Below are 57,671 nucleotides of genomic sequence, written 5' to 3'. Positions count from 1 at the left end.
GTCAGTGCTGGCACGACTTCCAGGCCTTGCTGTTCTTGTGCGTGCTGATTGGCGCGCTTGACCAGCGACACCGCTTCATCAACGTCGAACGGCTTCGGCAGGTACTCGAACGCGCCGCCCTGATACGAGGCGACCGCGCTGTCCAGATCGGAGTGAGCGGTCATGATGATGACCGGCAACCGTGGGTGCTGCTCGCGAATCCGCGCCAACAAATCCAGACCGCTGGCACCCGGCATGCGAATGTCGGAAATGATCACGTCCGGCTGCTGACGGGCCAGCCGACTCATCACGCCATCAGCGCTGTCGAAGCTTTGCGTGGTCATGCCTTCCTGCTGCAAGGCCTTTTCCAGAACCCAACGGATAGAACGGTCGTCATCGACGATCCACACGGTTTCACTACGGCTCATGTCGATGTGGCTCCTTGTTCCAGTGGCAGAAAGATCGAGAAGGTGGTGTGGCCTGGATGGCTGTCACACTCGATCAGGCCCTGGTGCTGGCTGATGATGTTCTGGGTAATGGCCAGGCCGAGTCCGGTACCGTCCGGGCGTCCGCTGACCATGGGAAAGAAAATGGTTTCCTGAAGTTCCGCCGGGATCCCGGGACCGTTGTCGATGATCTCGATCTTGGTCACCAGGCGATGGCGGATGTGGCCGATGGTGAACTGGCGCATGGCGCGGGTGCGCAGGCTGATGCGGCCCAGACGCAGCTCGTTCTGGCTGCTGATTGCCTGCATTGCGTTGCGCACGATGTTCAACACCGCCTGAATCATTTGCTCGCGGTCGATCAACACGTCGGGAATGCTCGGGTCGTAATCGCGCACCAAGGTGATGCAGCCCTGGCTTTCGGCTTCGACCAGTTGGCAGACGCGCTCGAGCACTTCGTGGACGTTGCACATGGCCAGCGACGGCAGCTTGTTCGAGCCGAGCATGCGATCGACCAGATTGCGCAGGCGATCGGCTTCTTCAATGATCACGTTGGTGTAGTCGCGCAGGCTTTCTTCCGGCAGTTCGCGGGCCAGCAATTGCGCAGCGCCACGGATGCCGCCGAGCGGATTTTTGATCTCGTGGGCAAGGCCGCGCACCAGCATCTTGCTGGTTTCCTGTTTCGACAGTTGCGCCTCTTCCTTGGTGATCCGCAGCAGGCGGTCACGCGGGTGGACTTCCAGCAGCAACATCGTGGCGCCGTTGCTGAGGATCGGCGTCACCGCGTAATCCACGGTCAGCGTCTGGCCGGTCAGTGCGGTGAGCATCGCTTCGCGTTTGGTAAACGGATGCGCCTGTTCCACCGCCTGGCGCAGGGAATTGAGCGCCTCGGTGGATTCGGTGAACAGCTCGCTGATGAACTGGCCATGGCTGCGCTGCCCGCTGATGGCGAGCAGCATCTCCGCCGCCGGGTTCATGTACTCGAGGCGCAATTCGGCGTCGAGCAGGATGGTGGCGGTGGTCAGATTGTCGAGCAGCAAACGGTGGATTGCGTCGCTAATAGTCATCGGAGCCTCTTTTGGGGGCGGAGCGTGCGCAAATAACAAGCGTCGGTGAACGGAAAATGCAAAAACCAAACCAAGGCTCTGAAAAGAAGCGCTTAACCCGTGAAACAGGCGTTTGACGCTCGTTTGCGTGGCACATGGCCTGCTCTGGCGGGTAGTTTCGAACCAAAATGGGTTGGAATGTGAGTAGGGTGCAAGCTATTGCACCAATATAGTGCGCAAAGCTGAACGGCGTTAGAAGAAACGCAGGAAGGGGTTTTTTGGCTCGGGCGGTTTGTCTTTCAGGGGGCATTCCGGGCGCACGCCGTAGTCTTCGGCGACGCAGGGTTTGACCGGGCGTTTCTGCGCGAGGGAAATGCGCAGCATGTGGAAGGGCTGGTTGGCGGTGCGTTCGACTGTTCTGCCTTCAGCGTCGAGGATTTCGACGGAGAGATTGTGGCTGCCACGATCGATATTGTTCAGCGGGAACACCGGACTCAGGCCGGGTTCGCCGGTGGCCTGCCCATCCAGCAGCAGGCGATAGCGGTGGCCGCGTTGCAGGCCCGGTTCGCTGGTGACGCTGACGATGATTTCCCCGGCGCTGCTGCGAATGGTTGCATCGGGTTCGGGCACCAGAATGCGCAGCATGTCGTAGTGGAAGGGCGGTTGCTCCGGGGATTTTTTCGCGGTGGTGATCGGCGCGGCGGCGATGGGGTTGGCCGACATGCGGTTACTGGTGGCGATCGGCACTCGCTTGGCATTGCCGCGTGGTTGGTCGGTATAGACGCGATGGCCTTGCGCGTCGGTATAAGTGAAGACCTCGGCTGAGGCTTGCAGCGACATCAGCGCCGACAGGACGAACAACCACGCGCGGATCATGGCTTGTGCACCCGCTGCACGCTAAGGGCGACGGGTGGGCTCTGCTGGATGATTGTTTGCCCGTCAATCACCTGCACGGCGAGTCGGTGTTCGCCGCGATCGACGTTCACCAGTTGCAGGATCGGCACGTTGCTCGGCTGACCGTAAGGCTCATCGTCGAGCACCAGCCTTAATTGATGCGGCGGTTGCAGGCGCGGCTTGATCTGCACGTTGACCGTGAACGTGCCGTTGTTGGCGCGAAGGGCTTCTTCGCTGGGCAGGCCGGCGAGCTCGAGAGTGTCGTAGGCGTTGCGCGCAGGTTCACGGTCGTCGTTTTCGGGCGCGGATGGTGCGCTGGGCGCTTGCGGCTCGACACGGTTGAGCGGCGGCAATTCCACCGGCTGCGCCTGTACGCCGTCCGGCGAGTGATCGCTGTAGACCGTGTTGCCGTTGGCATCGGTGTACTTGTAGATCTGCGCGGCGGCGGGCAGGGCGATCAGCAGCAGAATGTAGAGAAAGGTGCGACCCATGAAATCGACCGGGATTGAAAGCGATGGGGTGCAGCATAGGACAGGTGCGGCGGTTGGCCCAACTCGGTAAACATCTGGTAATGCCCTCACCCTAGCCCTCTCCCAGAGGGAGAGGGGATTGACCGTGTTGCTCTTACAAATTCCATCGACCTGAAATTGCCATGTGAACTCAGGTTCTGAAAAGCATGGAGATCAGTCCCCTCTCCCTTTGGGAGAGGGTTAGGGTGAGGGGTTTTTGATCTGCAATAAAAAAGGCCTCCCGAAGGAGGCCTCTTTTTGTCACGCCGAGAAACGCGGCGCTCCCGGATCAGCAGCTGTAGTACAGCTCATATTCCAGTGGGTGTACGAAGGTGCGAACCTTGATTTCTTCTTCCGATTTCAGCGCGATGTAAGCGTCGATGAAGTCGTCGGAGAACACGCCGCCCTTGGTCAGGAACGCGCGGCCCTTGTCCAGCTCTTCCAGGGCTTCTTTCAGGCTGCCACAAACTTGCGGGATCTCTTTCGCCTCTTCAGGCGGCAGGTCGTACAGGTTCTTGTCAGCGGCGTCGCCAGGGTGAATCTTGTTCTGGATACCGTCCAGGCCGGCCATCAGCAGAGCTGCGAAGGCCAGGTACGGGTTGGCAGCCGGATCCGGGAAGCGGGCTTCGATACGGCGGGCTTTCGGGCTCGACACGTAAGGAATACGGATCGACGCGGAACGGTTGCGAGCCGAGTAGGCCAGCATTACCGGCGCTTCGAAGCCTGGTACCAGACGCTTGTAGGAGTTGGTCGCCGGGTTGGTGAAGCCGTTCAGGGCCTTACCGTGTTTGATGATGCCGCCGATGAAATACAGAGCGGTATCGGACAGGCCGGCATAGCCTTCACCGGCGAAGGTGTTCTTGCCGTCTTTCCAGATCGACATGTGTACGTGCATGCCCGAACCGTTGTCGCCGTACAGTGGCTTCGGCATGAAGGTCGCGGTGCGGCCGTAAGCGTCAGCAACGTTGTGCACAACGTACTTCAGGGTTTGGGTCTCGTCGGCTTTCTTCACCAGGGTGTTGAACTTGACGCCGATTTCGTTCTGGCCGGCAGTCGCCACTTCGTGGTGGTGAACTTCAACGGTCAGGCCCATTTCTTCCAGTGCGTTGCACATGGAGGTACGGATTTCGTGGTCGTGGTCGAACGGTGGAACCGGGAAGTAGCCGCCTTTGACGCCTGGACGGTGACCCTTGTTGCCGCCTTCGATGTCCTGGTCGGACATCCACGAACCTTGCTCGGAGTAGATCTTGAACATCGAGCCGGAGATGTCCGACTTGAATTTCACCGAGTCAAAGATGAAGAACTCAGGCTCTGGACCGGCGAACACGGTGTCACCGATACCGGTGGCTTTCAGGTGTTCCTCGGCGCGCTTGGCGATCGCACGTGGGTCGCGGTCGTAGCCTTGCATGCTCGAAGGTTCGATGATGTCGCACACCAGGATCAGGGTGGCGTCTTCGGTGAACGGGTCGAGAACGGCAGTTTCGTCAACCGGCATCAGGATCATGTCGGAGGCTTCGATGCCTTTCCAGCCAGCGATGGAGGAGCCGTCGAACATCTTGCCGACTTCGAAGAAGTCTTCATCCAGCGCATCGCGAGCCGGCATGGTCACGTGGTGCTGAGTGCCTTTGGTGTCCGTGAAGCGCAGATCAATCCACTTGACGTCATGATCTTTGATGAGTTGAACCGTCTTCGACATATGTCCTCCGGGTGGCTTCGGGCTTGGTAGTGGATGCCCTTGAATTTGGGTGATGCCGGCGCGAATACTCTGCCAAGGCAACCTGCCTCACAAGGGAGCAAATTGCATGCCAGTGCCCCAGCATGGGTTTTTTGCCCCAATTTCACGCTTATTAAGGCGCAAAGCGCCTGAATGCAGAAAATTGCGCCCTTTAATGTAGCGTCATAAAACGAAAATGACCTGTTTTGGTGCATGCAAAACCTTCTGCACATTAACTGGTTAAACCTTGAGCAATTTCCGCTATAATCCGCGCCCCCCTTTTTCGGCTGGCCGTTCGCGCGCTGTTTTCATGAAACTAATCGTAAAAGTCTTCCCCGAGATCACCATCAAAAGCCGACCTGTCCGGACGAAATTCATCCGCCAGCTGGCCAAGAACATCCGCACCGTGCTCCGCGACCTGGACCCGGCCGTGGTGGTGAACGGTGTGTGGGACAATCTCGAGCTGGAAACCCGCGTTACCGACGCCAAAGCCTTGAAAGAGATGGGTGAGCGCCTGACCTGCATGCCGGGCATCGCGCATTTTCTGCAGATCGACGAGTACCCGCTGGGCGACTTCGACGACATCACCGAGAAGTGCAAAGAGCACTACGGCGCTGCACTGGCCGGGAAGATTTTCTCGGTGCGCTGCAAGCGCGCGGGCAAGCACAGCTTCAGTTCGATGGACGTCGAAAAATACGTCGGCAGCAAGCTGCGCCGTGAGTGCGGTGCTGCCGGTATTGACCTGAAAGCGCCGGAAATCGAAGTCCGTATCGAAGTTCGCGACAAACGGTTGTTTGTGATTCACAGCCAGCACAACGGCATCGGCGGCTACCCGCTCGGCGCACTGGAGCAGACGCTGGTATTGATGTCCGGCGGCTTTGACTCGACCGTGGCGGCCTACCAGATCATTCGTCGCGGCCTGATGACGCACTTCTGCTTCTTCAATCTGGGCGGTCGTGCCCATGAATTGGGCGTGATGGAAGTCGCGCATTTCATCTGGAAGAAGTACGGCAGCTCGCAACGCGTGCTATTTGTCAGTGTTCCGTTCGAAGAAGTGTTGGGCGAAATTCTCGGCAAAGTCGATAACAGTCATATGGGCGTCGTATTGAAGCGTATGATGTTGCGCGCGGCCTCCAACATCGCCGATCGCCTGCAGATCGAAGCGCTGGTCACTGGCGAGGCGATCTCTCAGGTGTCGAGCCAGACACTGCCGAACCTGTCGGTGATCGACTGCGTGACCGACAAACTGGTCCTGCGTCCGCTGATCGTGGCGCACAAGCAGGACATCATCGACACCGCCAACGAGATCGGAACTGCCGATTTCGCCCGGCACATGCCGGAATACTGCGGGGTCATTTCGGTCAACCCGAAGACCGCCGCCAAGCGCGGTCGTGTTGAGCACGAAGAGAAAGAATTCGACATGGCGGTGCTCGAGCGTGCGCTCGAAAACGCCAAACTGGTGCCGATCGATCGGGTGATCGACGAATTGGGCCAGGACGTACAGATTGAAGAAGTCAGCGAAGCACTGGCCGGCCAGATCGTGATTGACATCCGTCACCCGGATGCCGCCGAGGATGAGCCGCTGGAACTCGCTGGCGTAGAAGTACAGACGATGCCGTTCTATGCAGTGAACGCTCGTTTCAAGGAGCTGGATCCGACTCGCCAGTACCTGCTGTATTGCGACAAAGGCGTGATGAGTCGCCTGCATGCTCACCATTTGCTCAGTGAGGGGCATGCCAATGTGCGCGTTTATCGACCGAGCTAAGTGCCCGGGGCTGTTTGCCTGTGGCCTGCGTCACCGGCCCCCCGACACCGCCGTCAAGCTGTAACGGCCATGCCGGACACTACTGCTAATCGCTGCCAAGACTTGTCAGCAAACCGAATCCTCTGATCGAGATACACAAGTGATCGAAAATCTACGCAACATCGCCATCATTGCCCACGTTGACCATGGTAAAACCACCCTGGTAGACAAACTCCTGCGTCAATCCGGCACTCTGGAGCGCAACGAGCTCAACGACGAGCGCGTGATGGACTCCAACGACCAGGAAAAAGAGCGCGGTATTACCATTCTGGCGAAAAACACCGCCATCAACTGGAACGGCTACCACATCAACATCGTGGACACCCCGGGCCACGCCGACTTCGGCGGCGAAGTTGAACGCGTAATGTCGATGGTTGACTCCGTTCTGCTGCTGGTTGACGCTCAAGACGGCCCTATGCCGCAAACCCGTTTCGTGACCAAGAAGGCTTTCGAAGCCGGCCTGCGTCCAATCGTGGTGATCAACAAGGTTGACCGTCCAGGCGCGCGTCCGGACTGGGTTCTGGACCAGATCTTCGACCTGTTCGACAACCTCGGTGCTACCGAAGAACAACTGGACTTCCAGGTTGTTTACGCCTCGGCCCTGAACGGCATTGCCGGTCTGGATCACACCGCCATGGCTGAAGACATGACCCCGCTGTACCAAGCGGTAGTCGACCACGTTCCGCCTCCGGCCGTTGACCGTGACGGCGCGTTCCAGATGCAGATCTCCGCTCTGGACTACAACAGCTTCCTGGGTGTTATCGGCGTTGGCCGTATCGCTCGTGGCCGCGTCAAGCCGAACACCCCGGTTGTGGCTATCGGTGCCGACGGCAAGCGTCGCAACGGTCGTATCCTGAAACTGATGGGTCACCACGGTCTGCACCGCATCGACGTTGAAGAAGCTGCAGCAGGCGATATCGTTTGCATCAGCGGTATGGACTCGCTGTTCATCTCCGACACCCTGTGCCACCCGGACACCGTCGAGGCGATGAAGCCTCTGACCGTTGACGAGCCAACCGTTTCGATGACCTTCCAGGTAAACGACTCGCCATTCTGCGGTAAAGAAGGCAAGTTCGTGACGTCCCGTAACATCAAGGACCGTCTGGACAAAGAGCTGCTGTACAACGTTGCACTGCGCGTTGAAGAAGGCGACACCGCTGACAAGTTCAAGGTTTCCGGCCGTGGTGAGCTGCACCTCTCGGTACTGATCGAAACCATGCGTCGCGAAGGCTTCGAGCTGGCCCTGGGCCGTCCGGAAGTGATCATTCGCGAAGTTGACGGCGTCAAGCAAGAGCCGTTCGAAAACGTGACCATCGACATCCCTGAAGAAGCTCAGGGCAAGGTCATGGAAGAGATGGGTCTGCGTAAAGGCGACCTGAGCAACATGGTGCCGGATGGCAAGGGCCGTGTTCGTCTGGAATACAACATCCCTGCTCGCGGTCTGATCGGTTTCCGTAACCAGTTCCTGACCCTGACCAACGGTGCTGGCATCCTGACCTCGATCTTCGATCGTTACGACACCGTCAAGTCGGGCCACATGTCCGGCCGTCAGAACGGCGTTCTGGTTTCGGTTGAAACCGGCAAGGCACTGACCTACTCGCTGGAAACCCTGCAGGCTCGTGGCAAGCTGTTCGTAGAACACGGCCAGGAGATCTACAACGGTCAAATCGTTGGTCAGAACAGCCGCGACAACGACCTGGGCGTTAACCCTACCAAGGGCAAGAAGCTCGACAACATGCGTGCTTCGGGTAAAGACGAAACCATCGCTCTGGTTCCACCAGTGAAGTTCACTCTGGAACAGGCTCTGGAATACATCCAGGAAGACGAGCTGTGCGAAGTGACTCCTAAGTCCATCCGTCTTCGCAAGAAGATCCTGGACGAAAGCGAGCGTACCCGCGCTGCCAAGAAAGCCAAGAACTGAGTCATTAGTTCAGGCTGAATGAAAACGCCCCCGGTCGCGAGACCGGGGGCGTTTTTGTTTGTCTGGAGGAAATGCAGTTGGGTCTTGAAGATCAAGAGCCCCTCACCCTAGCCCTCCCGAAACGTCGGACCGCCCGTAGGGAGAGGGGACTGACCGAGTTGTTCTTTGGCTTTGCATCGATCTGAGTAATCGAGTCGACCTCAGGTTTGGAAGCGACAGAGATCGGCTCCCTCTCCCTCGGGAGAGGGCTGGGGTGAGGGGCTGGGGTTTAACGGCTACCGAAGAACTCAGCGTCGTTCAGAAGCGCTCGATCGCGCGGAAATTCTGCTCGCGCACCACTTCCTTTGGCTTATAAGCGCAATACCCCGGACGCGGGCCGATCTTCGGGTGATTGCGGCAGGTATCCGGGCGCTTGTCATAAATGGTGCACAGGCGGCTCTTACGATCCAGGTAGTAGCAATCGTTGTTGCTCATGCGCTGCAGCGTGAAGATGCCGGACTTCTGGTTGAAGCGCTCGACCAGGCCTTCTTTCTGCAAACGCTTGGCAATGTTCTTCGGCGGGTCACCGAGTTCGAACTCGTCGACCACACCGATGCGCACCAGATCCTTGATCTTCACCTCAACCGGCAGCGTGCAGCAGCTGGATATGCAGGAACCGCACATCGGGGCTGAGTATTTTGCCCACGTATCGAGACGATCGATCTCGGCGGCGGCAATCAGGTTGGGCTTCATCATCGGGAGTTACCAGGCGTGTGTGCATCAGGGCGCGCGATCATACCGGGACTGGTGGATTTTTGAACAACCTTTCGCCAGATTTTTTCTGCGTGCAGGCACATTGCCGGAAAATTCGGCACGGCCCCTGCATTCATTAGCTCATCCGCCAGGGTAATGCCGGGCCAGCTCACAGTCTCAGGAAAAACTGCCGAACCAGAGCCTCGACCGTCGGTCAGACCGACTAGGCTCAGACAATTCCACGCTCGCTCGAGGTCCTATCGATGACTCAAGAACCACTAGTTCGCGAAGCAGAGGTGGCCGCATTCCGCGACGCCGTCCTGACCAAACTCACCTATGCGGTGGGCAAAGACCCCGATCACGCTTTCGACCATGACTGGTTCGAAGCCATCGCATTGGCTGCGCGCGATCACATGGTCGAACACTGGATGGACCACACCCGGCAGATTTACCGCAAAGGCCAGAAGCGGGTGTATTACCTCTCGCTGGAATTCCTCATCGGCCGTTTGCTCTACGACAGCCTGAGCAACCTCGGCCTGCTCGACGTCGCCCGTGAAGCGTTGACCGAACTCGGTGTTGATCTGGAACGCATCCGCTTGCTGGAGCCCGACGCGGCGCTGGGCAACGGCGGCCTCGGTCGTCTGGCGGCGTGCTTCATGGAAAGCATGTCGACCCTCGGTATCGCCGGCCATGGCTATGGCATTCGGTATGAGCACGGCTTGTTCCGCCAGGCCATTGTCGACGGCTGGCAGCAGGAGCAAACCGAGCACTGGCTGGATTTCGGTAATCCATGGGAGTTCGAACGGCCAGAGGTCGTCTATTCAATCGGCTTCGGCGGCAGCGTCGAGACCGTCACCGACGTTTCCGGCAAATCCAAACAGGTCTGGTCGCCAGCGGAAACCGTCCGCGCGATTGCTTACGACACGCCGGTGGTCGGCTGGCGCGGGGCGAGCGTCAACACGCTGCGCCTGTGGCGTGCCCGCGCCATGGAAGACTTGCACCTGGAGCGCTTCAACGCCGGTGACCACTTGGGCGCCGTTGCCGAAGTGGCCCGCGCCGAAAGTATCTCCCGCGTGCTCTACCCGGCGGACAGCACCGAAGCGGGGCAGGAGCTGCGCCTGCGTCAGGAATACTTCTTCGTCGCCGCCTCGCTGCAGGATCTGCTGCGTCGTCACCGCAACATGCACACCTCGGTACTGACCTTGGGCGATCACGCGGCGATCCAGCTCAACGACACCCACCCTTCAATTGCTGTTGCCGAACTGATGCGCCAACTGGTCGACGTCTACGACGTGGCGTGGGATGCGGCGTGGCAAGTCACCGTCGACACGCTGTCGTACACCAACCACACGCTGTTGCCGGAAGCGCTGGAAACCTGGCCGGTGGGTTTGATGGAACGTATGTTGCCGCGCCACATGCAGATCATTTACCTGATCAACGCTCAGCACATCGATTCGCTGCGCGCCAAGGGCATTCACGATTTCGACGTGCTGCGTGCGGTGTCGCTGATCGAAGAAGACAACGGTCGCCGGGTGCGCATGGGCAACCTTGCGTTTCTCGGTTCGCACAGCGTCAACGGCGTGTCCGGGCTGCACACGCAGTTAATGCGCAAAACCGTGTTCGCCGAACTGCACAAGCTCTATCCGGAGCGGATCAATAACAAAACCAACGGCATTACCTTCCGCCGCTGGTTGTATCAGGCCAACTCCGAACTGACCTCAATGCTGGTCGATGCGCTGGGGCCCGATTTGCTGGATAACCCGGAAGAGCGCCTGCTCGATCTCGAACCGTTCGCTGAAAAAACCGCATTCCGCAAAGCCTTCGCCGAGCAACGCCTGCATAGCAAAAAGGCTTTGGCCTATCTGATTCACGAACGCTTGGGCATCGCAGTCAACCCTGCTGCCATGTTCGATGTGCAGGTCAAACGGATCCACGAATACAAACGCCAGTTGCTCAACCTGCTGCACACCGTGGCGTTGTATCAGGCGATTCGCGCCGAGCCGGAAGTCGACTGGGTGCCACGGGTGAAAATCTTCGCCGGTAAAGCGGCGGCGAGTTATCACCAGGCCAAACTGATCATCAAGCTGACCAACGATATCGCCCGGGTGGTCAACAACGACCCAACCGTGCGCGGCCTGCTGAAAGTGGTGTTCCTGCCTAATTACAACGTCAGCCTGGCGGAAAGTATTATTCCGGCGGCGGATTTGTCCGAGCAGATTTCCACCGCCGGTTTCGAGGCCTCGGGCACCAGTAACATGAAGTTCGGCCTCAACGGCGCGCTGACCATCGGTACGCTGGACGGCGCCAACGTCGAGATGTGCGAGCGCATTGGTGCCGAGCACATGTTCATCTTCGGCCTCAGTGCGCAGCAGGTGGAAGCGCGTAAACAGAACCACGAGTTCAGCGCCTTGCCGGACATCGCCGCCTCTCATCGTCTGAACGATGTGCTGCAAGCGATCCGTGGCGGGGTGTTCTCGCCGGATGACACTTCGCGCTACACCGGGTTGATCGATTCGCTGGTGGATTACGACCGCTTTCTGGTCTGTGCCGATTTCGACTCTTATTGGGAAGCGCAGAAGCGTGTTGAAGCGCATTGGCACGACTCCAACAACTGGTGGCGTTCGGCAGTGCTCAACACGGCGCGGATGGGCTGGTTCTCGTCCGACCGGACAATTCGCGAGTACGCCACGGAAATCTGGAAAGCGCTGGAGTAACTTTCCGCAACAAATGTGCGCAAGGCCCAACGTTTGTTGGGTCGGATCGATATACTGAGCGCCGGTTACCGGTAGCTCCAGTCACCACCAATCCAATGTGGGAGCGAGCCTGCTCGCGAAGCGGTAGTCAGGTTAAACAGAAATGTTGGCTGACAAACCGCTTTCGCGAGCAGGCTCGCTCCCACAGGGTTTGTGCCTAGACTGAAGCAATCGCCGGACTCGCCCCGTCTTGGGGCTGCTTAGGGATATCGACCATGCAATGGATGTTCATGTTGATCGGGCTGGTGCTCGGCTGGCTGCTTGACGAGTCGTTCAGCGCGGCTTTGTTGGGCGCGTTGCTGGGGCTGGCGATCGGGCAAACGATCCGCATCGCTCGGCTTGGCTCGCTGACGACGGCGCAACAGCAGCAACTTGAGCAGGCGAAAGTCGCTTTGCAGGGTGTCGAGCAACGTCTGTTTTTGCTGGAGGGCGCGCCCCTTCATGCTGCCCCTCCACCGAGTGCGGCGCCGGTTACCGAGCCCGTCGTAGAACCCGTCAAAGCCGCCGAAGAAGCCCCGGCCCCTGAACTGGTCTGGGAACTGCCGCCCGAACTCGAACCGATTTCCGCCGCCGCCAGTGAAACCAGTCAACCGTTGCCCGCCGATGTCTGGCGCCTTGACGCCGTCACGCCTGAACCGCAACAACCTGCCGAACCCCGTGGCCCGAACCTTATCGAACGCGGCATCAGCGCTGCGCGTAACTGGCTGTTCGGCGGCAACACCGTACTGCGCGTTGGCGTGGTGTTGCTGTTCTTCGGTCTGGCGTTCCTGCTGCGCTACGCCACCGAAGGCATGGTCGTGCCGATCGAGGTGCGCTACGCCGGTGTTGCGGCAGCTGCGTTGGGCTTGCTCGCGCTGGGCTGGTGGCTGCGGTGGCGCAACAGCAGTTACGCGTTGATGCTGCAAGGCACCGGGATTGCGGTGCTGTACCTGACGGTGTTTGCGGCGATGCGTCTGCACCCGTTGCTCGATCCGTCCGCCGCGTTGGGATTGCTGGTCGCAGTGACAGTCTTCTCGGCGATTCTGGCAATCACCCAAGACTCGCTGGCGCTCGCCGCTGTGGCCGCACTGGGCGGATTCGCTGCACCGATCCTGACCTCGACCGGCGCCGGCAACCACGTCGCGCTGTTCAGTTATTTCGCACTGCTCAATGCCGGCATTCTTGCCATCGCCTGGTTCAAGGCCTGGCGCCTGCTCAACCTGATCGGTTTTGTCGGCACCTTCGGTATCGGCTTCGCCTGGGGCCTGCGTTCGTATGCGCCGGAGTTGTTGTGGAGTACCGAGCCGTTCCTGATTCTGTTCTTCCTGATGTACCTCGCTATCGGCCTGCTGTTCGCGCGGCGCAAGTTGCGCGACATGCCTGATGCGCCGGCAAATGACGACCGCGAAGCGTTGTTGCAGTGGTCAGCACGCAAGGGCGATTACGTTGACGGCACCATGCTTTTCGGCCCGCCGATTATTGGCTTCGGTTTGCAGTTTGCGCTGGTGCAGCATCTGGAATTTGCCGCCGCGTTCAGTGCGCTCGCACTGGGCATGATCTACATGGCACTGGCCAGGGTATTGATGGGCGGCCGTGCGGTGCTGCTGGGCGAAACCTGTCTGGCGCTCGGGGTGATTTTTGCCAGTCTGGCGATTCCGCTGGGTCTCGATGCGCGCTGGACGTCGGCGGCATGGGCGGTGGAAGGTGCGGGGATTTTCTGGCTCGGTTTACGTCAGCATCGACCGTTCGCCCGGGCCTTTGCCTTGCTGCTGCAATTGGGTTCGGCGTTGGCATTTCTCAGTCAGTTGCACGTCGGCGAGAGCAGTTTGCTCGACGGTGCGCCGCTGGGCGCGTTGATGCTCGGTCTCGCGTTGCTGTTCAGTTTCTACCAATTGCGCAAGGCTTCGCCGGAACAAGCCGCGCCCTGGGAACGTCAAGGTTTGCCGGTGCTGGCGTGTCTGGGTTTGACGTTCCTCTATCTACTGGCGCCGCTGTTCTTCTTCGTTCAGGCCACGGCGATCAGTTGGGCGTTGGCCGGTTTGGTGACGTTGTTTGTCGGTCTGCGGATTCAGTCGCGTACGTTCCTGTTCAGCGCGTTTGCCGTGCAGTTGCTCGGCGGCGCGCTGTTCTTGGTGCGACTGCAAGGCGCGGGCGAAGATTCGGCGGCGGTGTTCAGTGCGGGTTGGAGCGGCTTGCTCAGCGCTTCGTTGATCGGTCTGGCGCTGATCGCCGGCATGCTGTTGGCGGCTCGCGATGAGATGGTGCGCGGTGATGTGCGTCTGCTGCGCGGGCTGTCGGTGGTGTTGCTGGCCGGGTTGGTGTTGATCAATCTCGCGGTGTTGTTTGTCCTGCCGTGGCAAACGGCGAGCTCGGTGTGGGCGGCGAGTGGTTTGCTGATCATCTGGCTGAGTCTGTACCTCAAGCAACGCGTGAGTTTTGTCTTCGGCCTGCTATTGCAGGTGATTGGCGGCGCGGCGTTCTTGCTGGCCAGTCCGGAACTGCTCGGGCCGCTGTCCAGCGAAGGCCTGAAGCCGTTGGCCCACGGTGGATTCTGGACGCCGCTGGTGCTGGGGCTGGCGGCGATGATCGGTGCCTGGCGCCTGCAGTTGGGCAATCACGCCTCGGCCTTCGATGCGTTGAGTCTGCAGCGCTTGTCCGAAGTGTTGTTGCTGTGGGGTGCCGGTTGGTGGGCGCTGGCGTGGGTCAGTGAAGTGCTGCGTTTTGCGCCGCCGACTCTGCAGGGCACTTTGCTGCTGTTGGTCGCCGCCGTCAGCGTGGCGTTGTGGACGCTGCTGTCGCTGCGTCTGAAATGGCCAGCGCTGGGCCTGCTCTGTACGTTGCTGATTCCGACGTCTGCTGTTGTGCTGCTCGGCGCGTGGCATTCGCGTTATCACCCGGCTGCTGATTTCGGCTGGCTGGCGTGGGTAGCAGTGTTCGCTGTGCATTTCTTCAGCCTGCGACGTTTGGCGCCGATGCTGCCGGCGCGCGCCTTGAGTGCGGCACATGTACTCGGCTGCTGGCTGCTGATCGGTGTGCTGGCGCTGGAGTTGCGCTACGGTCTGCTGCTGTTGTCCGAGCAATACAACGCCTGGCGCTGGCTGGGCTGGGCGATTCTGCCGAGCGTTTATCTGTTGTTGGCAGCGGCCCCGCGCAGTTGGCCGTGGCCGGTCGCCGCGTTTGCCCGCGAGTACCGTTTGTATGCGGCTGCGCCGTTGGCGGTGTTGATGCTCGCGTGGTTCTGGCTGGCAAATGGTGTCAGCGATGGCAACGCCGAGCCATTGCCATACGTGCCGCTGCTTAACCCTTTGGAGTTGGGCCTGCTGTTCGCGTTGTTCGGCGTTTATGTGTGGTCGCGCAGTGCAGTGTCGCAATTGTCGATTCGTCAGGACTACGCCGATTACGGCACGCAACTGATCGCCGGGGTTTCGCTGTTCGCCTTCTGCACGGCGCTGGTCACTCGCGCAGCGCACCATTGGGCCGGTATCCCGTTTGAGCTGGATACGCTGCTCGGCTCAATGTTGGTGCAGGCCGGATTGTCCATCGTCTGGACGCTGATGGCGCTCGGGTTGATGATCGGCGGCCATCTGCGTCATCGTCGCGAAGTGTGGCTGATCGGCGCGGCACTGATTGCGCTGGTGGTGGCCAAACTGATTTTTGTCGAATTGAGCAACCGTGGCGGCCTCGCCCGGATCGTCTCGTTTATCGGCGTGGGCGTGTTGCTGCTGGTGGTCGGCTATTTCGCGCCGCTGCCGCCCAAACGCGTTGAAGCTGAGCCGGCGGCGGACAAGCCCGTCCCGGACACCGAAGGAGTTTCATCTTGAGTCGTATGCTGAATCTGGGTTGGTTGGCGTTGGCCGTGGTGATGGCGGCTGGCGCTCAGGAAAAACCGGCGGACTTCGCCACGCAGGTGCCGCTGGCGGTCAGCGGCAATGGCCCGTGGTATCGCCTCGAATTGCCATTGAGTGTGCAATTGCAGGCACGCCAGACCGATCTCAGTGACCTGCGCGTGTTCAACGCCGCCGGCGAACCGCAAGCCTATGCGCTGGCCCGCGAATCCGCGCAAACCCGCGACGACGGCCAGTTGCACGAAGTGAAGTGGTTCCCGCTGTACAACGCCGCCGACGCCAGCGAACGCGCGCCGAACGTGCGTGTGCAAGCGACCACCAACGGCACATTGGTTGAAGTGCAACCGTCCAGTCAGTTGGAAGCGGGTGAAGAGATTCTGCGCGGCTGGCTGTTGGACGCGAGTGCGATCAAGGCGCCGTTGCAGCAGTTGATCCTCGACTGGACCAGCGAGCGCGACGGTTTTCAACGCTTCAGCATCGAGGCCAGTGACGACCTGCAACATTGGCAGCCATGGGGCGAAGGGCAGGTGGCACGGCTGACCTTTTCCGATGAGCGCATCGAGCAGCATGAGGTGACGTTGCCGGGGCAATCGGCGCGTTATGTGCGGTTGCTGTGGGAGTCGCCGAACTCGGCGCCGATCCTGACGGCGGCACAATTGAAAAGCAGTGATCCGCGCAATGTTCCGCTGCCGTTGGTCTGGTCGCAGGCATTGGCCGGCAGCAGCACCAAGGCCGGGGAATACACCTGGCAGTTGCCGATGGGGCTGAACGTTGAACGTGTGCAGGTTGAGCTGAAACAGCCAAACAGTCTGGCGCCGGTGACATTGATGGGGCGACGTGAAAGCAGCCTGCCGTGGCAGGAACTGAGCAATGGCTTGCTCTATCGCTTGACCCAGAATAATCAGGATGTAGTGCAGAACGAATTGCAGCTCTACGGGCAGACTGTGCAGCAGTTGAAGCTGACGGTGGATGAGCGTGGCGGTGGTCTGGGCGAGCAAACGCCGAGTCTGAAATATGCGGTGCGGGCGACGCAGGTGATTTTCCTTGCGCGCGGGGAGGGGCCATACAGTCTGGCGCTGGGTAACCCGAGTGTGAAGACGGCGAATCTGCCGTTGGCGACGCTGATTCCGGATTTCAAACCGGAGAAGCTGGCGGCGCTGGGGAAGGCGTCGGTGCAGGGTGAAGCGGTGGTTACGCAGACTTCGACGGCTACCACGGCGGCAGTGGCTGAGACCAACTGGAAGAAGATCGGCTTGTGGGCCGTGTTGTTGCTGAGCGTGGTTTTTCTCGGGGCGATGGCGTTCAGCCTATTGCGCAAGCCACCTGCCAACAGCTGAGAATGGCTGGCGCTGCGCGCCATTCGCGAGCAGGCTCGCTCCCACAGTGGATGTGTGAACGACGCAGGCTCGCGAAGGCGGCTTCTCAATCAATACATATCCCAAGCTGATCACCTTCGTCCGATTTCCAACTACGCTAAACCCGCTACCTGAACTCTCCACCCACATTCACGTCTCATGCAGGCAAATACACCCCAACGCACGTTACCGGGCGTCTTCGCTCGCTACGTTTTCAGACTCCCTGTAAACTGCGCGGGTTTTTAGCCCCCCATTCCACCGGAGCCGTCCATGTCCCGCGTTACCCTGAGTCGCTATTTGATTGAGCAGACCCGCAGCAATAACACTCCTGCCGATCTGCGTTTCCTGATCGAAGTGGTGGCGCGTGCCTGCAAGGAGATCAACCACGCCGTGTCCAAAGGCGCCCTGGGTGGTGTTCTGGGCAGCATGGGCACCGAAAACGTGCAAGGCGAAGTGCAGAAGAAGCTCGACGTGATCTCCAACGAGATCCTGCTCGAAGCCAACGAATGGGGCGGTCACCTGGCCGGCATGGCGTCCGAAGAAATGGACAATGCCTACCAGATCCCGGGCAAATACCCGAAAGGCGCGTACCTGCTGGTATTCGACCCACTGGACGGTTCGTCGAACATCGACATCAACGCCCCGGTCGGCACCATCTTCTCGGTACTGCGTTGCCCGAACGAATACCTGAGCCAGAACGAGCCGCTGAACGAGAAAGCGTTCCTGCAGCCAGGCACCCAACAGGTTGCCGCCGGTTACGCGATCTACGGTCCACAGACCATGCTGATCCTGACCTTGGGCGACGGCGTCAAAGGCTTCACCCTCGACCGTGAAATGGGCAGCTTCGTGCTGACTCACGAAAACATCACCATTCCTGAATCGACCCAGGAATTCGCCATCAACATGTCCAACCAGCGTCACTGGGAAGCTCCGGTACAACGCTACGTGGGCGAGCTGCTGGCCGGTGAAGAGGGTCCGCTGAAAAAGAACTACAACATGCGTTGGGTCGCGGCGATGGTTGCCGACGTACACCGCATCCTGACCCGTGGCGGTCTGTTCATGTACCCGCGCGACAGCCGTGAGCCATCCAAGCCAGGCAAACTGCGTCTGATGTACGAAGCCAACCCGATGTCGTTCCTGGTGGAACAAGCGGGCGGCGCGTCCACCGACGGTCACCAGCGCATTCTCGACATTCAGCCAGAAGGCCTGCACCAGCGCGTAGCGGTGTTCCTCGGCTCGAAAGAAGAAGTCGCACGCGCGACGGCCTACCACAAGGAATAAACCATGACCGCGCCCTGGCAGCCGTTGCTCGATTGGTGGTTCGGACATGCCGAATCTCCCGACGAGATATCGGCTGACAAGGGCAAGTTGTGGTTTGGCAAGCGAGACAGCCAGGACCTCGAAGCGCGTGAGCGTTTCGGGGTCTTTGTCGATCAGGCCTTGGCCGGCGAATTGACCGAGTGGACGCAACGTCCCGAAGGCTGGCTGGCGCTAGTGCTCCTGCTCGATCAACTGCCGAGAATGATCTTTCGCGATACTCCAAAAGCATTTTCCGGTGATCTGCGCGCGCAGAAACTCGTCGCTCAAGGCATTGCGGCGGATTTTGATCGGCAGTTGAAGCCGATTCAGCGTGTGTTTATTTATCTGGTGTTCGAACACTGCGAAAACCTCGCGGTGCAGAACGAAGCGGTTTCCAGGTTTATAGAACTGGTGGCTGAACAGCCGGAAGGTGAGCGGGCGGTGTTTGCCGACAATCTGGATTATGCCGAGCGGCATCAGAAAGTGATCGCGCGGTTTGGCCGCTTTCCGCATCGCAATGCGGTGTTGGGGCGGGAGTCTACGGCGGAGGAGTTGGTGTTTCTCGGTGAGCCTGGATCACGGTTCTAAATCAAGGATTGCCTCGTAGAAGCCGTTTCATCAACAGTGCCGGCAGGCTTTTTCGCGTATCGACAATGATATGGATGAAAACCGTTTTTTCTCGCACCTCATAAATAATCCGGTTCATTCCCAAAACAATCTGGCGGTATTGGCCGAGATTGAGCTTCTCGATTTCTTCGGGGATTGATCCTGAATAGGGCAGATCGGCGAGGCCGAGAATCGCAGTCTTGAGATCGGCATAAGTGCTTTGCCAAATTTGCAATGAGAACTGTCTGACGAGGTAGGTGCGAAGTTCTTTGAGATCTGCTTGTGCGGACTGGAGAATAACGACCTTTAAACTCATTGATGATCGGCCTTGTCCATTTCGGCAAACACATCTTCAGCATCACTGAACTTGCCTTCTTCGATCTCCCGATTACCCATCGCCAACAGTTTCAGCAAAGCCATTGTGCCTTCTTGCTCTTCAAAGCTTTTCACATCCATAACCACTAGCTTGGCTTCACCGTTTTGAGTGATTACCAGCGGCTCGCGACTTTCTGTGATTGATTTGACGATTTCGGCCGTGTGGCTTTTCAGGTAACTGATCGGTTTGATTTGCGATGAAAGCTTCATGATTGAACCCCGCCAAATTGAACAGGACTGAGTTTAGTCCTAATTCAGTCCAGCGTCAGTGCGAGCTGACCAACGTGTTCCAATTTCCACATTTCTTCGTCTCTGATGTCGCCTTCGCGAGAAAACTCGCTCCTTGTGGATCTGTGAACGATACAGAACCATTGTAGGAGCGAGCTTGCTCGCGAAGGGGCCAGAAGCAGCACCGCTTAAATGCGGAAACTACCCACCAACTGCTTCAACCGCGCCGCCTGCTGCTCCAGATCCGAGCACGCGCGCAACGTTGCCTGCAAGTTCTCCACACCTTCCTGATTCAGCGTGTTGATCTCGTTGATATCGACATTGATCGACTCGACCACAGCGGTCTGCTCTTCCGTCGCCGTCGCCACCGACTGGTTCATCCCGTCGATCTCGCCGATGCGCTGAGTCACGCTGCCCAGGCGCTCGCCGGCCTGGTTGGCGATGCCGACGCTGCTTTCGCTCTCACGCTGGCTCTCGGTCATGATGTTGACGGCCTGGCGTGCGCCGACTTGCAGCTCTTCGATCATCTTCTGCACCTGCTGCGCCGAATCCTGAGTGCGGTGCGCCAAGTTGCGCACTTCGTCCGCGACCACCGCGAAACCACGACCGGCTTCACCGGCACGCGCCGCTTCAATCGCGGCGTTAAGTGCGAGCAAGTTGGTCTGCTGGGAAATGCTGGTGATCACTTCAAGAATCTGACCGATGTTCACCGTGTTGCTGTTCAGGGTTTCGATGTTGCCGCACGAATCACTGATCTTCGCCGACAACTGCTGCATGGCTTGAATGGTTTTATCCACAACCTGCTGACCGTCGACCGCGAGGCTGCGCGCGTCGCTGGAATGCTGCGAGGCGAGGGCGGCGTTCTGGGCGATTTCCTGCGCGGCGGCGCCCAGTTGGTTGATCGCCGCAGCAACGCTGTTGGTGCGGGTGGCTTGCTGGTCGGAGTTGTACATGGACGAGTTCGAGGCCGCGACCACGCGCAGGGCGACTTCGTTGACCTGGCCGGTGGCCGAGGACACTTCGCGGATCGAGGTGTGAATGCGCTCGACGAAACGGTTGAACGAAGTGCCCAGCGCGCCGAATTCGTCGTTGCCATGAATCACCAGACGTTTGGTGAGGTCGCCTTCACCTTCAGCGATGTCGTGCATGGCGCGGCCCATGGTCAGCAGCGGCTGCATCAACACACGGATCAGCATGCCGAGCAGGGCGATGATGATCACCACGGCAATGACCATGGCGATCAGCGCCGAGGTGCGGAATTCGCTGAGCATCGCGAACGCGGTGTCTTTATCCAGCACCAGCGCCACGTACCAGTCCGCCGACGGCACGCCGTTGACGCGGGTGAAGGAGATCAGTTGGGTCTTGCCGTCGAACTCGACTTCTTTCAGGCCCGGACTGACTTTCGGCGCGCCATTCGGGTAGGCCTCGGCGAGGGTCTTGAGCACCAGTTTGCTGTCCGGGTGAATCAGGATCTTGCCCTCGCTGCTGACGATGAACGCATGGCCGTGGCCGCCGAAGTTCAGCGAGTTGATGATCGCGCTGACGCTGGTCAGATCGATGTCGGCACCGGCAACGCCGAGCATCTGGCCCTGGCGCTGAACAGGTGTTGCGACGGTGATCACCAGTTTGCCCGAGGACGCGGCGATGTACGGTTCGGTGACGATGGTCTGCTGCGCGCTGTTGGCCGCTTTGTACCAGCCACGGGCGCGTGGATCGTAGTCCGGCGCGCGGTTGCCGGCAGGCACCGAGAACATCACGCCGTCGGCGCCACCGAAGTAGCTGAGCTGGAAATTGCCGGTGTAGGCGGGCAGGTCGATGATGCGTTTCAGGCTGGCGGGGGCGTTACCGTCGACGGCCACTTGCTGCGACAGCGATTGCAGCAACTGAATGCGGCTTTCCAGCCAGGTCTGGATGTTGCTGGTGGTCAGGCTGCCCAATTCCTGCATCGAGGCTTCGGTGCTGCTGCTCAGGGCTTCGCGCTGTCGATAATCGTTGAAGAAAATGAAACAGGCGAACGCAACGGCCACCACGAGGGCGGCCGCCAACAAGATCTTGTGGCTGAATTTCATGTTTCTGGTCATCGAATGAACTACCGCGAAGGGGCTGGTCAAGAAAGGGCGGCAATTTGCCACACCCGAGGGCTTTGCGCTGCTCTTATTTCGACCGCGGCGCGCCAAAGATTAGGCGTCTTTGGCGAAAGGCGACGAAATGCGCAATAGCCCTACAAAGTGTCTGATTTGCCGGCAAATGCCGGACGAGCGGAGTAACAAATAGCCAGCCCGGCAGGGAACCAGACAGGGGTTTTCTCTTCTAAGCTTCTGGTTGGCGCCATGCCATCCCCCTTCCGTTCCAGGAGTTACACCATGTCGCTGCGATCTCTCGCCCTTCTGACGTTTTGCGTGCTGTTGGCCGCATGCAGCAAGGTCAATCAGGAAAACTATTCGAAGCTCTCGGCCGGCATGGCCAAGGCCGAAGTCGAGACTCTGCTCGGCAAGCCCACCGATTGCTCGGGCGCGCTCGGCATGTCCAGTTGCACCTGGGGCGACAAGAACAGCTTTATCAGCGTGCAGTACGCCGGTGACAAAGTGCTGATGTTTTCCGGCCAAGGCCTGAAGTAAACCGGGGCTTCGCGCCCACGGAGAAAAAAAATGAAGCGGTTATTGCTGATCCTTTTTGCCGGCCTGGTACTGGCCGGCTGCGCCACTTCCGGCGTCGACCCATTGGCACCGAAAACGGCCAACAGCGTCAATCTCAAGCGCTATCAGGGCACCTGGTATGAACTGGCGCGTTTGCCGATGTACTTCCAGCGCAATTGCGCGCAATCCGAAGCCCATTACACCCTCAAGCCTGACGGCAATGTCGCGGTGCTCAATCGCTGCCTGACTCCGCAATGGCAGTGGGAAGAGGTCAAGGGCACGGCTTATCCACAGGTGCCGGGCAAGACCGACAAGCTTTGGGTCGAATTCGATACCTGGTTTTCACGCCTGATTCCGGGTGTGGCGAAAGGCGAATACTGGGTGTTGTACGTCAGCGATGACTACAAGACCGCCATCGTCGGCGACTCGAGTCGCAAGTACATGTGGCTGCTGTCACGCACACCGACTGTCAACGGCGTGGTGCGTGAAGAGCTGCTGAGCAAGGCGCGTCAGCAGGGTTATGACACCACGCGACTGATCTGGCGTGCGACAGATCGGCAGATGGCCAAGACCTCGAATTAAGCATCGCCACCAATCAAAATGTGGGAGCGAGCCTGCTCGCGAAAGCGGTGTATCAGTCAACATTTCAGTCGACTGATACGGCCTCTTCGCGAGCAGGCTCGCTCCCACATTTTTGTTTTGTGTCAGCCTAAAAGGTCACGCAGGACCTGGGTGAAGGCACGTGCACTGTCCTCTTCCCCGGCATGCCGCCCATCGCGTACAACCCACTGGCCATTGACCAGCACATCGCGCACCTGACGATCGCCACCGGCAAACAACCAGCGATTCAAAATTCCGTCGCCATTGGCCGTCGCCAGATACGGGTCATTGCCATCGAGCACGATCCAGTCTGCACGCTTGCCCACTTCCAGCGCCCCGATCGGCTGCCCCAACGCCTGTGCCCCGCCATCCAGCGCCGCGTCATACAGCGTGCGCCCGACCATCGGCTGATCCGCACCGTACAAACGGTTACGCCGCTGATCGCGCAGACGCTGGCCGTATTCCAGCCAACGCAATTCCTCCACCACGCTCAGCGACACATGGCTGTCGGAACCGATGCCCATGCGCCCGCCCTGCGCGAGGAAATCCACCGCCGGAAAAATTCCGTCACCCAGATTTGCTTCGGTGGTCAGACACAGGCCGGCAATGGCGCGACTCTTGGCCATCAGCGTGACTTCTTCAGGGTTGGCATGAGTGGCGTGGACCAAGCACCAGCGCTGATCGACTTCGGCATTTTCATACAGCCATTGCAGCGGACGCCGACCGCTCCAGCTCAGGCAGTCGTCGACTTCCTTCTGCTGTTCGGCGATGTGGATGTGCACCGGGCATTGCTTGTCGCTGGCGGCCAGTACTTCGCTGATCTGCTGCGGCGTTACCGCGCGCAACGAGTGGAAGCACAGGCCCAGCGATTGCGCCTTTTGCTGCGCCAAAATTGGCTGCAGGCGCGATTGCAGATTCAGGTAATTTTCGGTGCTGTTGATAAAGCGGCGTTGGCCATCGTTGGGCGTCTGGCCACCGAAACCGGAGTGGCTGTAGAGCACCGGCAGCAGGGTCAGACCGATGCCGCTTTCACTTGCGGCCTGGCTGATGCGCAACGCCAGCTCAGCGGGATCGGCATAAGGCTGGCCATTGCTGTCGTGGTGCACGTAATGAAATTCTGCAACGGATGTGTAACCAGCCTTGAGCATTTCGATGTACAGCTGACGGGCGATAATGCCGAGCTGATCCGGGCTGATTTTTCCGACGAGGCGATACATCAAATCGCGCCAGGTCCAGAAACTGTCATTCGGATTGCCGGCCACTTCGGCCAGTCCAGCCATCGCTCGCTGGAAGGCATGGGAGTGCAGATTCGGCATGCCCGGCAGCAACGGGCCGCTCAGCCGTTCGGCGCCATCTGCGGTGGAATCGGCCTGGATTTGGGTCAGCAGGCCCTCGGCGCTGACCTCAAGACGTACATTGTTGGCCCATCCGTTAGGCAGCAGCGCGCGTTCGGCAAAGAAGGCGGACATGGTTCAGCACCCCATCGTGTGTTATTTGTATATACATATACAGACGTTTGCCTGCCCGGTAAACTCCGGCAAGCTAGCCACTTTCATCAATGAACAGGGATCAACCGTGCCGACTCTGCCTCCAGTCTCCCCGTTGGCCGCGAACATGGGCGACAGTCCGGCGCCCTTGTACGCCCGCGTCAAACAGATGATCACCCAGCAGATCGACAGCGGAAACTGGCCGCCGCACTACCGCGTGCCGTCCGAGAGCGAACTGGTCAATCAACTCGGTTTCAGCCGCATGACCATCAACCGTGCGCTGCGCGAGATGACCGCCGATGGCCTGTTGGTGCGCATGCAAGGTGTCGGCACTTTCGTCGCCGAACCGAAGAGCCAGTCCGCGTTATTCGAAGTGCATAACATCGCCGACGAAATCGCTTCCCGTGGCCATCGCCACACTTGCCAGGTCATTACCCTCGAAGAAGAGGCCGCCGGTTCCGAGCGCGCGCTGGCGCTGGACATGCGTGAAGGGCAGAAGGTGTTCCACTCGTTGATCGTGCATTACGAAAACGACATCCCGGTGCAAATCGAAGACCGTTTCGTCAACGCGCTGGTTGCCCCGGAATACCTCAAGCAAGACTTCACTCTGCAAACGCCTTACGCCTATCTCAATCAGGTCGCGCCGCTGACCGAGGGCGAACACGTGGTTGAAGCGATCCTCGCTGAATCTTCCGAGTGCAAATTGCTGCAGATTGAAAAAGGCGAGCCGTGCCTGCTGATTCGTCGCCGCACGTGGTCGGGGCGTCAGCCGGTGACCGCTGCACGTTTGATTCATCCGGGTTCTCGTCATCGTCTGGAAGGGCGGTTCCATAAATGAGTGCACTTAAGGTTTTACGCGCTGAGGGTTACCCGCGTATGCCGTGGAAAAACGGCGGCGGCAGCACCGAGGAAATCACCCGTGATGCCGGTGCAGGGCTCGACGGTTTTGGCTGGCGCCTGTCGATTGCCGACATTGCCGAGTCGGGCGGTTTTTCGACGTTCGCCGGTTACCAGCGGGTGATCACCGTGTTGCAGGGTGACGGCATGACCTTGTGTGTAGACGGCGACGATACGCGGCCGCTGTTACCGCTCGACTCGTTTGGCTTTAGCGGTGAAAGCCAGGTGTCCTGCACACTACTCGGTGGCGCGATTCGCGATTTCAACCTGATCTACGCACCGCAGCGTTACAGCGCGCGGTTGCAGTGGCTGGATGGCGAGCAGCGATTCTTCAGCTCGGCGGGGACGGTGTTGGTGTTCAGTGTCAGTGAGCTGTTGCAAGTGCAGGTCGGTGACAGTGTTTCGCAACTCGGTCGCCATGATTGCCTGCAACTGGACGGTAACAATGGCTTGGTTGAAGTGTCCGTTGATGCGGGTTGCTGTGTCATTGAGCTGACTGCCCGCTAGTTAATAATCCCCTCTGATCATTCCCACGCTCTGCGTGGGAATGCATCCCATGACGCTCTGCGTCACCTCTATTGAAGCGGACGCGGAGCGTCCATGGCGGCGTTACCACGCAGAGCGTGGGAACGATCAGGATTCTGTTTCCATCCTCGCACCAACTTGTTACCGAACGCCCCAGGGTGGCGCAAAGCCACGCTCATCTAAGCAAATCCAAACTGCACAAAATCTCTCCCCGAAAAATTTCATCCACGCCAGAACCCTCGATTCAGGCGCCCTCCAGCCCTGTCCGCAACTTTTCTTGAGCACCCCTCCAACAAGTTGGCCGCTTGATTGCATATGCTTGTATGTACAAGTAAAGACGTATGCGTATGAGTTGTTCGAGACTCTCCGCAGAGTCCACTGATTCGCCTGGCGCGCATTGATGCACGCAGGCTGCTTGCCCACTGCCAGGGTTGGTTTGAATTGATCGCTGAGGAGTCTTTTTCGTGACTGACAATAAGCCTACAAAGTTTCGCAACGTTGAGATCCGCGCTGCCCGCGGCAACACGCTGACCGCCAAGAGCTGGCTGACCGAAGCGCCGCTGCGCATGCTGATGAACAACCTCGACCCGGAAGTCGCCGAGAACCCGAAAGAACTGGTGGTCTACGGTGGTATCGGTCGCGCCGCGCGTAACTGGGAGTGCTACGACAAGATCGTCGAAAGCCTGACCAACCTGAATGACGACGAGACCCTGCTGGTGCAATCCGGCAAGCCGGTCGGCGTGTTCAAGACCCACAGCAATGCCCCGCGCGTACTGATCGCCAATTCCAACCTCGTCCCGCACTGGGCGAGCTGGGAGCACTTCAACGAACTCGACGCCAAGGGCCTGGCCATGTACGGCCAAATGACCGCCGGCAGCTGGATCTACATCGGCAGCCAGGGCATCGTTCAAGGCACCTACGAAACCTTCGTTGAAGCCGGTCGCCAGCACTACAACGACAACCTCACCGGCAAGTGGGTCCTGACTGCCGGCCTCGGTGGAATGGGCGGCGCACAACCTCTGGCGGCAACCCTCGCCGGCGCCTGCTCGCTGAACATCGAATGCCAGCAAGTCAGCATCGATTTCCGCCTGAAAAGCCGTTACGTCGACGAGCAAGCCAAAGACCTCGACGACGCTCTGGCACGCATCGACAAGTACACCAAAGAAGGCAAAGCGATTTCCATCGCGCTGCTGGGTAACGCTGCAGAAATCCTCCCGGAACTGGTCAAGCGCGGTGTGCGCCCGGACATGGTCACCGACCAGACCAGCGCCCACGACCCGCTCAACGGTTACCTGCCAGCCGGCTGGACCTGGGACGAATACCGCGCCCGCGCCAAAACCGAACCGGCCGCTGTAATCAAAGCCGCCAAGCAGTCGATGGCCGTGCACGTCAAAGCCATGCTGGAATTCCAGAAGCAAGGCATTCCGACCTTCGACTACGGCAACAACATCCGTCAGATGGCGCAGGAAGAAGGCGTCGAAAACGCGTTCGACTTCCCGGGTTTCGTACCGGCTTACATCCGTCCGCTGTTCTGCCGTGGCATCGGCCCGTTCCGTTGGGCGGCGCTGTCGGGTGATCCACAAGACATCTACAAAACCGACGCCAAGGTCAAAGAGCTGATCCCGGACGACGCGCACCTGCACAACTGGCTGGACATGGCCCGCGAGCGCATCAGCTTCCAGGGGCTGCCGGCACGTATCTGCTGGGTCGGTCTGGGCCTGCGCGCCAAGCTCGGTCTGGCCTTCAACGAGATGGTCCGCAGCGGTGAGCTGTCGGCGCCGATCGTGATCGGTCGCGACCACCTCGACTCTGGCTCGGTCGCCAGCCCGAACCGTGAAACCGAATCGATGCAGGACGGTTCCGACGCCGTGTCCGACTGGCCACTGCTCAACGCTCTGCTGAATACCGCGAGCGGCGCGACCTGGGTTTCCCTGCACCACGGCGGCGGCGTCGGCATGGGCTTCTCGCAGCACTCGGGCATGGTGATTGTCTGTGACGGCACGGACGAAGCGGCCGAGCGTATTGCGCGCGTCCTGCACAACGACCCGGCCACCGGCGTTATGCGCCACGCCGATGCCGGTTACCAGATCGCCATCGACTGCGCCAAGGAACAGGGGCTTAACCTGCCGATGATTACCGGTAAATAACGCAAAACCCTGTGGGAGCGAGCCTGCTCGCGAATGCGGTCTGTCAGCCAACACACATGTTGAATGTGCTGACGCCTTCGCGAGCAGGCTCGCTCCCACAGTAGTGCGCAAGACGCTCAGTGAACTCGAAAAACAATCCACAGAGGTTGAATCATGGCTGTCAACACCGATCGTGCAAGCAACAAACCGTTGATCGAAAGGCGTTCGATCGACTACATCCCGGAAGCGGAAAGACACGGTCGTCTGTTTAGCCAGTTCACCCTGTGGATGGGGGCGAATCTGCAAATCACCGCAATCGTCACCGGGGCCTTGGCCGTGGTGCTGGGCGGTGATGTGTTCTGGTCATTGATCGGTCTGTTGATCGGTCAATTGCTCGGCGGGGGGGTGATGGCGCTGCATGCCGCGCAAGGACCGAAGCTCGGACTGCCGCAGATGATTTCCAGCCGCGTGCAGTTTGGCGTTTACGGTGCGGCGATTCCGATCGTCTTGGTATGCCTGATGTACCTGGGTTTCACCGCAACGGGCACGGTACTTTCCGGCCAGGCGCTGGGCCAGTTGTTTGGCGTCAGCGACAGTGTCGGCATCCTGATTTTTGCCAGCGTCATCGTGCTGGTGACGGTGCTCGGTTATCGGGTGATCCACTGGATCGGCCGTGTCGCCAGCGTGATTGGCGTGATCGCTTTCGTCTTCCTGTTCTGGCGTCTGATGAGTCAGACCGATGTCGGCGCACTCCTGCAAATCCGCCACTTCAGCTGGAGCAGTTTCCTCCTCGCGGTGTCGCTCGCAGCCTCCTGGCAGATCGCGTTCGGCCCTTACGTGGCTGACTATTCCCGTTACCTGCCGAGCAACACCTCGGCGGTGAAAACCTTCTTCGCTGCCGGTGCCGGTTCAGTGGTTGGCGCACAAGTGGCGATGATCCTCGGCGTGTTCGCCGCCGCTTCAGCCAACGGCCAGTTCGCCGGTCATGAAGTGGCTTACATCGTCGGTCTGGGCGGCACCGGTGCCACCGCCGCGCTGCTGTACTTCAGCATCGCGTTCGGCAAGGTGACCATCTCGACACTGAACTCCTACGGCAGCTTCATGTGCATCGCAACCATCATCAGTGGTTTCAAAGGTCACCTGACCGTAACGCGCATGCAACGTCTGGTGTTCGTGCTGGTCATCGTTGGCACGGCGACCTTGATCGCGCTGCTCGGCCAGCACTCGTTTCTCGGTGCGTTCAAGTCTTTCATCCTGTTCCTGCTCGCCTTCTTCACCCCATGGAGCGCGATCAATCTGGTGGATTACTACTGCATCACCCGCGAGCGTTATGACGTGCCGGCACTGGCCAATCCGAACGGCCGCTACGGTCGCTGGAACCTGCTCGGCATCAGCGTTTATGTGTTCGGTGTGCTGGTGCAACTGCCGTTCATCTCCACCAAGTTCTACACCGGCCCGCTGGTGGCCGCCCTCGGTGATGTGGATATCTCCTGGATCATCGGTCTGGTGTTGCCGGCCGTCGTCTACTACGTGTGCGCGAAAAAATGGCACAGCGCGGTACCCGATCAACTGATTCTGCCGGTCGAGCAGAACAGCGTTGTACAACCTAAAACAAGCGGGGCCGGTCGCGCTGCGGCGCAGGCCTGATTTGGACGTGGACAGGGCTGGATGCCTCTTGACTGCCGTAAGCCAATTCATGATTAGGAGCGTCACAACAATGAAATCGAACAAGACCCTGCTGACCACATTGCTGTCCATGGGCCTGCTGGCCAGTGCCGGTGCGACCCAAGCTGCCGGCTGGTGCGAATCGGGCAAGCCGGTGAAGTTCGCCGGCCTGAACTGGGAAAGCGGCATGCTGCTGACCGACGTCCTGCAAGTGGTGCTGGAGAAAGGTTACGACTGCAAGACCGACAGCCTGCCGGGCAACTCCATCACCATGGAGAACGCCCTGAGCAGCAACGATATTCAAGTGTTCGCCGAAGAGTGGGTCGGCCGCAGCGAGGTCTGGAACAAGGCCGAGAAGGCCGGCAAGGTCGTCGGTGTCGGCGCTCCGGTCGTCGGTGCTGTCGAAGGTTGGTACGTGCCGCGCTACGTGATCGAAGGCGATGCCAAGCGCAAGCTTGAGCCAAAAGCCCCGGACCTGAAAAACATCGCTGATCTGGGCAAATACGCCGCCGTGTTCAAGGACGCCGAAGAGCCTTCCAAAGGACGTTTCTACAACTGTCCGGCCGGCTGGACCTGCGAGCTCGACAACAGCGAAATGCTGAAAAGCTACGGCCTCGAAAGCAGCTACACCAATTTCCGCCCGGGCACCGGCCCGGCGCTGGATGCGGCGGTGCTGTCGAGCTACAAGCGCGGCGAGCCGATCCTGTTCTACTACTGGTCGCCAACCCCGCTGATGGGCCAGGTGGATCTGGTCAAACTCGAAGAAAAACCGGGCGTCGACAAGACCGTAAGCATCAAGGTCGGCCTGTCGAAAACCTTCCACGAACAGGCGCCGGAACTGGTCGCCGTGCTGGAAAAGGTCAACCTACCGATCGACCTGCTGAACCAGAACCTCGGCCGCATGGCCAAGGAACGTATCGAGTCGCCAAAACTGGCGAAAATCTTCCTCAAGGAACATCCTGAGGTCTGGCATGCGTGGGTGAGTGAAGACGCAGCCAAGAAAATCGACGCGGCGCTGTAGGTCGATACCTCCCGGTCAACCGTGAGGCTGGCCGGGAGATATGCCGTAAACGCTTGATTGAGATTTCTGATTGAGAGCCGCTTATGTTTCCCGAAAGCTTTACCTTTTCCATCGCCGACTGGGTCAACGGTTGGGTCGATTCGCTGGTCACCAACTACGGTGATGTGTTCCGCCATATCTCCGACACCCTGCTGTGGGCCATCGTCAACCTTGAAGGCTTGCTGCGTGCGGCGCCGTGGTGGTTGATGCTGGCGATCGTCGGTGTGGTTGCCTGGCACGCAACGCGCAAAGTCGTGACCACGGCGGTCATCGTCGGTCTGCTGTTCCTCGTCGGCGCCGTTGGCCTGTGGGACAAACTCATGCAGACACTGGCGCTGATGATGGTCGCGACGATCATTTCGGTGCTGATCGGCATTCCGCTGGGGATTCTCTCGGCGCGTAGCAATCGCCTGCGTTCGGTGCTGATGCCGCTGCTCGACATCATGCAGACCATGCCAAGTTTCGTGTACCTGATCCCGGTGCTGATGCTGTTCGGTCTGGGCAAGGTGCCGGCTATTTTCGCCACGGTGATTTACGCCGCGCCACCGCTGATTCGCCTGACTGATCTGGGCATTCGCCAGGTTGATGGTGAAGTGATGGAAGCCATTAACGCATTCGGCGCCAACCGCTGGCAGCAACTGTTCGGTGTGCAACTGCCGCTGGCCCTGCCGAGCATCATGGCCGGGATCAACCAGACCACCATGATGGCCCTGTCGATGGTGGTGATTGCCTCGATGATCGGTGCCCGTGGCCTCGGTGAAGATGTGTTGGTGGGGATTCAGACCCTCAACGTCGGGCGTGGCCTTGAGGCCGGTCTGGCGATCGTGATTCTCGCAGTGGTCATCGACCGCATTACTCAGGCATACGGTCGGCCACGGCATGAGGTGAGCAAATGAGCGACGCAACCGTGAGCAAGATCGAAGTCAAAAACGTCTTCAAGATTTTCGGCAACCGCGCCAAGGATGCGCTGGCCATGGTCGGCCAGGGCAAGACCAAGGATCAGGTGCTGAGCGAAACCGGTTGCGTGGTCGGGGTCAACGACCTGTCGTTGAGCATCGGCACCGGCGAGATCTTCGTGATCATGGGCCTGTCCGGCTCCGGCAAATCGACGCTGGTGCGTCACTTCAACCGCCTGATCGACCCGACCAGCGGCGCGATCCTCGTCGACGGCGTCGACATCCTGCAATACGACATGGATGCCCTGCGCGAATTTCGCCGGCACAAGATCAGCATGGTGTTCCAGAGCTTCGGCCTGCTGCCGCACAAGACTGTGCTCGACAACGTCGCCTACGGCCTGAAAGTCCGTGGCGAGAGCAAGCAGATGTGCGCGGAACGCGCGCTGCACTGGATCAACACCGTGGGCCTCAAAGGCTACGAAAACAAATACCCGCACCAGCTCTCCGGCGGCATGCGTCAGCGCGTCGGTCTGGCCCGTGCCTTGGCGGCGGACACCGACATCATCCTCATGGATGAGGCGTTCAGTGCGCTGGATCCGCTGATCCGCGCGGAGATGCAGGACCAGTTGCTGGAGCTGCAAAAGACGTTGCACAAGACCATCGTCTTCATCACTCACGACCTCGACGAGGCGGTGCGTATCGGCAACCGCATTGCGATTCTCAAGGATGGGAAGTTGATTCAGGTCGGCACGCCGCGCGAGATTCTGCATTCGCCGGCGGATGAGTATGTCGACCGCTTCGTACAGCGGCGAGCGGCGGTGGTTTAAGCAGTTTTGTGTTGGCTGCGCGGTCCTCTTCGCGAGCAGGCTCGCTCCCACAGGAGACTGCATTCCAATGTGGGAGCGAGCCTGCTCGCGAAGGCGGCGGCACAGCTGTATCAATGTTCGGATGAGGTTAATGATGTCCCAGGCTGAAAAAATCGTTATCACCGGCGCCCCTCTGCGTTGGCAGGACGTGGTCGCCGTCGCTCGTCACGGCGCGCAACTTGAGCTGTCCAGCGACACCTGGGCGCGTATCGAAAACGCCCAAGGCATCGTCCAGCGCATCGTCGAAAGTGGCGAGCGCGCCTATGGCGTCAACACCGGCCTGGGCGGTTTGTCCAACGTTTCCCTGAAAGACGAACAGCTCAGCCAGCTCTCGCGCAACACCTTGCTCAGCCATGCTTGCGGCGTCGGCCCGGTACTCGCCGACGAGCAGACCCGCGCGATCATCTGCGCCGCCATTCACAACTACAGCCACGGCAAATCCGGCATTCACCGCCGGGTCGTCGAAGGGCTGTTGGCGCTGCTCAATCGCGGCATCACCCCGCAAGTGCCGTCGCAAGGTTCGGTGGGTTATCTGACCCACATGGCGCACATCGGCATCACGCTGCTCGGCGTCGGCAATGTCAGCTATCGCGGCCAAGTTGTTTCCGCACAACAGGCGTTGGCCGAAGAAGGTCAGCAACCGGTGCAACTCGGCGCGAAGGACGGTTTGTGTCTGGTCAACGGCACGCCGTGCATGACCGGCCTAAGCTGTCTGGCGATTGCCGACGCAACGCGATTGGTGCAATGGGCCGACGTCATCGGCGCAATGAGTTTCGAAGCCCAGCGCGGCCAGATCGACGCGTTCGATGCCGAGATCATCGCGCTAAAACCGCACCCGGGCATGCAGCAGGTCGGCATCAATCTGCGCGCCTTGCTCGATGGCAGTGAAGTGATCGCGTCGAGCAAAGGCATTCGCACTCAGGATGCGCTGAGTATTCGTTCGATTCCGCAGGTACACGGCGCCGCGCGTGATCAACTCGACCATGCGATCAAGCAGGTCGAAGCCGAACTCAACGGCTGCACTGATAACCCGCTCCTGCTGGGCACGCCGGACAATTTCCGGGTGATGTCGCAAGCCAACCCGCACGGGCAATCGGTGGCGATGGCGGCGGATCTGCTGGCGATTGCCATGGCCGAAATCGGCTCGATTGCCGAGCGTCGCCTCGATCGTTTGGTCAACCCGCACGTCAGTGGTTTGCCGGCGTTTCTGGTGGCCAATCCGGGGGTGAACTCCGGGATGATGATCGTCCAATACGTCGCCGCGTCGCTGTGTGCGGAAAACCGCCAACTGGCGCAACCGGCGGTGCTCGACAACTACATCACCTCGGGCCTGCAGGAAGATCACTTGAGCATGGGCACCAATGCCGCGCTGAAGCTGCATCGCGCGCTGGAAAACTGCACGCAGATCCTCGCCATCGAGTACCTGCTGGCGGCGCAGGCGTTTGAATTCCTCAAGGAACAGCGCTTTGGCATGGGCACTGACCGCGCTTGGCGACTGCTGCGCGAAACGGTCCCGGCCTACGATCAGGATCGCTGGCTGGCGCCGGATATCGCTGCCGCTGCGAGCGTTTTAAAAGAACCGAATTCGCTGCACAACGTTCTATCGAATTTGCACTGAAAAACTACCCTGCCAGCGTGCCAAGGCGCCGGATGCCCACAAGGCTGAAAGCGACGGATAACGGAATGCTCCGGAGCGAATGGCAAGTTAATAACAAACTCTCAAAAGGAGCATTTAAATGACTGCGCTGAACCTGATTCCCGGCCAACTGAGCCTGGCCCAACTGCGTGACGTCTACCAGAACCCGGTCAAGCTGACGCTCGACAACAGCGCATCGCAGCAGATCGAAGCCAGCGTCGCCTGCGTCGAGCAGATCCTCGCCGAGAACCGCACCGCGTACGGCATCAATACCGGTTTCGGCCTGCTGGCCTCGACGCGCATCGCTAGCGAAGACCTCGAGAACCTGCAGCGCTCGCTGGTGTTGTCTCACGCCGCCGGTGTTGGCGTGCCGATCAGCGATGAGCTGGTGCGGCTGATCATGGTGCTCAAGGTCAACAGCCTCAGCCGTGGTTTCTCCGGTATCCGCCGCGTGGTGATCGATGCGCTGATTGCGCTGATCAATGCCGAGGTCTATCCGCACATTCCGCTGAAAGGTTCGGTGGGCGCTTCGGGCGATCTGGCGCCATTGGCGCACATGTCGTTGGTGCTGCTGGGCGAGGGCAAGGCGCGCTACAAGGGTGAGTGGATGGAAGCCACTGAAGCGCTGAAAGTCGCCGGCCTGACGCCGCTGACTTTAGCGGCTAAAGAAGGTCTGGCGCTGCTCAACGGTACTCAGGTTTCCACCGCGTTTGCATTGCGTGGTCTGTTTGAAGGTGAAGACCTGTTTGCCGGTGCCCTGGCGCTGGGCGGTCTGACGGTTGAAGCAGTATTGGGTTCGCGCTCGCCATTCGATGCACGTATTCACGCTGCGCGTGGCCAGAAAGGTCAGATCGACGCCGCTGCTGCTTACCGCGATCTGCTCGGTGAGCGCAGCGAAGTCTCCGATTCGCACCAGAACTGCGAGAAAGTGCAGGATCCGTACTCGCTGCGCTGCCAGCCGCAAGTCATGGGCGCTTGTCTGACGCAGTTCCGTCAGGCCGCTGAGGTCTTGGCCGTTGAAGCCAACGCCGTTTCCGACAACCCGCTGGTCTTCGCTGCTGAAGGCGATGTGATTTCCGGCGGTAACTTCCACGCCGAACCGGTGGCCATGGCCGCTGACAACATGGCATTGGCCATCGCTGAAATCGGCTCGCTGAGCGAACGCCGTATCTCGCTGATGATGGACAAGCACATGTCGCAACTGCCGCCGTTCCTCGTTGCCAATGGCGGCGTGAATTCCGGTTTCATGATCGCTCAGGTGACAGCAGCGGCACTGGCCAGCGAAAACAAGGCCTTGTCGCATCCGCATTCGGTGGACAGCCTGCCGACTTCGGCTAACCAGGAAGACCACGTGTCAATGGCCCCGGCGGCTGGCAAGCGGCTGTGGGAGATGGCCGAGAACACTCGCGGGATTCTGGCGGTGGAATGGCTGGCGGCGGTGCAGGGTCTGGATCTGCGTAACGGTCTGAAGACCTCGGCGAAGCTGGAACAGGCGCGGGCGATTTTGCGTAAGGAAGTGCCGTTTTATGAGAAGGACCGCTTCTTTGCGCCGGACATCAATGCGGCAACTGAACTGTTGGCTTCGCGGTGTTTGACTGAGCTGGTTCCGGCGAAGCTTTTGCCTAGCCTTTAACCCTACACACTGATCGTTCCCATGCTCCGCGTGGGAATGCAGCCCGTGACGCTCCGCGTCACTGGACGCAGAGCGTCCCCTGAGGCATTCCCACGCAGAGCGTGGGAACGATCACCAGCCCCAACGGAGGCCAACAGTGAAAACCCTCTGGCAACACTGCCACGTCGCAACCATGGCGCAGGGCGTCTACTCGATCATCGAAGATGCGGCCATCGTGACGTCCGGCGAGCTCATTGAATGGATCGGCCCGCGTAATCAACTGCCATCCGGCGAATACCCGGCGGTCAATGATCTGCAGGGCGCGTGGGTCACGCCCGGCCTGATCGACTGCCACACCCACACGGTGTTTGGCGGCAACCGCAGTGGCGAGTTCGAAAAACGCCTGCAAGGTGTCAGCTACGCGGAGATCGCAGCCTCCGGCGGCGGCATCGCCAGCACCGTGCGCGCGACGCGCGAAGCGACTGAAGACGAGCTGTTCGCCAGCGCCGCGAAACGCCTGAAAAGCCTGATGCGCGACGGCGTGACCACGATCGAAATGAAATCCGGCTACGGCCTCGATCTGGTCAACGAACGCAAAATCCTCCGGGTCATCCGCCGTCTGCAGCAAGAGCTGCCGATCAGCGTGCGCAGCACCTGCCTCGCGGCCCATGCGTTGCCACCGGAATACAAAGATCGCGCCGACGACTACATCGATCTGATCTGCAACGAAATGCTCCCCGCGCTCGCCGCCGAAGGTCTGGTCGATGCCGTGGATGCGTTCTGCGAATACCTGGCGTTCTCGCCAGAGCAAGTCGAGCGCGTGTTCATCGCCGCGCAAAAACTCGGTCTGCCGGTGAAGCTTCACGCTGAACAACTGTCGTCGCTGCACGGCTCCAGCCTTGCCGCGCGCTATAAAGCGTTGTCCGCCGATCACCTGGAGTTCATGGACGAGGCCGACGCCATCGCCATGGCCGAGTCCGACACCGTCGCGGTGCTGCTGCCGGGCGCGTTCTACTTCCTGCGCGAAACCCAGCTGCCGCCGATGGACGCTCTGCGCAAGCACAAGGTGAAGATCGCCATCGCCAGCGACCTCAACCCCGGCACCTCGCCGGCGCTGTCGTTGCGCCTGATGTTGAACATGGCCTGCACCTGTTTCCGCATGACCCCGGAAGAAGCCTTGGCCGGTGCGACCATTCATGCTGCACAAGCGCTGGGCATGGCCGCCACCCACGGTTCGCTGGAGGTCGGCAAGGTCGCGGATTTCGTCGCTTGGCACATCGATCGTCCGGCGGATCTGGCCTATTGGCTGGGTGGCGATCTGGACAAACGCGTCGTGCGTCACGGCGTCGAATCAAGTCTGTAGGAGAGCGGTTGTGGATAAGGTTTTGAACTTCAAACAAGGCCGCGTGCCGCTGCTGATCAGCATGCCGCATGCCGGTGTGCGCTTGACGCCTGCGGTGGAAGCCGGGTTGATCGCGGCCGCGAAAAGCCTGCCGGACACCGACTGGCATATTCCTCAGCTTTACGATTTTGCTGAAGAGTTGGGTGCGAGCACGTTGGCGGCTGAGTACTCACGGTTCGTCATCGATCTGAATCGTCCGTCCGACGACAAGCCGCTGTACGTCGGGGCGACCACCGGGCTGTACCCGGCGACGTTGTTCGATGGCATTGCGTTGTTCCGCGAAGGGCACGAGCCATCGAAAGAAGAGCGCGCAACCTATCTGGAGCAGATCTGGACGCCGTATCACCGCACGCTGCAGGAAGAGCTGGCGCGACTGAAGGCTAAATTCGGTTACGCGCTGCTGTTCGATGCGCACTCGATTCGCTCGATCATCCCGCACCTGTTCGACGGCAAACTGCCGGACTTCAACCTCGGCACCTTCAATGGCGCCAGTTGCGATCCGCAACTGGCTGCACAACTGGAAGCGATCTGCGCACGCCACGGCGATTACAGCCATGTCCACAACGGGCGCTTCAAGGGCGGTCATATCACCCGTCATTACGGCAACCCGGCGCAGAACATCCACGCGGTGCAACTGGAACTGGGCCAGTGCACGTACATGGAAGAGTTCGAACCGTTCTGCTATCGCGCCGATCTGGCCGAGCCCACGCGGGTGGTGCTCAAGGAGTTGCTGCAGGGCTATCTGGCTTGGGCAAAGTCTCACTACAGCGCATAACCCCTGTGGGAGCGAGCCTGCTCGCGAAGGCGTCCGTGCAGCCAACATCTACGTTGAATGACACGCCGCATTCGCGAGCAGCCTCGCTCCCACAGGATGGTGTACACCCTTTGAAGTTTATGGCTGACAAACGGTGACAGCGAGCGAGCATGCTCATTGACGTAAATCGGGTTTATGATGCCCAACGGCAGAATAATAGAAGTCCCCCCAGGGATGACCTCGACCCCTTACGGAGCGCGCAATGCAGACTTTGTTTCCGCAGATCAAACCTCACGCCCGGCACGATCTGGCTGTCGATGACACCCATACGCTGTATGTCGACGAAAGCGGTTCACCGGAGGGTTTGCCGGTTGTGTTCATTCATGGCGGCCCCGGCGCCGGTTGCGACGCGCAGAGCCGTCGCTATTTCGATCCGAACCTCTATCGCATTGTCACCTTCGACCAGCGCGGCTGCGGTCGCTCCACCCCGCACGCCAGCCTGGAAAACAACACCACCTGGGATCTGGTCGCTGACCTTGAGCGCATCCGCAAGCATCTGGGCATCGACAAATGGGTGCTGTTTGGCGGTTCGTGGGGTTCGACCCTGGCGCTGGCTTATGCGCAAAGTCACCCTGAACGGGTTCACGGCCTGATCCTGCGTGGGATCTTTCTCTGCCGTCCGCAGGAAATCGAGTGGTTCTATCAGGCCGGTGCCAGTCGTCTGTTCCCTGATTACTGGCAGGATTACATCGCACCGATCCCGCTGGACGAGCGCGATGACTTGCTCAGCGCTTTCCACAAACGTCTGACCGGCAACGACCAGATCGCCCAGATGCACGCGGCCAAAGCCTGGTCGACCTGGGAAGGGCGCACCGCGACCCTGCGGCCGAACCCGCTGGTGGTCGATCGCTTCTCCGAGCCGCAGCGCGCACTGTCGATCGCGCGGATCGAATGCCATTACTTCACCAACAACGCCTTCCTTGAGCCGAACCAGCTGATTCGCGACATGGGCAAGATCGCCCATCTGCCGGGCGTGATCATTCACGGTCGCTACGACGTGATCTGCCCGCTCGACAATGCCTGGGAATTGCACCAGGCCTGGCCGAACAGCGAACTGCAGGTGATCCGCGATGCTGGCCATGCTGCTTCCGAGCCGGGCATCACCGATGCATTGGTACGCGCCGCAGGCAACATGGCCCGGCGCCTGCTCGATCTGCCGCCCGAAGAAGCATGAAGGGGCTTTTACAGCGCGTACGCGGTGCGCGGGTTGAAGTGGCAGGCGAAGTCGTCGGCGCGGTAGATCACGGTTTGTTGGTGCTGGTGGCGGTCGAACCCGACGACACGCGTACCAGCGCCGACAAACTTCTGCATAAGCTGCTTAACTATCGGGTATTCAGCGATGCGGAGGGCAAGATGAACTTGTCCCTCGCCGACGTCGGCGGTGGGTTGCTGCTGGTCTCTCAGTTCACCCTGGCTGCCGACACCAAAAGCGGGTTGCGCCCGAGCTTTTCGACGGCAGCGCCTCCCGCCTTGGGCGAGGAATTGTTCGACTATCTATTAAGCAGTGCGAAACAGGTGCATGGCACAGTGGCATCAGGTAGATTCGGCGCCGATATGCAGGTGCATTTGGTCAACGATGGCCCGGTTACCTTTTTGTTACAGACCTGAAAGCGCTTGAAACACCTTTTTAGGAAATTTCGACTGTTTTTAAGGTGTTTTCGCGATAAATACTTTGTTACCCCTGATGCGTTGTCATGCGGGCTACTAGATAATCGCGCGCACTGGGATCAGCGTTCGCTGGTTCATTTTTGACTTAGGTAGAGACTTGTCTGGATCCGATTGGGGAATCATTTTGCCCCAGCGGAGTCGGAACAATGCTCGCCAACTTGGCAAGGGTGCTCTGGAAGGTCGGCTTTTCACTGCCGAAAATCTCACAGGCACTTCATCTGGCCGTTGGTTTATTGATCTGTTTTCGGCGAGGGTTGCTCGTGATTGTTAGTCCCTGTAATGCAGCAAAAATGTCTGCCAAACGCATGCGAAGTGCCCTGGTAGCGGGTTCGGCGCTCCTGTGCCTGCTCAGCGCCGGTCAGCTTTGGGCGTTCAATCTTGACGATGTATCGGCCAAGGCCAAAGAGCTGGCCGGGCAGAAATTCGAAGCCCCGCGCAGCAACCTGCCGAACGAATTCCGCGACATGAAATTCGCGGACTATCAGAAAATCCGCTTCCTCACCGAAAAGGCTGAGTGGGCTGATCAGAAGACCCCGTTCAAACTGTCTTTCTATCACCAGGGTATGCACTTCGATACACCGGTGAAAATCAACGAAATCACAGCGAACACCGTCGAAGAGATCAAATATGATCCGACCCGCTTCGATTTCGGCGATTTGAAATTCGATCCGAAAGCCACTGAACAACTGGGTTATGCCGGTTTCCGTGTGCTTTACCCGATCAACAAGGCCGACAAGCAAGACGAAATCATGACCATGCTCGGCGCGAGTTACTTCCGCGTTGTCGGCAAGGGCCACACCTACGGCCTCTCGGCGCGTGGTCTGGCGATTGATACCGCGCTGCCGTCGGGCGAAGAATTCCCGCGTTTCCGCGAGTTCTGGATTCAGCAGCCGAAGCCGGGTGACAAGCACCTGGTGATCTTCGCCCTGCTGGATTCGCCGCGCGCTACCGGTGCCTATCGTCTGATCCTGCGTCCGGGCAGCGACACCATTGTCGACGTCAAAGCGCAGATGTTCCTGCGTGACAAGGTCGGCAAACTGGGCATCGCGCCGCTGACCAGCATGTTCCTGTTCGGCGCCAACCAGCCGTCGAAGGTCCTCAACTACCGTCGTGAACTGCACGACTCCAGCGGTCTGTCGATCCATGCCGGCAATGGCGAGTGGATCTGGCGTCCACTGAACAACCCGAAACACTTGGCCGTGAGCAACTTCAGCGTCGAGAACCCGCGTGGTTTCGGTCTGCTGCAACGTGGCCGCGACTTCAGCCACTACGAAGACCTCGACGACCGCTACGACAAGCGCCCAAGCGCCTGGATCGAGCCGAAGGGCGAGTGGGGCAAAGGCACCGTTGATCTGGTAGAAATTCCGACCGCCGACGAAACCAACGACAACATCGTTGCGTTCTGGAGCCCGGAAAAAATGCCGGAGCCGGGCCAGCCACTGGACTTCGCTTACCGCATGCACTGGACCATGGACGAAGCGGCGATTCACGCGCCGGACAGCGCCTGGGTATCGCAGACTCTGCGTTCGACCGGTGACGTCAAACAGTCGAACCTGATCCGTCAGCCGGATGGCAGCGTTGCCTACCTGGTCGACTTTGAAGGTCCATCACTGGCCGCTCTGACGCCGGATGCAGACGTGCGCAGTCAGGTCAGTGTCGGCGACAACGCCGAACTGGTAGAGAACAGCGTGCGCTACAACCCGGAAACCAAGGGCTGGCGCTTGACCCTGCGGATGAAAATCAAGGACGCGAGCAAGTCGACCGAGATGCGTGCCGCCCTGGTTCAGCCAGTCGTGACTGCTGATCTGGCGAAATCGGTGCCAGCGTCCAACTCGTCCGTTGCCAAGGCCGACAAGGTTGCCGCCAAGCAACAAGAGAAACTCGACAAGGAAGCCAAGGCCGCCGAGGCCAAACAGGCCGACGCCAAGCCAGCCGCAGATGCCAAGGACAAGGCTAATAAAGACGCCAAGCAGCCACTGGCTGCGGACGCGGCCCCAGCCACACCGGAATCGGCGCCGACTGAAGAAGTCCTGACCGAGACCTGGAGCTATCAGTTGCCTGCCGATGAGTAACTCTCAAGTACAGCCGGAGACTCTGTCCGAGTATCTGGCGCATCTGCCGATGACCGACGAGCAGCGCGCGGAACTCGCGGGCTGCCAGTCGTTCAGCGAGTTGCATGAACGCCTGTCGTCCTCGACATTCGACGCACCTGCCGAAGCCGCCCAGGCTTCGGTGGGCAAGCGCCTGATCCTGAGCACCGCCGAAGAACTTGAAGACGCGGAAATGCTGGTGCTCGACGCCAGCGGTCGCGTCAGCATGAAGGCGACGCCGCCGATCCGCCGGACCAAAGTCGTACCGGAGCCGTGGCGCACCAATATTCTGGTGCGTGGCTGGCGCCGTATGACCGGTCGCACCAACCCGCCGCAGCCGCCGAAGGACGAAAACGTCCTGCCGGCCGCGCGCTGGCGCACCGTCGGTTCGATCCGTCGCTACATTCTGTTGCTGCTGATGCTCGGCCAGACCATCGTCGCTGGCTGGTACATGAAAGGCATCATGCCGTATCAGGGCTGGTCATTCGTCGATCTGGACGAAGTTCTGCACCAGCCGCTGATGCAAACCGCCACGCAAGTGCTGCCGTATGCGCTGCAGACCAGCATCCTGATTCTGTTCGGAATTCTGTTCTGCTGGGTCTCGGCCGGTTTCTGGACCGCGCTGATGGGCTTCCTCGAGTTGCTCACCGGTCACGATAAATACCGTATCTCCGGCAAAAGCGCCGGCAACGAGCCGATTGCCAAAGACGCGCGTACCGCGCTGGTGATGCCGATCTGCAACGAAGACGTGCCGCGCGTATTCGCCGGTCTGCGCGCAACGTTCGAATCGGTCGCTGCCACCGGTGATCTGGATCGTTTCGACTTCTTCGTTCTCAGCGACAGTAACGACACCGATATCTGCGTCGCCGAGCAACAGGCCTGGCTGGACGTCTGCCGCGAAGCCAAAGGTTTCGGCAAGATCTTCTATCGCCGCCGTCGCCGTCGTGTGAAGCGCAAGAGCGGCAACCTCGACGACTTCTGCCGTCGTTGGGGCGGTGACTACAAGTACATGGTTGTGCTCGACGCCGACTCGGTCATGAGCGGTGAGTGCCTGACCAGTCTGGTGCGCTTGATGGAAGCCACGCCGGACGCCGGGATCATCCAGACCGCGCCGCGTGCGTCGGGCATGGACACCCTGTATGCGCGCATGCAGCAGTTTGCGACCCGTGTATACGGCCCGCTGTTTACCGCCGGTCTGCACTTCTGGCAGCTGGGTGAATCGCACTACTGGGGTCACAACGCGATCATCCGCATGAAGCCGTTTATCGACCACTGCGCCCTGGCGCCGTTGCCGGGTAAAGGTGCGTTCTCCGGTGCGATCCTGTCTCACGACTTCGTTGAAGCCGCGCTGATGCGTCGTGCCGGTTGGGGCGTGTGGATTGCCTACGACTTGCCGGGCAGCTACGAAGAACTGCCGCCGAACCTGCTCGACGAACTCAAGCGTGACCGTCGCTGGTGCCACGGTAACCTGATGAACTTCCGTCTGTTCCTGGTCAAAGGCATGCACCCGGTGCACCGTGCGGTGTTCCTGACCGGCGTGATGTCGTATCTGTCGGCGCCGTTGTGGTTCTTCTTCCTGGTGTTGTCGACCGCGCTGCTGGCGGTGAACACGCTGATGGAGCCGCAGTACTTCCTCGAGCCGCGTCAGCTCTATCCGTTGTGGCCACAATGGCACCCGGACAAGGCCATCGCGCTATTCTCGACGACCATCGTGCTGCTGTTCCTGCCGAAACTGTTGAGCATCATCCTGATCTGGGCCAAGGGCGCGAAAGAGTTCGGCGGCAAGTTCAAGGTGACCCTGTCGATGCTGCTGGAGATGCTGTTCTCCATGTTGCTGGCGCCGGTGCGGATGATTTTCCACACCCGTTTCGTCCTCGCCGCATTCCTTGGCTGGGCCGCGACCTGGAACTCGCCGCAGCGTGACGACGACTCCACGCCATGGAGCGAAGCGGTCAAGCGCCACGGCCCGCAAACCCTGTTGGGCTTCTGCTGGGCGCTGCTGGTGATCTGGCTGAACCCGAGCTTCCTCTGGTGGCTGGTGCCGATCGTCGGTTCGCTGATGCTGTCGATCCCGGTGTCGGTGATCTCCAGCCGTGTTGGCCTGGGCCTGAAGTCCCGTGACGAGAGCCTGTTCCTCATCCCTGAGGAATACAATCCGCCACAGGCGCTGCTGGCGACTGATCAGTACACCCACGAAAATCGTTACCACGCCCTGAACGACGGTTTCGTCCGCGCAGTGGTCGATCCACAGCAGAACGCTTTGGCGTGCTCGCTGGCGACCTCGCGTCACGGTCAGGCCGAGCCGATTGAATGGCTGCGTCAGGAACGTGTGCGTCACGCGCTCAAGGTTGGCCCGGCCGGGCTGAATAACCATGATCGTCTGCAATTGCTGAGCGACCCGGTTGCATTGGCGCGTCTGCATGAGCAGGTCTGGGCTGAAGGTCATGCCGAGTGGCTGGATGCGTGGCGGGCTTCGGTGAAGGCCGATCCGCATGCGCCGTTGCTGCCGTTGCAACCGGTGAGCTTGCAGGCTCAACCGGCCTGATGAAGAAACCCCGCGATGTTGCGGGGTTTTTTTTGGCCTGCTGAAAAGCCCTCTCCCGGAGGGAGAGGGGACTGACCGCGTTGAATTTTCTAGATACGCCGACCTGATCTTGCTGTGTTGAATCCATAATCGACTCGCTCTTTCAGGTCGGCGAATAGCTTGAGACACCTCGGTCGGCCCCCTCTCCCTCGGGGAGAGGGCTGGGGTGAGGGTCAGCCCTTGATTGTTAAACAAATCCCCGATTAAACCTTGTGCAAAAAAACGAGTGCGTTAGCATCCGTCCCCGAATTGGCGCACCCGGGCTTTTTGGCCCGTCTCTGTTGGTTTTCGCGCCGCACACGCAATGGTTTTGGGGACTTGAAGATGAAGAAGTATCTGTCGATGCTGCTGGTCGGCGTCACGGCACTGGTTGCAGTCAATGCGGCGCAGGCGGGCGCAATCGATGACGCGGTCAAGCGCGGCACCTTGAAAGTCGGTATGGATCCGACCTACATGCCGTTCGAAATGACCAACAAGCGCGGCGAAATCATCGGCTTCGAAGTCGACATCCTCAAAGCCATGTCCAAGGCCATGGGCGTCAAGCTGGAACTGGTATCCACCGGTTATGACGGCATCATCCCGGCGCTGATGACCGACAAGTTCGACATGATCGGCAGCGGCATGACCCTGACTCAGGAACGCAACCTGCGCCTGAACTTCAGCGAACCGTTCATCGTGGTCGGCCAGACCCTGCTGATCCGCAAGGAACTGGAAGGCACCATCAAGTCTTACAAAGACCTGAACACCGCCGACTACCGCATCACCTCCAAGCTCGGCACCACCGGTGAAATGGTCGCCAAGAAGCTCATCTCCAAAGCCAAGTACCACGGCTACGACAACGAGCAAGAAGCCGTGCTCGATGTGGTCAATGGCAAGGCTGACGCCTTCATCTACGACGCCCCGTACAACGTGGTTGCAGTGACCAAGGTCGGCGCCGGCAAACTGGTGTTCCTCGACAAGCCGTTCACCTACGAGCCTTTGGCCTTTGGTCTGAAGAAGGGTGATTACGACAGCCTCAACTTCATCAACAACTTCCTGCACCAGATCCACGAAGACGGCACCTACGATCGCATTCATGACAAGTGGTTCAAGGGCACCGAGTGGCTCAAGGACATGGAATAAGCCCGGTCGCATAGACCGAGTCGCCCCATTCGCGAGCAGGCTCGCTCCCACATTGGAAATGCAATTCTCTGTGGGAGCGAGCCTGCTCGCGAAGAGGCCCTCCAGAGCAATACAAAATCCGGAACCTGCAATGAAACAGAAAAAAGCCCAATGGCCCTGGCACGTCCTCACCGTGCTGGTGCTGGTCGGCCTGGCCGGCGCGTTGTATTACGCGACGTCGCTGATGTCCTACGAATGGCGCTGGAACCGCGTGCCGCAGTACTTCGCCTATCAGGCCGAAGAAACCCAGCGTGCCACGGACATTTCCACCGTCACTGAGCTGGTGCGCAAGGGCGGCAGCGCTGTCGTCACTCTGCGCAATGACGCCGGTGACGAGCAGCACCTGACCGTCGACGAGAACAGCCTGCAATTCGCTCAGGGCGACGATGTCGCTGAAGGCGACGTCGTGGGCGTCACTCGGCATTGGGCGGCAGGGCCGCTGTTGTGGGGCTTGTGGACGACGCTTTGGCTGTCAGTGGTGTCCGGGATTCTCGGGTTGTTGATCGGTCTGGTCACTGGCCTGTGCCGTTTGTCGAACAACCCGACTTTGCGCGACCTCTCGACGATCTACGTCGAACTGGTGCGCGGCACGCCGTTGCTGGTGCAGATCTTCATTTTCTACTTCTTCATCGGCACGGTGATGAACCTGTCCCGCGAGTTCGCCGGGATCGCCGCGCTGTCGCTGTTCACTGGCGCTTACGTAGCCGAGATCATCCGTTCCGGCGTGCAGTCGATTGCCCGTGGCCAGAACGAAGCGGCGCGCTCGCTTGGCCTGAGCGCCGGCCAGTCGATGCGCCACGTGGTGTTGCCGCAAGCGCTGAAACGTGTGCTGCCACCGCTGGCCGGGCAGTTCATCAGTCTGGTCAAGGACACCTCGCTGGTGTCGGTGATCGCCATCACCGAGCTGCTGAAAAGTGGCCGTGAAGTGATCACCACGTCGTTCTCGCCGTTCGAGATTCTGTTCTGCGTCGCCGGCCTGTACCTGTTGATCAACCTGCCGCTGTCGAAAATCGCCAGCCGGCTTGAGCGGAGGCTCGCGCAAAGTGATTGAAGTCCGCGATCTGGTAAAAGTCTTCGACACCCGTGGACAAGTGGTGCGCGCGGTGGATAACGTCAGCACCACGGTAGCCAAGGGCGAAGTGCTGGTGGTGATCGGCCCGTCGGGTTCCGGCAAGTCGACCTTCCTGCGCTGCCTCAATGGCCTGGAAGAGTTCGATTCCGGCTCGGTGAGCATCGACGGCCTGCAACTGGCCGACCCGAAAACCGACGTCAACGCCTACCGCCGCGAAGTCGGCATGGTCTTCCAGCATTTCAACCTGTTCCCGCACATGACCGTGCTGGAAAACCTCTGTCTGGCGCAGAAAGTCGTGCGCAAGCGCGGCAAGAAAGAGCGCGAAGCCAAGGCGATGGAATTGCTGAAAAAGGTCGGTATCGCACAGAAGGCCAACGAGTTTCCGTCACGCCTGTCCGGCGGTCAGCAACAGCGCGTGGCGATTGCCCGGGCGCTGGCGATGGAACCGAAGGTGATGTTGTTTGACGAGCCGACCTCGGCGCTCGACCCGGAAATGGTCGGCGAAGTGCTGGATGTGATGAAGAACCTGGCCGTGGAAGGCATGACCATGGTCTGCGTGACCCACGAGATGGGCTTTGCCCGGGAAGTGGCGGATCGAGTGTTGTTTTTCGATCACGGCAAGTTGCTGGAAGATGCGGCGCCGGCAGAGTTCTTTGATGCACCGAAGGATCCGCGCGCCCAGGCCTTCTTGCGTCAGGTTCTGTAATTTCTGCGTCTCGCAGGACGCCTTCGCGAGCAGGCTCGCTCCCACAGTTGACCGAGTTGTCCAAGCGGACGCGGTCCAATGTGGGAGCGAGCCTGCTCGCGAATGCATCACCTCGATTCTGAATGAACCGAGGTTTTCGGATCACCTCAAACCTTGAAGCGCCCCACCAGCATCTGCAGATGCGTGCCCAACCGCGCCAGCTCAACGCTGGACGCCGCCGTCTCTTCACTCGCCGCCGATGTCTGATCGGACACGTCCCGCACATTCAGCACGCTACGGTTGATCTCTTCAGCCACCGCGCTCTGCTGCTCGGCCGCTGCCGCAATCTGTTGGTTCATCGCCTGAATCGCCGACACGGTGCGCGTAATGCTTTCGAGTGAACCACCGGCACGACGGGTCAGCTCGACGCTGCTGTCGGTCAGGGTGCGGCTGTTGTCCATGATCGTCGCCACTTGCTGGGTGCCGTTTTGCAGGCCGACGATCAGCTCTTCGATCTCTTCGGTGGATTTTTGCGTGCGCTGGGCGAGGCTGCGCACCTCGTCGGCAACTACCGCGAAACCACGCCCGGCTTCACCGGCACGTGCCGCTTCGATGGCCGCGTTGAGGGCCAGCAGATTGGTTTGCTGGGCCACGGATTTGATCACGTCGAGGACGCTGCCGATCTTGTCGCTTTCGCGCTTCAGTTCGCCCATGGCCTCGGTGGAGTGACCCACTTCGACGGCCAGACGCTCGATCTGAGCAATCGCTTCGCCGACGACTTTGTCGCCTTCGCGCGCTTGCTGGTCAGCGGCGACGGCGGCTTCGGACGCTTCCTCGGCGTTGCGCGCGACTTCCTGCACGGTGGCGGCCATTTCGTTCATGGCCGTGGCGACCTGATCGGTCTCGATTTTCTGATTGTTGACCCCGGCGCTGGTCTGCTCGGTGACGGCCGACAATTCCTCAGCCGCGCTGGCGATCTGGGTGACGCCGTCGCTGATGCCGCCGATCAACTCGCGCAGGCCCTGGGTCATGCTCTGCATCGAGCGCTGCAACTGACCGAGTTCGTCGCGACGCTGCGAGACCAGGTTGTGAGTCAGGTCGCCAGCGGCTACGCGCTCGGCGACTTTCAGAGTCTGGTTCAGCGGAATGATGATCTGCCGGGTGATTGCCCAAGCGGCCAGCAGACCGAACGCCACAGCCAGCAGGGTGGCGATGATCAGCATGTTCTTGGCGTGCGCGGCATCGGTGTCACGCACCACGGTTTGCGATTCAGTGAGTTTCTTGCTGACGTCGATGAGGATGTCGCCCTGCGTCGACATGCGCGCGGCGGCCTTGGCGTTGTTGACCTGCGAGTCGCGGAACTGCGCAACGGCGGCACGATAGGCTTTGATCGAGTCGGTAGCCTGTTGCAGATTGGCGATGTGCTGCTCCGGCAATTTGGCCGGCAGGCTGTCGAGGTTTTTCAGGGCGTTGTCGATGGCGTCGAGGGCCGGTTGTTCGGCTTCGGCCTTGCCGCTGTAGGTGTAGCCGCGAACCTGATAGCGCGCCTGTTGCAGCAGTTTGCTCAACTCGATCACGCTGTTGAATTGCGCGACGCTGTCACCGGCCAGCATGGATTTTTCCACTTCGGCGACTTTCGCCACGGCATTGTCGGCACTGGCGCCGAGCTTGCTGCGGGCGTCTTCGCGTTGCACCGTGGCTTGGGTCATGTCGGCAAAAGCGCGCTTGTATTCGGCAACGGCGGCCAGTTGTTGATCGACCATCGCCGCGTCGGACGGCTGTTCAATCAGGCTGCGTGCGGTTTGCAGGCCGCTGTCGAGTTTGTTGAGCAGATCGGTGACCGCGCCCGGGCCTTGTTCGCCACGGCGCGCTTCATAGTCCAGACGCGCCAGGCGCAGGTCCTTGGTCAGCTCATTGAGGCTGGAGATAAAACCGAGCTTGTCACCGCGGCTGATAATGCCGCTCATGCCGGTCCAGCCGGTGAAGGTGATCAACAGTGTCAGCAACAGCACCAGGCCGAAACCGATTCCCAGCTTGCGTTTGACGCTGACGTTTCCAAGATTCTCGGCTAACCAACGGTACATGCGACGACTCCCCGACCACTAATTGGACTTATGGGGAGGGTATCGGCCGGGTGATGGCAATCTGTAACACCATTTATCTGCTGCGAAGAATCAGAAGAGCCGGGCGAGCAGGGCGGTGACGGCGGTTTCGACGCGCAGGATGCGCTCGCCCAGTTGCACCGGTTGCAGGCCGGACTTGGCCAGCAGATCGATTTCGTAGGGAATCCAGCCGCCTTCGGGGCCGATGGCCAGGGTGACGGGTTCGCTGAGGGCGCGTGGGCACGTCGGGTAGTTGCCGGGATGGCCAACCAGTCCGAGAGTGCCTTCGGTAATCGCCGGCAGCCGATCTTCAACGAACGGCTTGAAGCGTTTTTCGATGATGATCTCTGGCAGGACGGTGTCGCGCGCCTGTTCGAGGCCAAGGATCAATTGCTCACGAATCGCCTCAGGCTCAAGAAACGGCGTCTGCCAGAAACTCTTCTCGACCCGATAGCTGTTGACCAGAATCACCTTCGACACGCCCATGGTCGCCACGGTCTGAAACACCCGGCGGAGCATTTTCGGACGCGGCAGCGCCAGCACCAGCGTCAGTGGCAGTTTGGCCGGTGGCGGCTGATCGAGGCTGACGCGCAGTTCGGTTTCACCCGCTTCCAGGCGCAGCAACTCGGCCGAACCCATCAGTCCGTTGATCCGCCCGATGCGCAGGCTGTCACCGACTTCCGAGCGGTGAACCTCCTGCATATGGGTCAGGCGGCGATCACGCAGCACTACGCGGTCGGCCGCAATGAAGTCGGCCTCTTCGAGCAACAGCAGGTTCATGCCTGGGTCGCTGGCGGCTGGTCGTTGTGGTCGTCGGCCGGGTTCTCGTCCGGACGTTCGCGCTTGCTGATCAAGCCACCGAACAGAATGCCGATTTCAAACAGCATCCACATCGGCACGGCCAGCAGGGTCTGCGAGAAGATATCCGGCGGCGTGAGGATCATGCCGACCACGAAGCAGCCGATGATCACGTACGGGCGGATCTTCTTCAGGTATTTGACGTCGACCACGCCGACCCATACCAGCAGCACCACGGCCACCGGGATCTCGAACGCCACGCCGAAGGCGAAGAACAGCGTCATGACGAAATCGAGGTAACTGGCAATGTCGGTCATCATTTCCACGCCGGCCGGGGTAGCTGCAGCGAAGAACTTGAAGATCAGCGGGAACACGAAGTAATAGGCGAACGCCATGCCGGTGTAGAACAGCAGAATGCTGGAGACCAGCAACGGCACCGCGATGCGCTTCTCATGCTTGTACAGGCCCGGCGCGATGAAGCCCCAGATCTGATGCAGGATCACCGGGATCGCGAGGAACAGCGAGACCATCATCGTCAGTTTCAGCGGCGTCAGGAACGGCGATGACACGTCGGTGGCGATCATCGTCGCGCCGACCGGCAGGTACTGGCGCAGCGGCGTCGAGACGAAGGTGTAGATCTGCTGGGTGAACGCAAACAGCCCGGCGAAGATGATGAAGATCGCCGCCACACAACGCAGCAGGCGGGTGCGCAACTCGGTGAGGTGCGAAACCAGCGGCATGTGCTGGTCGTTTTCGGGGAGATCGCTCATGGGGCTCGCGGCGGCAGAGTGGAGTCTTGAGGCGCTGGTGTGATCGGCGCGGCAGTTGGAGCTACATGTTCAACTGAAGTGTCAGTAGCGGGCACTGGTTCTGTCGGCGCTACAGCGGCAGCAGGTGCAGGTGCAGCGGGCGCGGTTGGCGCATTAATCGTCTGCTCGCCCACATGCTCAACCGGCGTCGGCTCTTGCTGAACCGGGCTGAAAATCTTCCGCGCCTCCTGCTCCAGCGACAGAATGTGCTCGTTGTGCAGTTGCCGACGGATCTCGTCGGCACCGATTTCACGTTCAACTTCCTGTTTGATCGCGTTGAAGCTGCGCTTCAGCCGTCCGACCCACAGGCCAGCGGTGCGCGCAGCGCCCGGCAGACGCTCGGGACCCAGCACCAGCAGGGCCACGAGTCCGACGAGCAGCAGTTCAGAGAAGCTGATACCAAACATTAGTCAGTGCTCACACGTCTTTGCGGATCGGCTCTTCGACTTTCTGCGCCTGCACGTCGATGGTGTGCGGCGGATTGGCCTGAGCGGTGGCTTGCGGCTGAACCGGTGGCACCGGTTGCGCAGGCGTAACGGTTGGATCAGCGGCCGGTTTTTCGTCGTCGTTCATGGCTTTACGGAAGCCCTTGATCGATTCGCCGACGTCGGTGCCGAGGTTTTTCAGTTTCTTGGTGCCGAACACCAGCACCACGACAACCAGAATGACGATCCAGTGTTTCCAGTCAAAAATGCCCATGTTGCTGTTCCTCTCTAATAGTTGTTCAGGCGGACGGACGCGAGGCTTTCTCGGCGTGTCCGGACAGTCCGAAGCGACGATCCAGTTCATCCAGCACGGCCTGCGGATGCTGCCCCAGTTGGGCGAGCATGACCATGCTGTGGAACCACAGGTCAGCGGTCTCGTAGATCACGTCGCTGCAGTCGCCGCTGATGGCGGCGTCCTTGGCGGCAATAATGGTTTCGACCGACTCTTCGCCGACTTTCTCCAGAATCTTGTTCAAACCCTTGTGATACAGACTAGCTACATATGAGCTGTCGGCGGCTGCGCCTTTGCGCTCTTCGAGCACTTCGGCCAGGCGGGTCAGGGTGTCACTCATGGGAGGATGTGTCATCAGTCATTTCCTGAGCTGCGCCGGAGCCTGATTTTGTGCAGGGCAAGGCGCGAGGAGTGTGGTTTGGCATTTCAAATAAACGACGAGTAACGCAGCCCTGCACAAAATCAGGCCCGGCCCTTCGGGTTGTCGGCTGAAAGCGCGCCATGCTGCGTTGCAGTCCTTGGGAAGGAAAAGACATTCCCGGCGGCCTGCGCCTTGCCTGGCGCGCTTTCAGCCGGCAACGCAGCTCAGTAAATGACTGATGACACATCCTATTGTCCTGCGGAATAGATAGCGTGCGGGTCTTTCAGAACCGGGTCGACGGTTTTCCAGTCGCCGTTTTCGAAAACGCGGTAAAAGCAGCTTTGACGGCCGGTATGGCAAGCGATGTCGCCAATCTGTTCAACCATCAGGATGATCACGTCGGCGTCACAGTCCAGACGCATTTCATGCAAGGTCTGTACATGGCCGGACTCTTCGCCCTTGCGCCACAGCTTGCCACGGGAACGTGACCAGTAGATTGCACGGTTTTCCGCAGCGGTCAGTTCGAGCGCTTCGCGGTTCATCCAGGCCATCATCAGCACGCGTCCGGTCTTGTGATCCTGGGCTATCGCCGGCACCAGGCCATCAGCGTCCCACTTGATCTCGTCCAGCCAGTTTTTCATCTTCGACTCCGACAGCGAACCCACACTTCAATAGTCGGGTTCAGGCGTTGAAACAGTGTGCCAGCCGATCACGAAACTGGCTATCGGCGAACGACCAGATACAAGCCGACTGCCACCATGATTCCCGCCGGCCAATGTCCCAATTCGTGCAGCGGGCCACCGAGGGCGAGGATCACCCCGCCGGCCAGATGCGCGCAACCGAGCAGGCGCAGGAACCAGTCGTCCTTGCGTTTATGCCACGGTGGCGGCGGGTCGTAAGCGTGTGGCTGGGACATGCGTTCGAGCAGATCGCGGGCCATATTCGCCAGGTGCGGCAGTTGTTCGAACTGGCTCTGCACGTTGCCGAGCAAGGCTTTCGGGCTGACGCGCTCGCGCATCCAGCGCTCCAGAAACGGCTGCGCGGTGTTCCACAGATCCAGGTCCGGGTACAGCTGACGGCCAAGGCCTTCGATGTTCAGCAGGGTCTTTTGCAGCAGCACCAGTTGCGGCTGCACTTCCATGTTGAAGCGCCGTGCGGTCTGGAACAGGCGCATCAGCACCTGGCCAAATGAAATATCTTTTAACGGTTTTTCGAAGATCGGTTCGCACACGGTGCGGATCGCCGCTTCGAATTCGTTGAGTTTGGTTTCCGCCGGCACCCAACCCGAATCGATGTGCAATTGCGCCACACGACGGTAGTCACGCTTGAAGAAGGCGAACAGGTTGCGCGCCAGATAGTCCTGGTCTTCCGGAGTCAGGCTGCCGACGATGCCGCAGTCGATCGCAATGTATTGCGGGCTCCACGGATTGACGGTGCTGACGAAGATGTTGCCAGGATGCATGTCGGCATGGAAGAAACTGTCGCGGAACACCTGAGTGAAGAAGATCTCCACGCCGCGTTCGGCGAGCATTTTCATGTCGGTGCGCTGGTCGGCGAGGGTCGCCAGATCCGTCACCTGAATGCCGTAGATGCGCTCCATCACCAGCACTTTCGGCCGGCACCAGTCCCAGTAGACCTGCGGCACGTAGAGCAGCGGCGAACCTTCGAAGTTGCGCTTCAACTGGCTGGCGTTGGCCGCTTCGCGTAGCAGATCCAGTTCGTCGTAGATGGTTTTTTCGTAGTCCTGGACCACATCGACCGGGTGCAGCAGACGCGCGTCGGCCGAGAGCTTTTCGGCGGCGCGGGCGAGGATGAACAGCCACGCCAGATCCTGCGCGATGATCGGCTTCAGGCCCGGGCGGATCACTTTGACCACGACTTCTTCGCCGGTTTTCAACTGCGCGGCATGCACCTGCGCCACCGAGGCCGAGGCCAGCGGTTCGACGTCGAAACGGCTGAACACGTCGCTGATTTTCTTGCCGAGCTGCTCTTCAATCAGCTTGATCGACAGCTGCGAGTCGAACGGCGGCACGCGGTCCTGCAACAGCATCAGCTCATCGGCGATGTCTTCCGGCAGCAAGTCGCGGCGGGTCGAAAGAATCTGCCCGAACTTGATGAAAATCGGCCCGAGATCCTGCAAGGCCAGGCGCAAACGCGCACCCCGACTCAGATCCAGCGGCTTGCGCGGGAACCAGCGCCACGGCAGCACATAGCGCAGCGCCAGAAGGAACCACGGCAACGGCAGATCGAACAGCAGGTCATCGAGGCGGTAGCGGATCACGACGCGCTGGATGCGCAACAGACGGCGGACGGCAAGCAGCTTCATGCGTTATCGCTTGGGTCGAGGGATCGGGAAAGGCGCTCGAAACGCGCCTCGAGACGTTCCAGATCAAGTTTGATCCGGTCCAGTTCGCTGAACCGCGCTTCGGCTTCGCGCTGCCCAACGAGGGTGCGCGATTCTTCGGCGAGGTATTCGGCGAGGTTCTGGTTAAGGCTGGCAAATCCTTGTTGATACCAGCGCGCGCGGCTGCGCAGGTGACCGCCAATCAATTGCGTGGCGACCGGACCGAGCCAGCGCGAGAGTTCGTACTCCCAGTCCAGCTCAAGGTCTTGCAGCACACCGGCCAGCTCCAGCAGCACGCCGCTGTCGCCATCGAGCTCGACTTCCGGGGCGTGCAGCACCGCAGTCTTGTCTTTGCTCACGGCCAGTTTGATCAGGCTCGAGGCCGGCGCACGCAGGGTGCAGTCGACAGCGGTGTCCCAATGCGACGCCAGCATCAAGCCTTCTTCGCTCGGCAGAATGAACAGTTGCAGCGCCGGGCTGCGGCAGTCGACGGCAATCACCTTGCCGGTCAAATGCGCCAGTCGCGGCAGTGCCGTGCTGTCGAGACGCAGCACCCGGTTGAGGCCGAGTTCAACGCTGGCGAGCAGCCCGGTGAGCAACATCAGGGCTTGATGCCACGGTGCAGGGCAACGATGCCTGCGGTCATGTTGTGATAGGTCACGCGGTCAAAACCGGCGTCGACCATCATCGACTTCAGGGTTTCCTGATTCGGGTGCATGCGGATCGACTCGGCCAGATAGCGATAGCTTTCCGAGTCGTTGGTGATCAGCTTGCCCATCAGCGGCATGAAGGCGAACGAATAGGCGTCGTAGGCTTTCGACATCAGCGCGTTGGTTGGTTTGGAGAATTCCAGCACCAACAGACGACCGCCAGGCTTGAGTACGCGCAGCATCGAGCGCAGGGCGTCTTCTTTATGCGTCACGTTGCGGAGGCCGAAGGCGATGGTCACACAGTCGAAATGGTTGTCCGGGAACGGCAGTTTTTCCGCGTCCGCCTGAACGAATTCGACGTTGCCGGCAACACCCAGATCCAGCAGGCGGTCACGACCGACCTTGAGCATGGATTCGTTGATGTCAGCCAAGACCACCTGACCGGTCGGGCCGACCAGGTGCGAGAATTTTTTGGTCAGGTCACCGGTACCGCCGGCGATGTCGAGCACGCGGTTACCGCTGCGCACGCCCGACAGTTCGATCGCGAAACGCTTCCACAGACGGTGCATGCCGCCCGACAGAAGGTCGTTCATCAGGTCGTACTTGGCGGCTACCGAGTGGAAAACTTCAGCGACTTTTTCCGCTTTCTGGCTTTCCGGAACGTTTTTGAAGCCGAAGTGAGTGGTGGGTTCGGCATCGCTGCCTTTGCGCTGATCAGTCATATCGCTGTCACCAAAAGAGAATGCGCGACATTCTAATCCCCAAGCCATGCTTTGTCTTGGAATGGCTAAAGGTAAGATGGGCCACCTTCGGGACGATTTGCCGCAGCGGCGGTCAAGATTTACCGACATACATTTAAAAATCAGGAGTCATCCAATGGCCAAAATCACTGTTGAGCGTGCTCACAACCTGGGCAAGGAAGCGGCCCGCGAGAAGGCCGACAAGCTGGCGCAGAAACTTTCCGAGCAATATGGCCTGGAGCCGCAATGGTCCGGCGACACCCTGAACCTCAAACGCTCGGGCGTGAAAGGCGCGGTGCATGTGGCGGACGATTCGATCAAGGTCGATGTGGAACTGGGCATCATGATGTCGGCCATGAGCGGCATGATCAAAGCCGAGATCGAGAAGGCGCTCGACAAAGCTCTGGTCTGATCGCGATTTTTCGGTAACCCGAGATCCCCTGTGGGAGCGAGCAGGCTCGCTCCCACATTTGTTTTCTGTACGGCCAGAGGTTCATGTCAGTTGTTAGGGTGCCGTTTCTAATTTTTCTACCTACTTTGTGCCAGAGCCCGACACTTTCGCGGGCAGTTCCTCAAACCTTCTGCGCGTGAGGTGCACCATGGCCAAAGTAATTTTGAAGAAAAAAATCGACGCTTCGACAACTGCTCTGAGCGACGTCAAATCCTATGCCCGCAAGATCTGGCTGGCAGGCCTGGGTGCCTACGCCAAGGTCGGCCAAGAGGGCAGCGAGTACTTTCAAGAGCTGATCAAGGCTGGTCAAACTGTTGAAAAGAAAGGCAAAAAAGCCGTCACCGAAAAACTCGAAGCGGCCAACGCCGAGATCGATGAAGCGAAGAGCGAAGTGAGTTCTTTCAAAGGTCGTGTCGAAGTTCAGCTCGACAAGGTCGAGAAGGCGTTCGACTCCCGTGTCGCAAGCGCCTTGAATCGTATCGGCATTCCGTCTAAACATGACGTTGAGACACTCTCTGCTAAGCTCGATGAGCTGACGGCATTGCTCGAACGCGTCGCGCGTAAATCTTAAGGAGAACGGGATGGCTGGTAAAAAGAACACCGATAAAGAAGGCAGCTCGTGGATCGGGAAAGTCGAAGACTACTCCCGCAAAATCTGGCTGGCTGGTTTAGGCGTGTACTCGAAGATCGACACTGACGGCAGCAAACTCTTCGATACATTGGTCAAAGACGGCGAGAAAGCCGAGAAGCTCACCAAGTCCGCAGTCGGCAAAAAAGTCGACGCTGCCAAGGACTCTGCCTCTTCGGCAAAATCGCGCATCAGCGGCGTGAAAGATCGCGCACTGGGCAAATGGGACGAGCTGGAAGGGGCCTTTGACAAGCGCCTGAACAGCGCGATTTCGCGCCTAGGTGTACCGAGCCGCAATGAAGTCAAAGCGCTCAACAGCAAGGTCGACACACTGACCAAGCAGATCGAAAAACTTACCGGTTTGAAAGCCCAGCCTGTGGCGGCGAAAACTGCTGCTGCCAAGCCTGCAGCGAAAACTGCGGCGGCCAAACCTGCTGCTAAAACGGCGGCCAAGCCACTGGCAAAAGCAGCGGCTAAACCCGCAGCAAAAGCAGCGGCCAAGCCTGCAGCCAAAACCGCTGCCGCCAAGCCAGCAGCCAAAGCAGCAGCCAAACCGGTTGCCGCTAAAGCCGCTGCCAAACCGGCAGCTAAACCTGCTGCCAAAACGGCAGCGAAACCCGCCGCCAAGCCAGCAGCGAAAACCGCTGCCGCCAAACCGGCTGCCAAGCCCGCAGCGAAACCTGCTGCGGCGAAAAAACCGGCAGTGAAGAAGCCGGCCGCAGCGAAAGCCGCCGCGCCGAAACCGGCAGCACCTGCTGCAGCCAAACCGGCCACTTCGGCAGCTCCGGTAAGCGCGTCGAACTCCGCCGCCGCACCGACTCCGGTGGCTACCCCGACTGTTGCATCGACCCCGTCGACGCCAACCAGTCAGTCCTGATTCTTCAGGGCAAAATAAAACGCCCGGACTGTGAAGGTCGGGCGTTTTTGTTTGTGCCGTTTTAAAGCTGACCCTCACCCCAGCCCTCTCCCGGAGGGAGAGGGGGCCGACCGAGGTGTCTCGCGCTATACGCCGACCTGAAAGACCTTATCGATTATGGATTCGGTAATGCACTACCAGGTCGGCATAATTCCCGAATATCCCCTATTCAGTCCCCTCTCCCTCCGGGA

General features: G+C 59.8%; 50 protein-coding genes (1 of these 50 running past the window's edge). 30 read left to right on the top strand and 20 right to left on the bottom strand.

Annotated elements, in window-relative coordinates; translation table 11 throughout:
- The 5 genes from ntrC to glnA form a co-directional block, all read right to left on the bottom strand.
- On the bottom strand, positions 1–407 hold the 5' end (the start) of the coding sequence (gene ntrC / locus L8H52_RS23160) for a nitrogen regulation protein NR(I) (RefSeq protein WP_242208891.1). The gene continues 1,030 nt to the left of window position 1, outside the view; 407 of the gene's 1,437 nt are visible here — the first part of the coding sequence; its start codon is at positions 405–407; the stop codon falls past the left edge of the window.
- Positions 404–1,489 carry a nitrogen regulation protein NR(II) gene (gene glnL / locus L8H52_RS23155; RefSeq protein WP_122593979.1) on the bottom strand — a complete coding sequence of 362 codons (1,086 nt, stop codon included), beginning with the start codon at positions 1,487–1,489 and terminating at the stop codon, positions 404–406. The genes ntrC and glnL overlap by 4 nt, the downstream gene beginning before the upstream one ends.
- A 231-nt stretch (positions 1,490–1,720) precedes the next feature.
- Complete coding sequence (locus L8H52_RS23150) at positions 1,721–2,344, bottom strand: DUF4124 domain-containing protein (RefSeq protein ID WP_242208892.1); 624 nt, start codon at positions 2,342–2,344, stop codon at positions 1,721–1,723.
- Positions 2,341–2,853, bottom strand: a complete 513-nt coding sequence (locus L8H52_RS23145) for a DUF4124 domain-containing protein (protein WP_242208893.1) — start codon at positions 2,851–2,853, stop codon at positions 2,341–2,343. The genes L8H52_RS23150 and L8H52_RS23145 overlap by 4 nt, the downstream gene beginning before the upstream one ends.
- Before the next feature lie 307 nt (positions 2,854–3,160).
- Positions 3,161–4,567, bottom strand: a complete 1,407-nt coding sequence (glnA, locus tag L8H52_RS23140) for a type I glutamate--ammonia ligase (protein WP_007909254.1) — start codon at positions 4,565–4,567, stop codon at positions 3,161–3,163.
- A 328-nt stretch (positions 4,568–4,895) separates the two neighbouring features.
- Here glnA and thiI point away from each other — a divergent pair, with 328 nt between their 5' ends.
- Together thiI and typA are read left to right on the top strand one after the other, a co-directional pair.
- Complete coding sequence (gene thiI / locus L8H52_RS23135; RefSeq protein ID WP_242208894.1) at positions 4,896–6,350, top strand: tRNA uracil 4-sulfurtransferase ThiI; 1,455 nt, start codon at positions 4,896–4,898, stop codon at positions 6,348–6,350.
- Positions 6,351–6,489: 139 nt separating this feature from the next.
- Entirely contained in the window at positions 6,490–8,310 is a 1,821-nt protein-coding gene (typA, locus tag L8H52_RS23130) for a translational GTPase TypA (protein ID WP_016985747.1), read from the top strand.
- A 297-nt stretch (positions 8,311–8,607) separates the two neighbouring features.
- On the opposite strand, the gene L8H52_RS23125 is transcribed toward typA, so the two are convergent.
- Positions 8,608–9,045 (bottom strand): YkgJ family cysteine cluster protein, encoded by a 438-nt coding sequence (locus tag L8H52_RS23125; protein ID WP_236427908.1) that lies wholly within the window; start codon positions 9,043–9,045, stop codon positions 8,608–8,610.
- Positions 9,046–9,305: 260 nt separating this feature from the next.
- Here L8H52_RS23125 and L8H52_RS23120 point away from each other — a divergent pair, with 260 nt between their 5' ends.
- The 5 genes from L8H52_RS23120 (at position 9,306) to L8H52_RS23100 (ending at position 18,861) form a co-directional block, all read left to right on the top strand.
- Positions 9,306–11,756, top strand: a complete 2,451-nt coding sequence (locus L8H52_RS23120) for a glycogen/starch/alpha-glucan phosphorylase (protein WP_242208895.1) — start codon at positions 9,306–9,308, stop codon at positions 11,754–11,756.
- Between the two features lie 254 nt (positions 11,757–12,010).
- Positions 12,011–15,595, top strand: coding sequence for a DUF2339 domain-containing protein (locus L8H52_RS23115; protein WP_242208896.1), 3,585 nt, complete (start codon positions 12,011–12,013; stop codon positions 15,593–15,595).
- Positions 15,592–16,956 (top strand): DUF3999 domain-containing protein, encoded by a 1,365-nt coding sequence (locus L8H52_RS23110; protein ID WP_242208897.1) that lies wholly within the window; start codon positions 15,592–15,594, stop codon positions 16,954–16,956. The genes L8H52_RS23115 and L8H52_RS23110 overlap by 4 nt, the downstream gene beginning before the upstream one ends.
- 288 nt (positions 16,957–17,244) lie before the next feature.
- Positions 17,245–18,255, top strand: coding sequence for a class 1 fructose-bisphosphatase (locus L8H52_RS23105; protein ID WP_008080580.1), 1,011 nt, complete (start codon positions 17,245–17,247; stop codon positions 18,253–18,255).
- A 3-nt stretch (positions 18,256–18,258) separates the two neighbouring features.
- On the top strand, positions 18,259–18,861 hold the full coding sequence (locus L8H52_RS23100) for a DUF924 family protein (protein ID WP_242208898.1): 603 nt from the start codon (positions 18,259–18,261) through the stop codon (positions 18,859–18,861).
- Between the two features lies 1 nt (position 18,862).
- On the opposite strand, the gene L8H52_RS23095 is transcribed toward L8H52_RS23100, so the two are convergent.
- The 3 genes from L8H52_RS23095 to L8H52_RS23085 all read right to left on the bottom strand — a co-directional run bounded on the left by L8H52_RS23095 (position 18,863) and on the right by L8H52_RS23085 (position 21,563).
- Positions 18,863–19,195 (bottom strand): type II toxin-antitoxin system RelE/ParE family toxin, encoded by a 333-nt coding sequence (locus tag L8H52_RS23095; protein WP_242208899.1) that lies wholly within the window; start codon positions 19,193–19,195, stop codon positions 18,863–18,865.
- Entirely contained in the window at positions 19,192–19,464 is a 273-nt protein-coding gene (locus L8H52_RS23090; RefSeq protein WP_095120753.1) for a type II toxin-antitoxin system Phd/YefM family antitoxin, read from the bottom strand. Before L8H52_RS23090 ends, L8H52_RS23095 begins: the two co-directional genes overlap by 4 nt.
- A gap of 206 nt (positions 19,465–19,670) precedes the next feature.
- A complete protein-coding gene (locus L8H52_RS23085; RefSeq protein WP_242208900.1) occupies positions 19,671–21,563 on the bottom strand; it encodes a methyl-accepting chemotaxis protein in 1,893 nt (630 codons plus the stop codon).
- Positions 21,564–21,845: 282 nt separating this feature from the next.
- On the opposite strand from L8H52_RS23085, the gene L8H52_RS23080 reads away from it, so the two are divergent.
- Entirely contained in the window at positions 21,846–22,100 is a 255-nt protein-coding gene (locus tag L8H52_RS23080) for a hypothetical protein (protein WP_064388903.1), read from the top strand.
- A 30-nt stretch (positions 22,101–22,130) separates the two neighbouring features.
- Positions 22,131–22,700: a lipocalin family protein gene (locus tag L8H52_RS23075; protein ID WP_242208901.1), complete on the top strand. Its 570-nt coding sequence runs from the start codon at positions 22,131–22,133 to the stop codon at positions 22,698–22,700.
- A 122-nt stretch (positions 22,701–22,822) separates the two neighbouring features.
- Here the strand turns inward: L8H52_RS23075 and L8H52_RS23070 are convergent, their stop codons facing one another.
- Entirely contained in the window at positions 22,823–24,187 is a 1,365-nt protein-coding gene (locus tag L8H52_RS23070; RefSeq protein WP_242208902.1) for a formimidoylglutamate deiminase, read from the bottom strand.
- Between the two features lie 145 nt (positions 24,188–24,332).
- Between L8H52_RS23070 and hutC the strand changes: the two genes are divergently transcribed.
- From hutC to L8H52_RS22980, 18 genes are all read left to right on the top strand, one after another.
- A complete protein-coding gene (gene hutC / locus L8H52_RS23065; protein WP_162130175.1) occupies positions 24,333–25,043 on the top strand; it encodes a histidine utilization repressor in 711 nt (236 codons plus the stop codon).
- Positions 25,040–25,609 carry a HutD family protein gene (locus L8H52_RS23060; RefSeq protein ID WP_242208903.1) on the top strand — a complete coding sequence of 190 codons (570 nt, stop codon included), beginning with the start codon at positions 25,040–25,042 and terminating at the stop codon, positions 25,607–25,609. The genes hutC and L8H52_RS23060 overlap by 4 nt, the downstream gene beginning before the upstream one ends.
- Before the next feature lie 482 nt (positions 25,610–26,091).
- Positions 26,092–27,774 carry a urocanate hydratase gene (gene hutU / locus L8H52_RS23055; protein WP_242208904.1) on the top strand — a complete coding sequence of 561 codons (1,683 nt, stop codon included), beginning with the start codon at positions 26,092–26,094 and terminating at the stop codon, positions 27,772–27,774.
- A gap of 153 nt (positions 27,775–27,927) precedes the next feature.
- A complete protein-coding gene (locus L8H52_RS23050; protein WP_242208905.1) occupies positions 27,928–29,400 on the top strand; it encodes a cytosine permease in 1,473 nt (490 codons plus the stop codon).
- A gap of 70 nt (positions 29,401–29,470) precedes the next feature.
- Positions 29,471–30,439, top strand: a complete 969-nt coding sequence (locus tag L8H52_RS23045; protein ID WP_236427899.1) for an ABC transporter substrate-binding protein — start codon at positions 29,471–29,473, stop codon at positions 30,437–30,439.
- Positions 30,440–30,522: 83 nt separating this feature from the next.
- The gene (locus L8H52_RS23040) at positions 30,523–31,374 is read left to right on the top strand and encodes a proline/glycine betaine ABC transporter permease (RefSeq protein WP_007949591.1); all 852 of its coding nucleotides are present in this window, start codon (positions 30,523–30,525) and stop codon (positions 31,372–31,374) included.
- Entirely contained in the window at positions 31,371–32,201 is an 831-nt protein-coding gene (locus L8H52_RS23035) for a glycine betaine/L-proline ABC transporter ATP-binding protein (protein WP_242208906.1), read from the top strand. Before L8H52_RS23040 ends, L8H52_RS23035 begins: the two co-directional genes overlap by 4 nt.
- A gap of 133 nt (positions 32,202–32,334) precedes the next feature.
- The gene (gene hutH / locus L8H52_RS23030) at positions 32,335–33,858 is read left to right on the top strand and encodes a histidine ammonia-lyase (RefSeq protein WP_242208907.1); all 1,524 of its coding nucleotides are present in this window, start codon (positions 32,335–32,337) and stop codon (positions 33,856–33,858) included.
- Positions 33,859–33,976: 118 nt separating this feature from the next.
- Entirely contained in the window at positions 33,977–35,509 is a 1,533-nt protein-coding gene (hutH, locus tag L8H52_RS23025) for a histidine ammonia-lyase (RefSeq protein ID WP_242208908.1), read from the top strand.
- Positions 35,510–35,645: 136 nt separating this feature from the next.
- Positions 35,646–36,851 carry an imidazolonepropionase gene (hutI, locus tag L8H52_RS23020; protein WP_242208909.1) on the top strand — a complete coding sequence of 402 codons (1,206 nt, stop codon included), beginning with the start codon at positions 35,646–35,648 and terminating at the stop codon, positions 36,849–36,851.
- A gap of 10 nt (positions 36,852–36,861) precedes the next feature.
- Positions 36,862–37,665: an N-formylglutamate deformylase gene (hutG, locus tag L8H52_RS23015; protein WP_242208910.1), complete on the top strand. Its 804-nt coding sequence runs from the start codon at positions 36,862–36,864 to the stop codon at positions 37,663–37,665.
- A gap of 241 nt (positions 37,666–37,906) precedes the next feature.
- Complete coding sequence (pip, locus tag L8H52_RS23010; RefSeq protein WP_242208911.1) at positions 37,907–38,878, top strand: prolyl aminopeptidase; 972 nt, start codon at positions 37,907–37,909, stop codon at positions 38,876–38,878.
- A complete protein-coding gene (gene dtd / locus L8H52_RS23005; protein ID WP_007909321.1) occupies positions 38,875–39,312 on the top strand; it encodes a D-aminoacyl-tRNA deacylase in 438 nt (145 codons plus the stop codon). The genes pip and dtd overlap by 4 nt, the downstream gene beginning before the upstream one ends.
- A gap of 350 nt (positions 39,313–39,662) precedes the next feature.
- Entirely contained in the window at positions 39,663–41,444 is a 1,782-nt protein-coding gene (locus tag L8H52_RS23000; protein ID WP_242208912.1) for a glucan biosynthesis protein G, read from the top strand.
- Positions 41,437–44,007, top strand: a complete 2,571-nt coding sequence (gene mdoH, locus L8H52_RS22995; RefSeq protein ID WP_242208913.1) for a glucans biosynthesis glucosyltransferase MdoH — start codon at positions 41,437–41,439, stop codon at positions 44,005–44,007. The genes L8H52_RS23000 and mdoH overlap by 8 nt, the downstream gene beginning before the upstream one ends.
- Before the next feature lie 363 nt (positions 44,008–44,370).
- Complete coding sequence (locus tag L8H52_RS22990; protein WP_242208914.1) at positions 44,371–45,168, top strand: transporter substrate-binding domain-containing protein; 798 nt, start codon at positions 44,371–44,373, stop codon at positions 45,166–45,168.
- Positions 45,169–45,298: 130 nt separating this feature from the next.
- On the top strand, positions 45,299–46,258 hold the full coding sequence (locus L8H52_RS22985; RefSeq protein ID WP_242208915.1) for an amino acid ABC transporter permease: 960 nt from the start codon (positions 45,299–45,301) through the stop codon (positions 46,256–46,258).
- Positions 46,251–46,985 carry an amino acid ABC transporter ATP-binding protein gene (locus L8H52_RS22980; protein WP_064388890.1) on the top strand — a complete coding sequence of 245 codons (735 nt, stop codon included), beginning with the start codon at positions 46,251–46,253 and terminating at the stop codon, positions 46,983–46,985. Before L8H52_RS22985 ends, L8H52_RS22980 begins: the two co-directional genes overlap by 8 nt.
- A gap of 146 nt (positions 46,986–47,131) precedes the next feature.
- On the opposite strand, the gene L8H52_RS22975 is transcribed toward L8H52_RS22980, so the two are convergent.
- The 10 genes from L8H52_RS22975 to ubiE all read right to left on the bottom strand — a co-directional run bounded on the left by L8H52_RS22975 (position 47,132) and on the right by ubiE (position 55,467).
- Positions 47,132–49,048 (bottom strand): methyl-accepting chemotaxis protein, encoded by a 1,917-nt coding sequence (locus L8H52_RS22975; protein WP_242208916.1) that lies wholly within the window; start codon positions 49,046–49,048, stop codon positions 47,132–47,134.
- 90 nt (positions 49,049–49,138) lie between these two features.
- The gene (locus tag L8H52_RS22970) at positions 49,139–49,846 is read right to left on the bottom strand and encodes a 16S rRNA (uracil(1498)-N(3))-methyltransferase (protein ID WP_242208917.1); all 708 of its coding nucleotides are present in this window, start codon (positions 49,844–49,846) and stop codon (positions 49,139–49,141) included.
- Positions 49,843–50,634, bottom strand: a complete 792-nt coding sequence (tatC, locus tag L8H52_RS22965; protein WP_242208918.1) for a twin-arginine translocase subunit TatC — start codon at positions 50,632–50,634, stop codon at positions 49,843–49,845. The genes L8H52_RS22970 and tatC overlap by 4 nt, the downstream gene beginning before the upstream one ends.
- Positions 50,631–51,080, bottom strand: a complete 450-nt coding sequence (gene tatB / locus L8H52_RS22960; RefSeq protein WP_242208919.1) for a Sec-independent protein translocase protein TatB — start codon at positions 51,078–51,080, stop codon at positions 50,631–50,633. The genes tatC and tatB overlap by 4 nt, the downstream gene beginning before the upstream one ends.
- A gap of 10 nt (positions 51,081–51,090) precedes the next feature.
- The gene (locus L8H52_RS22955) at positions 51,091–51,372 is read right to left on the bottom strand and encodes a twin-arginine translocase TatA/TatE family subunit (protein WP_003220847.1); all 282 of its coding nucleotides are present in this window, start codon (positions 51,370–51,372) and stop codon (positions 51,091–51,093) included.
- 25 nt (positions 51,373–51,397) lie between these two features.
- Positions 51,398–51,730: a phosphoribosyl-ATP diphosphatase gene (locus L8H52_RS22950; RefSeq protein WP_008047820.1), complete on the bottom strand. Its 333-nt coding sequence runs from the start codon at positions 51,728–51,730 to the stop codon at positions 51,398–51,400.
- A 269-nt stretch (positions 51,731–51,999) separates the two neighbouring features.
- Positions 52,000–52,392: a phosphoribosyl-AMP cyclohydrolase gene (gene hisI / locus L8H52_RS22945; protein WP_095667753.1), complete on the bottom strand. Its 393-nt coding sequence runs from the start codon at positions 52,390–52,392 to the stop codon at positions 52,000–52,002.
- Positions 52,393–52,472: 80 nt separating this feature from the next.
- A complete protein-coding gene (gene ubiB, locus L8H52_RS22940) occupies positions 52,473–54,077 on the bottom strand; it encodes a ubiquinone biosynthesis regulatory protein kinase UbiB (protein WP_016984603.1) in 1,605 nt (534 codons plus the stop codon).
- Complete coding sequence (locus tag L8H52_RS22935) at positions 54,074–54,697, bottom strand: SCP2 domain-containing protein (RefSeq protein ID WP_242208920.1); 624 nt, start codon at positions 54,695–54,697, stop codon at positions 54,074–54,076. Before L8H52_RS22935 ends, ubiB begins: the two co-directional genes overlap by 4 nt.
- A complete protein-coding gene (gene ubiE / locus L8H52_RS22930; RefSeq protein WP_008080626.1) occupies positions 54,697–55,467 on the bottom strand; it encodes a bifunctional demethylmenaquinone methyltransferase/2-methoxy-6-polyprenyl-1,4-benzoquinol methylase UbiE in 771 nt (256 codons plus the stop codon). The genes L8H52_RS22935 and ubiE overlap by 1 nt, the downstream gene beginning before the upstream one ends.
- Positions 55,468–55,621: 154 nt before the next feature.
- On the opposite strand from ubiE, the gene L8H52_RS22925 reads away from it, so the two are divergent.
- The 3 genes from L8H52_RS22925 (at position 55,622) to L8H52_RS22915 (ending at position 57,441) form a co-directional block, all read left to right on the top strand.
- Positions 55,622–55,897 carry a polyhydroxyalkanoic acid system family protein gene (locus L8H52_RS22925; protein ID WP_077570393.1) on the top strand — a complete coding sequence of 92 codons (276 nt, stop codon included), beginning with the start codon at positions 55,622–55,624 and terminating at the stop codon, positions 55,895–55,897.
- Positions 55,898–56,084: 187 nt separating this feature from the next.
- The gene (locus tag L8H52_RS22920) at positions 56,085–56,507 is read left to right on the top strand and encodes a phasin family protein (RefSeq protein WP_110719499.1); all 423 of its coding nucleotides are present in this window, start codon (positions 56,085–56,087) and stop codon (positions 56,505–56,507) included.
- Positions 56,508–56,517: 10 nt separating this feature from the next.
- Entirely contained in the window at positions 56,518–57,441 is a 924-nt protein-coding gene (locus L8H52_RS22915) for a phasin family protein (protein ID WP_242208921.1), read from the top strand.
- Positions 57,442–57,671: the final 230 nt, after the last annotated feature.

It is taken from the genome of Pseudomonas sp. CROZ-RG-20F-R04-15 (genome assembly GCF_022662375.1).
Classification (GTDB): Bacteria; Pseudomonadota; Gammaproteobacteria; order Pseudomonadales; family Pseudomonadaceae; genus Aquipseudomonas.
The sequence above is the reverse complement of the archived record's forward strand: the minus strand, read 5'-3'. Positions and strand labels throughout refer to the sequence as shown.

Excerpts from the sequence above, each read along its gene's own strand:
- L8H52_RS22915 (WP_242208921.1), top strand. The coding sequence starts at position 56,518 with ATGGCTGGTAAAAAGAACACCGATAAAGAAGGCAGCTCGTGGATCGGG.
- L8H52_RS22955 (WP_003220847.1), bottom strand. The coding sequence starts at position 51,372 with ATGGGCATTTTTGACTGGAAACACTGGATCGTCATTCTGGTTGTCGTG.
- L8H52_RS23145 (WP_242208893.1), bottom strand. The coding sequence starts at position 2,853 with ATGGGTCGCACCTTTCTCTACATTCTGCTGCTGATCGCCCTGCCCGCC.
- L8H52_RS22990 (WP_242208914.1), top strand. The coding sequence starts at position 44,371 with ATGAAGAAGTATCTGTCGATGCTGCTGGTCGGCGTCACGGCACTGGTT.
- L8H52_RS23090 (WP_095120753.1), bottom strand. The coding sequence starts at position 19,464 with ATGAAGCTTTCATCGCAAATCAAACCGATCAGTTACCTGAAAAGCCAC.
- pip (WP_242208911.1), top strand. The coding sequence starts at position 37,907 with ATGCAGACTTTGTTTCCGCAGATCAAACCTCACGCCCGGCACGATCTG.
- L8H52_RS23045 (WP_236427899.1), top strand. The coding sequence starts at position 29,471 with ATGAAATCGAACAAGACCCTGCTGACCACATTGCTGTCCATGGGCCTG.
- hutH (WP_242208908.1), top strand. The coding sequence starts at position 33,977 with ATGACTGCGCTGAACCTGATTCCCGGCCAACTGAGCCTGGCCCAACTG.
- glnA (WP_007909254.1), bottom strand. The coding sequence starts at position 4,567 with ATGTCGAAGACGGTTCAACTCATCAAAGATCATGACGTCAAGTGGATT.
- L8H52_RS23125 (WP_236427908.1), bottom strand. The coding sequence starts at position 9,045 with ATGATGAAGCCCAACCTGATTGCCGCCGCCGAGATCGATCGTCTCGAT.
- glnL (WP_122593979.1), bottom strand. The coding sequence starts at position 1,489 with ATGACTATTAGCGACGCAATCCACCGTTTGCTGCTCGACAATCTGACC.
- ubiB (WP_016984603.1), bottom strand. The coding sequence starts at position 54,077 with ATGAAGCTGCTTGCCGTCCGCCGTCTGTTGCGCATCCAGCGCGTCGTG.
- tatC (WP_242208918.1), bottom strand. The coding sequence starts at position 50,634 with ATGAGCGATCTCCCCGAAAACGACCAGCACATGCCGCTGGTTTCGCAC.
- tatB (WP_242208919.1), bottom strand. The coding sequence starts at position 51,080 with ATGTTTGGTATCAGCTTCTCTGAACTGCTGCTCGTCGGACTCGTGGCC.
- thiI (WP_242208894.1), top strand. The coding sequence starts at position 4,896 with ATGAAACTAATCGTAAAAGTCTTCCCCGAGATCACCATCAAAAGCCGA.
- L8H52_RS22970 (WP_242208917.1), bottom strand. The coding sequence starts at position 49,846 with ATGAACCTGCTGTTGCTCGAAGAGGCCGACTTCATTGCGGCCGACCGC.
- L8H52_RS23100 (WP_242208898.1), top strand. The coding sequence starts at position 18,259 with ATGACCGCGCCCTGGCAGCCGTTGCTCGATTGGTGGTTCGGACATGCC.
- hutC (WP_162130175.1), top strand. The coding sequence starts at position 24,333 with ATGGGCGACAGTCCGGCGCCCTTGTACGCCCGCGTCAAACAGATGATC.
- L8H52_RS23040 (WP_007949591.1), top strand. The coding sequence starts at position 30,523 with ATGTTTCCCGAAAGCTTTACCTTTTCCATCGCCGACTGGGTCAACGGT.
- L8H52_RS23080 (WP_064388903.1), top strand. The coding sequence starts at position 21,846 with ATGTCGCTGCGATCTCTCGCCCTTCTGACGTTTTGCGTGCTGTTGGCC.
- L8H52_RS22985 (WP_242208915.1), top strand. The coding sequence starts at position 45,299 with ATGAAACAGAAAAAAGCCCAATGGCCCTGGCACGTCCTCACCGTGCTG.
- L8H52_RS23115 (WP_242208896.1), top strand. The coding sequence starts at position 12,011 with ATGCAATGGATGTTCATGTTGATCGGGCTGGTGCTCGGCTGGCTGCTT.
- L8H52_RS23050 (WP_242208905.1), top strand. The coding sequence starts at position 27,928 with ATGGCTGTCAACACCGATCGTGCAAGCAACAAACCGTTGATCGAAAGG.
- L8H52_RS23000 (WP_242208912.1), top strand. The coding sequence starts at position 39,663 with ATGTCTGCCAAACGCATGCGAAGTGCCCTGGTAGCGGGTTCGGCGCTC.
- L8H52_RS23085 (WP_242208900.1), bottom strand. The coding sequence starts at position 21,563 with ATGACCAGAAACATGAAATTCAGCCACAAGATCTTGTTGGCGGCCGCC.
- L8H52_RS23035 (WP_242208906.1), top strand. The coding sequence starts at position 31,371 with ATGAGCGACGCAACCGTGAGCAAGATCGAAGTCAAAAACGTCTTCAAG.
- hutH (WP_242208907.1), top strand. The coding sequence starts at position 32,335 with ATGTCCCAGGCTGAAAAAATCGTTATCACCGGCGCCCCTCTGCGTTGG.
- L8H52_RS23105 (WP_008080580.1), top strand. The coding sequence starts at position 17,245 with ATGTCCCGCGTTACCCTGAGTCGCTATTTGATTGAGCAGACCCGCAGC.
- mdoH (WP_242208913.1), top strand. The coding sequence starts at position 41,437 with ATGAGTAACTCTCAAGTACAGCCGGAGACTCTGTCCGAGTATCTGGCG.
- L8H52_RS23075 (WP_242208901.1), top strand. The coding sequence starts at position 22,131 with ATGAAGCGGTTATTGCTGATCCTTTTTGCCGGCCTGGTACTGGCCGGC.
- L8H52_RS23120 (WP_242208895.1), top strand. The coding sequence starts at position 9,306 with ATGACTCAAGAACCACTAGTTCGCGAAGCAGAGGTGGCCGCATTCCGC.
- L8H52_RS22935 (WP_242208920.1), bottom strand. The coding sequence starts at position 54,697 with ATGTTGCTCACCGGGCTGCTCGCCAGCGTTGAACTCGGCCTCAACCGG.
- L8H52_RS23095 (WP_242208899.1), bottom strand. The coding sequence starts at position 19,195 with ATGAGTTTAAAGGTCGTTATTCTCCAGTCCGCACAAGCAGATCTCAAA.
- ubiE (WP_008080626.1), bottom strand. The coding sequence starts at position 55,467 with ATGACTGATCAGCGCAAAGGCAGCGATGCCGAACCCACCACTCACTTC.
- L8H52_RS22925 (WP_077570393.1), top strand. The coding sequence starts at position 55,622 with ATGGCCAAAATCACTGTTGAGCGTGCTCACAACCTGGGCAAGGAAGCG.
- L8H52_RS22950 (WP_008047820.1), bottom strand. The coding sequence starts at position 51,730 with ATGAGTGACACCCTGACCCGCCTGGCCGAAGTGCTCGAAGAGCGCAAA.
- L8H52_RS23070 (WP_242208902.1), bottom strand. The coding sequence starts at position 24,187 with ATGTCCGCCTTCTTTGCCGAACGCGCGCTGCTGCCTAACGGATGGGCC.
- dtd (WP_007909321.1), top strand. The coding sequence starts at position 38,875 with ATGAAGGGGCTTTTACAGCGCGTACGCGGTGCGCGGGTTGAAGTGGCA.
- L8H52_RS23060 (WP_242208903.1), top strand. The coding sequence starts at position 25,040 with ATGAGTGCACTTAAGGTTTTACGCGCTGAGGGTTACCCGCGTATGCCG.
- L8H52_RS22920 (WP_110719499.1), top strand. The coding sequence starts at position 56,085 with ATGGCCAAAGTAATTTTGAAGAAAAAAATCGACGCTTCGACAACTGCT.
- hisI (WP_095667753.1), bottom strand. The coding sequence starts at position 52,392 with ATGAAAAACTGGCTGGACGAGATCAAGTGGGACGCTGATGGCCTGGTG.
- L8H52_RS22975 (WP_242208916.1), bottom strand. The coding sequence starts at position 49,048 with ATGTACCGTTGGTTAGCCGAGAATCTTGGAAACGTCAGCGTCAAACGC.
- L8H52_RS23150 (WP_242208892.1), bottom strand. The coding sequence starts at position 2,344 with ATGATCCGCGCGTGGTTGTTCGTCCTGTCGGCGCTGATGTCGCTGCAA.